Annotated in this window: 52 protein-coding genes and 1 tRNA gene (2 of these 53 cut by a window edge); 33 read left to right on the top strand and 20 right to left on the bottom strand. The window is 69.8% G+C overall.

Annotated elements, in window-relative coordinates:
- On the bottom strand, positions 1-307 hold the 5' portion of the coding sequence (locus tag OHB21_RS26380) for an NUDIX hydrolase (protein WP_195126291.1). 158 nt of this gene lie to the left of the window's left edge; the window shows 307 of its 465 coding nt (coding positions 1-307); its start codon is at positions 305-307; the stop codon falls past the left edge of the window.
- A gap of 222 nt (positions 308-529) precedes the next feature.
- Between OHB21_RS26380 and OHB21_RS26375 the strand changes: the two genes are divergently transcribed.
- From OHB21_RS26375 to OHB21_RS26355, 5 genes are all read left to right on the top strand, one after another.
- Positions 530-724 (top strand): hypothetical protein, encoded by a 195-nt coding sequence (locus OHB21_RS26375; RefSeq protein WP_195126292.1) that lies wholly within the window; start codon positions 530-532, stop codon positions 722-724.
- 22 nt (positions 725-746) lie between these two features.
- Complete coding sequence (locus OHB21_RS26370) at positions 747-950, top strand: hypothetical protein (protein WP_195126293.1); 204 nt, start codon at positions 747-749, stop codon at positions 948-950.
- Between the two features lie 874 nt (positions 951-1824).
- The gene (locus tag OHB21_RS26365) at positions 1825-3150 is read left to right on the top strand and encodes a replication initiator (protein WP_195126294.1); all 1326 of its coding nucleotides are present in this window, start codon (positions 1825-1827) and stop codon (positions 3148-3150) included.
- A gap of 10 nt (positions 3151-3160) precedes the next feature.
- The gene (locus OHB21_RS26360; RefSeq protein ID WP_195126295.1) at positions 3161-3379 is read left to right on the top strand and encodes a helix-turn-helix transcriptional regulator; all 219 of its coding nucleotides are present in this window, start codon (positions 3161-3163) and stop codon (positions 3377-3379) included.
- Positions 3379-4584, top strand: a complete 1206-nt coding sequence (locus tag OHB21_RS26355) for a site-specific integrase (protein WP_195126296.1) — start codon at positions 3379-3381, stop codon at positions 4582-4584. Before OHB21_RS26360 ends, OHB21_RS26355 begins: the two co-directional genes overlap by 1 nt.
- A gap of 44 nt (positions 4585-4628) precedes the next feature.
- Here the strand turns inward: OHB21_RS26355 and OHB21_RS26350 are convergent.
- Positions 4629-4702: transfer RNA gene (locus OHB21_RS26350), tRNA-Pro, on the bottom strand.
- A 278-nt stretch (positions 4703-4980) separates the two neighbouring features.
- Here OHB21_RS26350 and OHB21_RS26345 point away from each other — a divergent pair.
- The 3 genes from OHB21_RS26345 (at position 4981) to OHB21_RS26335 (ending at position 8978) form a co-directional block, all read left to right on the top strand.
- Complete coding sequence (locus OHB21_RS26345; protein ID WP_195126688.1) at positions 4981-5667, top strand: hypothetical protein; 687 nt, start codon at positions 4981-4983, stop codon at positions 5665-5667.
- Between the two features lie 189 nt (positions 5668-5856).
- Positions 5857-7968 (top strand): TRAP transporter permease, encoded by a 2112-nt coding sequence (locus tag OHB21_RS26340; protein ID WP_067511446.1) that lies wholly within the window; start codon positions 5857-5859, stop codon positions 7966-7968.
- Positions 7965-8978: a TAXI family TRAP transporter solute-binding subunit gene (locus OHB21_RS26335; protein WP_324192274.1), complete on the top strand. Its 1014-nt coding sequence runs from the start codon at positions 7965-7967 to the stop codon at positions 8976-8978. The genes OHB21_RS26340 and OHB21_RS26335 overlap by 4 nt, the downstream gene beginning before the upstream one ends.
- Before the next feature lie 37 nt (positions 8979-9015).
- On the opposite strand, the gene OHB21_RS26330 is transcribed toward OHB21_RS26335, so the two are convergent.
- A complete protein-coding gene (locus OHB21_RS26330; protein ID WP_195126297.1) occupies positions 9016-9507 on the bottom strand; it encodes an Lrp/AsnC family transcriptional regulator in 492 nt (163 codons plus the stop codon).
- A gap of 256 nt (positions 9508-9763) precedes the next feature.
- Between OHB21_RS26330 and ald the strand changes: the two genes are divergently transcribed.
- Both ald and OHB21_RS26320 read left to right on the top strand, forming a co-directional pair.
- Entirely contained in the window at positions 9764-10864 is a 1101-nt protein-coding gene (ald, locus tag OHB21_RS26325) for an alanine dehydrogenase (protein ID WP_067511448.1), read from the top strand.
- Between the two features lie 85 nt (positions 10865-10949).
- Positions 10950-11336, top strand: a complete 387-nt coding sequence (locus OHB21_RS26320) for a hypothetical protein (protein ID WP_324192275.1) — start codon at positions 10950-10952, stop codon at positions 11334-11336.
- Here the strand turns inward: OHB21_RS26320 and OHB21_RS26315 are convergent.
- Complete coding sequence (locus OHB21_RS26315; protein WP_067511486.1) at positions 11330-11734, bottom strand: RDD family protein; 405 nt, start codon at positions 11732-11734, stop codon at positions 11330-11332. The genes OHB21_RS26320 and OHB21_RS26315 overlap by 7 nt on opposite strands.
- Positions 11735-11897: 163 nt before the next feature.
- On the opposite strand from OHB21_RS26315, the gene OHB21_RS26310 reads away from it, so the two are divergent.
- Positions 11898-12623 carry a TVP38/TMEM64 family protein gene (locus tag OHB21_RS26310; RefSeq protein ID WP_067511450.1) on the top strand — a complete coding sequence of 242 codons (726 nt, stop codon included), beginning with the start codon at positions 11898-11900 and terminating at the stop codon, positions 12621-12623.
- Here the strand turns inward: OHB21_RS26310 and OHB21_RS26305 are convergent.
- The 3 genes from OHB21_RS26305 to OHB21_RS26295 all read right to left on the bottom strand — a co-directional run bounded on the left by OHB21_RS26305 (position 12577) and on the right by OHB21_RS26295 (position 15021).
- Positions 12577-13260, bottom strand: a complete 684-nt coding sequence (locus OHB21_RS26305; RefSeq protein ID WP_067511451.1) for a hypothetical protein — start codon at positions 13258-13260, stop codon at positions 12577-12579. The genes OHB21_RS26310 and OHB21_RS26305 overlap by 47 nt on opposite strands.
- Before the next feature lie 59 nt (positions 13261-13319).
- On the bottom strand, positions 13320-13934 hold the full coding sequence (locus tag OHB21_RS26300) for a hypothetical protein (protein ID WP_067511452.1): 615 nt from the start codon (positions 13932-13934) through the stop codon (positions 13320-13322).
- A 73-nt stretch (positions 13935-14007) separates the two neighbouring features.
- Positions 14008-15021, bottom strand: a complete 1014-nt coding sequence (locus OHB21_RS26295; RefSeq protein ID WP_067511453.1) for an alpha/beta hydrolase — start codon at positions 15019-15021, stop codon at positions 14008-14010.
- Between the two features lie 178 nt (positions 15022-15199).
- On the opposite strand from OHB21_RS26295, the gene OHB21_RS26290 reads away from it, so the two are divergent.
- The 8 genes from OHB21_RS26290 to OHB21_RS26255 are packed head-to-tail and all read left to right on the top strand — an operon-like array spanning position 15200 to position 22039.
- Positions 15200-15658: a Zn-ribbon domain-containing OB-fold protein gene (locus OHB21_RS26290; RefSeq protein ID WP_067511454.1), complete on the top strand. Its 459-nt coding sequence runs from the start codon at positions 15200-15202 to the stop codon at positions 15656-15658.
- A 29-nt stretch (positions 15659-15687) separates the two neighbouring features.
- Positions 15688-16128, top strand: a complete 441-nt coding sequence (locus OHB21_RS26285; protein WP_067511487.1) for a Zn-ribbon domain-containing OB-fold protein — start codon at positions 15688-15690, stop codon at positions 16126-16128.
- Entirely contained in the window at positions 16121-17191 is a 1071-nt protein-coding gene (locus tag OHB21_RS26280; protein ID WP_067511455.1) for a lipid-transfer protein, read from the top strand. The genes OHB21_RS26285 and OHB21_RS26280 overlap by 8 nt, the downstream gene beginning before the upstream one ends.
- Positions 17188-18348, top strand: a complete 1161-nt coding sequence (locus tag OHB21_RS26275) for a thiolase domain-containing protein (protein WP_195126299.1) — start codon at positions 17188-17190, stop codon at positions 18346-18348. The genes OHB21_RS26280 and OHB21_RS26275 overlap by 4 nt, the downstream gene beginning before the upstream one ends.
- Positions 18349-18370: 22 nt before the next feature.
- Positions 18371-19573: a thiolase C-terminal domain-containing protein gene (locus OHB21_RS26270; protein ID WP_195126300.1), complete on the top strand. Its 1203-nt coding sequence runs from the start codon at positions 18371-18373 to the stop codon at positions 19571-19573.
- An 18-nt stretch (positions 19574-19591) separates the two neighbouring features.
- On the top strand, positions 19592-21202 hold the full coding sequence (gene fadD8 / locus OHB21_RS26265) for a fatty-acid--CoA ligase FadD8 (protein WP_067511457.1): 1611 nt from the start codon (positions 19592-19594) through the stop codon (positions 21200-21202).
- A gap of 25 nt (positions 21203-21227) precedes the next feature.
- Entirely contained in the window at positions 21228-21896 is a 669-nt protein-coding gene (locus OHB21_RS26260) for a TetR/AcrR family transcriptional regulator (protein WP_067511458.1), read from the top strand.
- Positions 21893-22039 carry a DUF1059 domain-containing protein gene (locus tag OHB21_RS26255; protein ID WP_067511459.1) on the top strand — a complete coding sequence of 49 codons (147 nt, stop codon included), beginning with the start codon at positions 21893-21895 and terminating at the stop codon, positions 22037-22039. Before OHB21_RS26260 ends, OHB21_RS26255 begins: the two co-directional genes overlap by 4 nt.
- Positions 22040-22049: 10 nt before the next feature.
- Here OHB21_RS26255 and OHB21_RS26250 read toward each other — a convergent pair whose 3' ends face one another.
- Positions 22050-22706 (bottom strand): TetR/AcrR family transcriptional regulator, encoded by a 657-nt coding sequence (locus OHB21_RS26250; protein ID WP_067511489.1) that lies wholly within the window; start codon positions 22704-22706, stop codon positions 22050-22052.
- Positions 22707-23135: 429 nt separating this feature from the next.
- Here OHB21_RS26250 and OHB21_RS26245 point away from each other — a divergent pair, with 429 nt between their 5' ends.
- The 5 genes from OHB21_RS26245 to OHB21_RS26225 all read left to right on the top strand — a co-directional run bounded on the left by OHB21_RS26245 (position 23136) and on the right by OHB21_RS26225 (position 30855).
- On the top strand, positions 23136-24359 hold the full coding sequence (locus OHB21_RS26245; protein WP_067511460.1) for a PucR family transcriptional regulator: 1224 nt from the start codon (positions 23136-23138) through the stop codon (positions 24357-24359).
- 58 nt (positions 24360-24417) lie between these two features.
- Positions 24418-25056, top strand: coding sequence for a DUF1345 domain-containing protein (locus OHB21_RS26240; RefSeq protein WP_195126301.1), 639 nt, complete (start codon positions 24418-24420; stop codon positions 25054-25056).
- A gap of 115 nt (positions 25057-25171) precedes the next feature.
- Positions 25172-27481: an FdhF/YdeP family oxidoreductase gene (locus OHB21_RS26235; RefSeq protein ID WP_195126302.1), complete on the top strand. Its 2310-nt coding sequence runs from the start codon at positions 25172-25174 to the stop codon at positions 27479-27481.
- A 264-nt stretch (positions 27482-27745) separates the two neighbouring features.
- On the top strand, positions 27746-29671 hold the full coding sequence (asnB, locus tag OHB21_RS26230; RefSeq protein WP_067511463.1) for an asparagine synthase (glutamine-hydrolyzing): 1926 nt from the start codon (positions 27746-27748) through the stop codon (positions 29669-29671).
- Positions 29668-30855 carry a cytochrome P450 gene (locus OHB21_RS26225; protein ID WP_084537927.1) on the top strand — a complete coding sequence of 396 codons (1188 nt, stop codon included), beginning with the start codon at positions 29668-29670 and terminating at the stop codon, positions 30853-30855. Before asnB ends, OHB21_RS26225 begins: the two co-directional genes overlap by 4 nt.
- Positions 30856-31072: 217 nt before the next feature.
- Here the strand turns inward: OHB21_RS26225 and OHB21_RS26220 are convergent, their stop codons facing one another.
- Positions 31073-31582 carry an OsmC family protein gene (locus OHB21_RS26220; RefSeq protein ID WP_067511464.1) on the bottom strand — a complete coding sequence of 170 codons (510 nt, stop codon included), beginning with the start codon at positions 31580-31582 and terminating at the stop codon, positions 31073-31075.
- 90 nt (positions 31583-31672) lie between these two features.
- Here OHB21_RS26220 and OHB21_RS26215 point away from each other — a divergent pair, with 90 nt between their 5' ends.
- Complete coding sequence (locus tag OHB21_RS26215) at positions 31673-32434, top strand: class I SAM-dependent methyltransferase (RefSeq protein WP_067511465.1); 762 nt, start codon at positions 31673-31675, stop codon at positions 32432-32434.
- 105 nt (positions 32435-32539) lie between these two features.
- Here OHB21_RS26215 and OHB21_RS26210 read toward each other — a convergent pair whose 3' ends face one another.
- Positions 32540-33373 (bottom strand): class I SAM-dependent methyltransferase, encoded by an 834-nt coding sequence (locus tag OHB21_RS26210; protein WP_067511466.1) that lies wholly within the window; start codon positions 33371-33373, stop codon positions 32540-32542.
- A gap of 117 nt (positions 33374-33490) precedes the next feature.
- Positions 33491-35545 (bottom strand): TerD family protein, encoded by a 2055-nt coding sequence (locus OHB21_RS26205; RefSeq protein ID WP_195126313.1) that lies wholly within the window; start codon positions 35543-35545, stop codon positions 33491-33493.
- Between the two features lie 206 nt (positions 35546-35751).
- On the opposite strand from OHB21_RS26205, the gene OHB21_RS26200 reads away from it, so the two are divergent.
- The 3 genes from OHB21_RS26200 (at position 35752) to OHB21_RS26190 (ending at position 38989) form a co-directional block, all read left to right on the top strand.
- Positions 35752-36339 (top strand): hypothetical protein, encoded by a 588-nt coding sequence (locus tag OHB21_RS26200; RefSeq protein ID WP_067511491.1) that lies wholly within the window; start codon positions 35752-35754, stop codon positions 36337-36339.
- 113 nt (positions 36340-36452) lie between these two features.
- Entirely contained in the window at positions 36453-37106 is a 654-nt protein-coding gene (locus tag OHB21_RS26195; RefSeq protein WP_067511468.1) for a fasciclin domain-containing protein, read from the top strand.
- A 458-nt stretch (positions 37107-37564) separates the two neighbouring features.
- Positions 37565-38989: a molybdopterin-dependent oxidoreductase gene (locus OHB21_RS26190; protein WP_407675260.1), complete on the top strand. Its 1425-nt coding sequence runs from the start codon at positions 37565-37567 to the stop codon at positions 38987-38989.
- Between the two features lie 18 nt (positions 38990-39007).
- Here the strand turns inward: OHB21_RS26190 and OHB21_RS26185 are convergent, their stop codons facing one another.
- The 4 genes from OHB21_RS26185 to OHB21_RS26170 all read right to left on the bottom strand — a co-directional run bounded on the left by OHB21_RS26185 (position 39008) and on the right by OHB21_RS26170 (position 47052).
- Entirely contained in the window at positions 39008-40972 is a 1965-nt protein-coding gene (locus OHB21_RS26185) for a serine/threonine-protein kinase (protein WP_228791789.1), read from the bottom strand.
- An 18-nt stretch (positions 40973-40990) separates the two neighbouring features.
- The gene (locus OHB21_RS26180) at positions 40991-42985 is read right to left on the bottom strand and encodes a serine/threonine-protein kinase (protein ID WP_228791790.1); all 1995 of its coding nucleotides are present in this window, start codon (positions 42983-42985) and stop codon (positions 40991-40993) included.
- A gap of 57 nt (positions 42986-43042) precedes the next feature.
- Positions 43043-44908 carry a cutinase family protein gene (locus OHB21_RS26175; RefSeq protein WP_067511471.1) on the bottom strand — a complete coding sequence of 622 codons (1866 nt, stop codon included), beginning with the start codon at positions 44906-44908 and terminating at the stop codon, positions 43043-43045.
- 83 nt (positions 44909-44991) lie between these two features.
- Positions 44992-47052 (bottom strand): MMPL family transporter, encoded by a 2061-nt coding sequence (locus OHB21_RS26170; RefSeq protein WP_195126304.1) that lies wholly within the window; start codon positions 47050-47052, stop codon positions 44992-44994.
- 66 nt (positions 47053-47118) lie between these two features.
- Here OHB21_RS26170 and OHB21_RS26165 point away from each other — a divergent pair, with 66 nt between their 5' ends.
- Positions 47119-47631 (top strand): MarR family winged helix-turn-helix transcriptional regulator, encoded by a 513-nt coding sequence (locus OHB21_RS26165; protein WP_232331831.1) that lies wholly within the window; start codon positions 47119-47121, stop codon positions 47629-47631.
- 19 nt (positions 47632-47650) lie between these two features.
- Here OHB21_RS26165 and OHB21_RS26160 read toward each other — a convergent pair whose 3' ends face one another.
- A complete protein-coding gene (locus OHB21_RS26160) occupies positions 47651-48151 on the bottom strand; it encodes a DUF6764 family protein (protein WP_067511472.1) in 501 nt (166 codons plus the stop codon).
- Between the two features lie 157 nt (positions 48152-48308).
- On the opposite strand from OHB21_RS26160, the gene OHB21_RS26155 reads away from it, so the two are divergent.
- Complete coding sequence (locus OHB21_RS26155; protein ID WP_067511473.1) at positions 48309-49775, top strand: SDR family oxidoreductase; 1467 nt, start codon at positions 48309-48311, stop codon at positions 49773-49775.
- A gap of 164 nt (positions 49776-49939) precedes the next feature.
- Here the strand turns inward: OHB21_RS26155 and OHB21_RS26150 are convergent, their stop codons facing one another.
- Positions 49940-51157, bottom strand: a complete 1218-nt coding sequence (locus tag OHB21_RS26150) for an alpha/beta hydrolase family protein (RefSeq protein WP_067511474.1) — start codon at positions 51155-51157, stop codon at positions 49940-49942.
- A 218-nt stretch (positions 51158-51375) separates the two neighbouring features.
- On the opposite strand from OHB21_RS26150, the gene OHB21_RS26145 reads away from it, so the two are divergent.
- Positions 51376-51525, top strand: a complete 150-nt coding sequence (locus OHB21_RS26145; RefSeq protein WP_170160842.1) for a hypothetical protein — start codon at positions 51376-51378, stop codon at positions 51523-51525.
- Between the two features lie 4 nt (positions 51526-51529).
- On the opposite strand, the gene OHB21_RS26140 is transcribed toward OHB21_RS26145, so the two are convergent.
- Entirely contained in the window at positions 51530-52243 is a 714-nt protein-coding gene (locus tag OHB21_RS26140) for a hypothetical protein (protein WP_195126305.1), read from the bottom strand.
- A gap of 411 nt (positions 52244-52654) precedes the next feature.
- Between OHB21_RS26140 and OHB21_RS26135 the strand changes: the two genes are divergently transcribed.
- Entirely contained in the window at positions 52655-53524 is an 870-nt protein-coding gene (locus tag OHB21_RS26135) for an aminoglycoside 6-adenylyltransferase (protein ID WP_170160841.1), read from the top strand.
- A gap of 139 nt (positions 53525-53663) precedes the next feature.
- Here the strand turns inward: OHB21_RS26135 and OHB21_RS26130 are convergent, their stop codons facing one another.
- Entirely contained in the window at positions 53664-54668 is a 1005-nt protein-coding gene (locus OHB21_RS26130; RefSeq protein WP_228791791.1) for a polysaccharide deacetylase family protein, read from the bottom strand.
- Between the two features lie 162 nt (positions 54669-54830).
- Between OHB21_RS26130 and OHB21_RS26125 the strand changes: the two genes are divergently transcribed.
- Positions 54831-56342 (top strand): putative glycoside hydrolase, encoded by a 1512-nt coding sequence (locus OHB21_RS26125; RefSeq protein ID WP_067511495.1) that lies wholly within the window; start codon positions 54831-54833, stop codon positions 56340-56342.
- A 2-nt stretch (positions 56343-56344) separates the two neighbouring features.
- On the opposite strand, the gene OHB21_RS26120 is transcribed toward OHB21_RS26125, so the two are convergent.
- Positions 56345-56782, bottom strand: partial view of an acyl-[acyl-carrier-protein] thioesterase gene (locus OHB21_RS26120; RefSeq protein ID WP_067511494.1) — the 3' portion only. It continues 321 nt past the right edge of the window; only the last 438 of its 759 coding nucleotides appear in the window; its start codon lies off the right edge, out of view — the gene reads right to left on this strand; it ends in the stop codon at positions 56345-56347.

The raw sequence follows: 56782 nt of genomic DNA, 5'->3' as shown, positions 1-56782 counted from the left end.
GTACGGTGAAGAAGAACGCCATTCGCCCGCCCGAGGACGAGTTGTGCATGATGTGGCTGAACTGCACATCAGCCGGAGCGATCGTCACGCCGATCTCTTCTGCGGCTTCACGGATCAGAGCGTCAATGACGGATTCGCCAGCCTCAAGGTGCCCCGAGGGCAGATGCCATGCCCCATCTTCGAATCCGGTGTTCTGACGCTGGCCGAACAGCACCTCGTTGCCGCGGCGCAGCAGCAGATGGACATCGCCGGTGACCTTGTGACGCTGGGGCTTGGTTTCGTGACTGGATTCAGTCGTGACGCTCATACGGGCGCGCATCCTCTCATTCTGGATTATATCGCTGACCTGGTAATTTGCCGAACTTCGGGGTGAATCAAGCCGAGCCTAATCCCTCCGTGACGTCCGGCCTATACGCCGGACGCATAGCGCGGCGAGCCAACGCGGTATAGCCCCTGACCAGGGGTTACGCGAATTCTGGACCGCACCAGCCCGCCGGACAACGGCCAAACCGCAAGGGAGGCAACCGGAATGCGACCCAGGCCGCGCCATATTCACATCGAGAGCGGTGCGCTGAAGCTCGACTACCAGGCCAGCGCCGAACAGGTCCAAAGCGTGGCGAACGAGCTGACCAGCGGCTACGCCGATTTGCAGCTGGTGGTGACCATCGACGACAACGTGCCCGAAGGATTGCCTCTGTTGCCTTGCGCGGAGCTGTGGGAGTGAGCGTCACAGGAAGGAGCCGAACATGTCGTCGCATCCCGGGCAGCACAGGACATTTGTGCATGCTGACGGCAAGCTGGCCGAGTTCATGTGCCAGGTGTCCTTGATGGAGCTAACCGTCGGACGCGCCCGAGAGCTTCAGGACATCCACCGATTCCATCACCCGGACGAGTGCATCGTGCACTTGGAGGCTGCGTATCTGCTGCTCGTGAACGAAGCCGACTGCTAATCGAATGCCTTCGTCCCTCGTCTCGATCCTCTGGCCCGCTTCAGTGTTCTTCACGGCGGTGCTTGGCTTCCGAGTTGGTCGGTGGTGGAAGACGGTTCAGACGGACAACCGCCACACTGTCACGTTCACCCGGCGTCACAGTGACACTACGAATCCGACCGAGGCATCAGGCAACGGCAATGGCGATGACGGTTCCTGGCTGCCGAGGCCGCCGACATCGGTGCCGAAGGGGTGGGGGAAGATGAAGCAGGCCGGAGCTACTCGGATGATCCGCGATCCGAGATGGACGCTGCGACCACCCCGATAGAACGGGTGCCGGCCAAGGACAAAGCTGCACGATGGTGGCGAGAGGATGAGGACACGGCGGTTTTGCCGCGGTTGCAGGACATCCGGCCTCCATTGCGGGCGACGCCTATTCGACGGCCGCCATGGGTGTGAGGGGAGCCGCGAATAGCTATTTAGGTGGGTTAGAAGAGAGCATCGGTCTTCACCCGATGAGCAAGTGCATCACGCCTGTGGGATTTGCCATCGCGTTCTCTATCATCCAAGCCCAATCGTCGCGATACAGGAGTCGTGCTGACTTCAAGCCGCGCTGAACAATGGGATGATCCAAGGTCTCCCATGAAAGAGCAGCAGCGAAAGCCGCGAGCGACCGATGTCTACCTATCTCGTACCAGTGACACTGCGCCTGCTCCATTCTATCGCAGATAATATCTATCATGTGAGCCAGTTTCGCTAAATCTGCACGCGCATCATTCGGTGGCGTAACAAACTCAGTCAAAATCCGAGAATTCTCGCTCGCATCTGGTCCTATGTACCTCTCAAGTAGGTCCGATCCGACGTTCGACACTTCACCGATGGTGATTTCGATCTGATGGCCGGTATCCGGGAGGTCGTCGCCGATCTGGATCGGGAGATGCGTGAGACCGGATTCCGCGGTCGCCTGCCTGCCCTGGACGCGAAGCCGAAGGATCGGCGCAAGCGGTCGACCCGACGCCGCCAGGATGCCCCGGACCTGCCGCGGAAGAAGGTGCAGAAGTACACGATCCGTGATGCGTATCCGGGTGGGCATCGACCGGGCATGTACATCACCCTCACGATGCCTTCCTACGGGCGGATCAACCGGGACGGCGGAATCGACGCCGAGGGCAAGGTGTGCTCGGACGGCTCACCGGTCAACCCCGGCACCTACGACTATGTGCAGGCAGCACGAGACATCGTGCACTTCTCGCGGTTGTTCGACCGCTGGATTCAGAACATGCGCCGCGCGGTCGGTTACAACCTCCAGTACTACGCCACCGTGGAACCCCAGAAGCGCGGGGCCCCGCATCTGCACATCCTGATCCGCACCGACATCCCGCGCGAGCTGATCCACAAAGTCACCGACGCCACCTATCACCAGGTGTGGTGGCCGCACTTCGACCATCCCGTCTACAGCGGTGAGGTGAGGCCGGTGTGGGACTCGAAGGCGTTGACCTTCTGCGATCCGCACACCCGCCGACCGTTGCAGTCCTGGGATGAGGCGCTGGATGTGATGGATTCGGTGGACGACCTCGAACCCGCGCACGTGCTGCGCTTCGGTGCGCAGGTCGACCCCCGTCATATCCGGGGCGTGGTACCGGGCGCCGAAGCGGACAAGACCATCCGCTACGTCACCAAGTACCTCACCAAGTCCATCGCCGAAGTCCTCGACACCGATTCCGAGCGCACCGCCGCGCACTACGACCGCCTCCACGCTGAACTGCAACGGACCCCGTGCTCGCCGCGGTGCGCGGTGTGGCTGCGCTACGGCATCGTGCCCAAGGGTGCGACCGACAAGACGATCCCGGGCCGCTGCAAGGGCAAAGCACACCGCCGAGACACCCTCGGCCTCCCGGGGCGGCGGGTGCTGGTCTCACGGAACTGGTCGGGCAAGACCCTGCCCGACCACAAACAGGACCGCGCCGATTTCGTTCGGCAACTCCTCGCCTCGGTCGGCATCGTCAAACCGGACCGCTCTCACCTGATCATCACCCCCGTCGAACCCGGCGACACCGCCGTGCCACCCCGCGACCACCTGATCATGGCTGCTATCGCCCAACGCACCACATGGCGCGCCGAATACACCAAAGCACTCCTCGCATCAGGACCACCAGGCACACCGGTTTCACGTGAAACCGGTGCAACACAACATGATTCGCCAGTTTCATACGCAGCATGAGGAGGGGGGCATGGACGCCAGACTGGTTGACGGCAAGTTGTATTCCACGGCGGAGTTGGCCTTACTGCTGGGCATCGATCCGTCAAGCCTGCGTCGTTGGCGCACCGCAAGTCCGCCGTGCGGCCCAGCGTTCGTCCGAGTTTCGCCTCGGGTGGTGAAGTACTCGGCCGAGGATGTCGAAACTTGGCTTCGCGATTCGCGCACCGATCCCCGCCGCCTGGTGGCGTGATGATAATCGACACGAATATTCCTGTGGGACTGCGCCTCTCGGTTGACATCGAAGAGCGCGCGGACTACGGGCGGCGGCCATTCAAGGCTCGGGTGCGATGGACCGAGCCCGGTACGAAGAAGCGCCCCTCGGTCTCGGAGCCGTTTGAGACTCGCGAAGAGGCCGAGGCGTGGATCGCGCAGTTGCAGCGCAAAGCAGCACAAGGGATCAACCCGAAAACGGCCACGATGCGGCTGTCCGAGTACGGTGACGCGAATATGGACTTGGCACTGCGAGGTCTGGAGAAGAAGACTCTTGACCCGTACAAGGCTGGTTGGCGCAAGCGCGTCGTGCCGTCGTTGGGACACCTGCCGGTGGCCATGATCACCAACGGCGCGGTGGATCGGGCCGTGGTGGGCTGGATCGATGGTGGTGCGAGCAAATCCACGGTGAAGAACAGTCTCGCGGTGCTGGTGCGGGTGATGGAACAGGCCGTGCGCGACGAGGTTCGCGAGACGAATCCGGCGAGAGTACGGGGATGGCAGAAGCTCTACCAACAGATTGAAGACGAGCTGGATGATCCGCGGGCTTTGGCTCTGCCCAACTGGACGGCGTTGGTGACCTTGGCCGATGCTTTGGTGGATCGTTCGGCGGATCGCTACCGAGGCTGGGGCGACGTCGTCATATTCGCCGCGTGCACAGCGAGCCGTATCGGTGAGGTATCCGGCTGCCGGGTCAAGGATATCGACACCGAGTCGTGGACATGGAAGGTGCGCCGCCAGACCACACCATCGCCGGGTGGATTGGCGGACAAAGGCACCAAAGGCAATCGGGCACGTGAGGTTCCGCTGATCAAGGAAGTTCGGCAACTGGTCGCCGATCGACTCGCGGCGCTTAAAGACAAGCCGGAGGCACGACTGTTCACTGGACCTCGAGGCGGACGTATCGCTACCGGCGTGCTGCGCGATGCGACGCACTGGGACGAGGTGGTGGCGAAACTGGGTTACGAGCATCTCCGGCGTCACGGGCTCCGGCACACCGGATTGACGTGGTTCGCTGACGCGGGAGTCCCGGTGCACCGGTTGCAGAGGATCGCCGGGCACACCGATCCCCGGATCACCAAGAGGTACCTGCACCCCGATATGAAGGCGCTGATCGAGGACGGCAAACTCCTCTCGAAGCACCTTCGGTCCCCATCTGGTCCCCAACTTCGGGTGGTCGGATGACGAAGAAAACCCCTCCTGCGCTGGTCAGGAGGGGTTTTCTTCTGTCGGGCTGACAGGATTTGAACCTGCGACCACTTGACCCCCAGTCAAGTGCGCTACCAAACTGCGCCACAGCCCGTTGCGCCCTGCTCTTGGGCGCTTGAAGAGATTACAACAGGGGGAGCGCATAGGGCTAATCGGCTGGTCAGAGACATTTCGTGGGCGGCGCAACCGGGGTGGGCCACGCCACAACCGGTCGAAACCCGATCGGGCGCTGTCGCTTCGGACAGCGACTCCGGCGCTGACAGATTCCGCGCACTAAATCCGGTTTCCGACGCCCGCCCACGATCGGTACCGTTGCCCGCAACGATGGCCCGGCGAGCGGCCACGACGAAGGAGTTCGGCGGGATGTCGGTCGTGTTCACCTACGAGATCTGCTTGCCCGCCAGGAACATTGGGCGTGCGTTGACGGCGCTCGAAGGTCTCGCGCCGAGGTGCCCGTCTGCGGCGGAGGGCACGATCGTCGTACTTCCGGTGTGGACGGGTGGCAGTCGAGAGGGTCAACGGGTGCCGTTCTCGCACGCGGACGGCCTTGACGTCGTCGACTGCTCGGACGGTACGGACCTGTCCCTCGCGGCCTCACTGCTGGTCGAGCCCGACGGCGAGGTCCGCCGTTGGCTGTGGGACGACCCGGCGGAACCGCCCCCGGGCGCGCTCGACGAGTCCGGTCGCGTCGCGCTCGACGGCCTCATCCTCCACGTGCGTTTCACCGGCTACGCCCCCGGTTACGCCGTGATGCGGTTCATCGCGCTGCCCAATGCGGTGGGCAGCACCTTCTACAGCTCGCCGAACGTCGCCGACATGTTCATCGGGTTGACCGTCGCCGCGGGCGGCGTCTGCTGCGGCTGGTCCGCCGAAACGTCGAGCAAGTGGCTCACTTTCCTGAACGGGAAGCGCGGGTCCTATCGCGTGGGTGAACCCGATGGCGACTTCCCCTCCATGGCCGAGGTCGCCAGGACGTGGCCGGCGCTCGGTGCCGACGCCGCCGACCTCGAGGCCGCATCGTCGAGCCGCGACGATACCGACTCCGGGCAGAATCCATGACGACCGCTCGCGAACCCGGTGCGTCGAGCAATTCACCGCGCCGAAACCAGCACACTACGTAATCAATTGGCCGGCACCATATCTCGCAACACCAAGAGACGACAGCTCCTCCCCGCTCACGCCTGTACTTTATTTTCCGAAGAGATCAACTCGCTCATATCCCCCATCCGATTCACTTATAGTCCGACCATGTCTCCCGACGCCGTGGACGTTGCCGGCCGCCGACCGGAGGCTTCGGATGCGCGGGAGGTCTCGCAGGAGCGCGTCGACGAGCTGATCGCGGAGTTCGACGAGGAGCGGCCGTCGCGGCGGCTGGGTCCGCGGCTGAACCTGGCCGTGAATATCGCGTGTTTCGGGGTGGCGCTGTATGTGCTGCGGCAGGTGTTCGACCCACTGCCGCAAGGGAATCAGTTTTATCTGATCATCTTCCTCGGCGCGATGCTGCCGCTGGTGTTCCTCACGTTCCGAGGCCGCAAGCGCAGCGCCGAGGCGCGGACCAAGGCGGACGATCCGGGCCCGCTGGATTGGGCGCTGGCCGTGCTCGCGCTGGTGGTCTGCCTGTATCCGGTGTTGCCGTTCCTCAGCGGCGGGTTCGACGCGTTCCTGGACCGGCAGGGCACACTGAACACGGTCGACATCGTGGCGGGCGCGGCGCTCACGGTCCTGCTGCTGGAGGCATGCCGGCGCACCACCGGGTTGGTGCTGCCCGCGGTGTGCGCGGCGTTCTTCCTCTACGCCTACTACGGCGGCTACCTGCCGATGGAGTGGCCGATCAGCCACGCGGGCATGGACTTCGGCCAGATCATCAACGGCTTCTACAACGACCAGTCCGGCTTCTACGGCACCCCGCTCGACGTCGCCGCCTCCTACATCGTCCTGTTCACCATCTACGGCGCGGTGCTCGACGCCACCGGCGCGGGACGGTTCTTCATCGACCTCAGCTTCTCGGTGTTCCGCAAGTCGCGGTCGGCGCCCGGCCGCACGGTCACGCTCAGCGGGTTCCTGCTCGGCACGGTGTCCGGGTCGGGCACGGCGACGGCGGTCAGTCTCGGCGCGGTCTGCTGGCCGGTCTTGAAACGCGCCGGGTATCCGAGGGAGAACGCGGGCGGCATGCTGGCCGCCGCGGGCATCGGGGCGATCCTCTCGCCGCCCACGCTCGGCGCGGCGGCGTTCATCATCGCCGAGTACCTGCAGACCTCCTACCTGCAGGTTCTGGTGTGGGCGATCGTGCCGACGATTCTCTATTACATCGGCATCATGCTGGCCGTCGAGATCGATTCGCGCCGGTTCGGCGCGCACGCCGTCGACCTGCCCGATCGCAATCCGTTCAAGCTGCTGCTGCGGTTCGGCTACCACCTGCTCTCGCTCGGCGTCATCGTGTTCTTCCTGGCGATCGGCATCGCGCCTTTCCGCGCCGTCGTCTACGCGACGCTGGTCGCGGCGGCGTTCGGCCTGCTCGAGCGGATGATCTCGCGCCGCGACCCGCTCGACCCCGAGAGCGTCCCGGAACGCTTCACCCGGGCGATGCGCACCTACGCCGCCGATCTGGCGCTCGCGCTCAGCGGCGGCATCCGGTCCGCGCTGGGCGTGGTGACGGTGTGCGCGTCGGCGGGCGTGATCACCTCGGTCATCGTGAAAACCGGCCTCGGCCAGAACCTCGCCGACATCCTGATCGACGGCGCGCAGGCGCTCACCGACAACCCGACCGCCGTGCTGATCCTCACCGCGACGCTCGCCGCCGTCGCGATCCTGCTGCTGGGCTTGGCGGTGCCGGTGACGGCGTCGTTCATCATCGCGTGGGTCATCATCGGGCCCGCCCTGCAGGAACTGGGCGTCAGCCCGCCCGAAGCGGCGATGTTCATCTTCTACTACGCGGTGCTCTCGGAGGTGTCGCCGCCGACGGCGCTGGCCGCAGTCGCCGCCTCCGCGATCACCGGCGGCAACACGATCAAAACCATATGGCAGGCAACGAAATACACGCTGCCCGCCTTCCTGGTGCCCATCGCGTTCGTGATCACCGAGAACGGTTCACACCTGCTGTTGCAGGGATCACTGCTGGACGCGCTGTGGGCCACGGTGGTGGCGGCGCTGGCCGTCGCGGCGCTCGCGGTGGTGACCGGCGGCTGGATCGTCGGGCCCGCCGATTGGGCGCAGCGGTTGCTGTGCCTGCCCGCGGCGTTGCTGCTGTTGTATCTGCATCCGGTCACGATCGCGGTCGGACTGGCTTTCGGCGCGGCCGCCGTGATCGTCAATCTTCTTGCCCGACAACGCCAGAAGAGCCTCGTGAAGGAGTCCCCGTGATCGCGTCCATTCGAAACCGCAAGCGCGGGCTGGCCGTTCCGGTCGCGGTCACCGCGATCGCCATGGTGCTGTCGAGTTGCGGTGGCCGCCAAGACCGTTCGACCGGCGACGCGACCGCCGAGGGCTGCGAGCCGACCAGCGCGCAGCTCACCATCGCTACCGGCAACAGCACCGGCGTCTACTACGTGCTCGGCGGCGGCGTCGCGAGCCTGATCAGCTCGGAGACGCCGATCCGCGCCACGGCCGCGGAAACCGGTGCCTCCCTGCAGAATATCCAGCAGGTGGTGGACGGGTCCTACGACATCGCGTTCTCGCTGGCCGACACCGCCGCCGACGCCGCCACCGGCACCGGCTCGTTCACCGAGAAGCAGCCGATCCAAGCGCTGGGCCGGATCTACTCCAATTACACGCAGGTCGTGGTCCGCGCCGACTCCGGGATCAATTCTATCGCCGATATGCGCGGCAAGGTGATCTCCACCGGATCCCCGAAATCCGGCACCGAAGTGATCGCCAACCGCTTGCTCGAAGCCGCGGGCCTGAACCCGGCCGACGACATCCAGGCCCAGCGCCTCGACCTCGCCAAAACTGTCGACGGACTGAAAGACGGCTCCATCCAAGGCTTCTTCTGGTCCGGCGGGCTGCCCACCCCGAACCTCACCGACCTGTTCACGTCCCAGCCCGACGTGGCACGGTTCCTCGACATCACTCCCCTCCTCCCCCAGATGCAGGAGATCAACCCCGTCTACGCCCAGGGTTCCATCCCGGCCGACACCTACCGCCTCGGAGCCGACGTCCCGACCATCGTCGTCCCCAACGTGCTCGTGGTGAAGGACGACTTCCCGGCGAACAACGCCTGCGCCATCACGAAACTCGTGTGGGAGAACAAGGATCGCCTGGCCCAGGTGCACCCGTCGGCGGGAGATCTGGATCCGGTGATCGCGCAGGATACGGATCCGATTCCGTTGGCGCCGGGCGCGCAGGAGGCGTTGAGCGGGTTGGCCGGGGATTGACCGCCGGCGGGCGGACCACGTCACCGGGGCGAGCCGGTCACCGGTTCCGGGTGGCTCGCAGGTGTTCGAAGATGAGGATCGTCTCGGTGGAGGCGACCGCCGGGTGCGCGCTGAGGTGCTCCAGAACGAATCGCCGCAGTCCGTCGCTGTCGGCGGTCGCGACGTGAATGAGGTAGTCGTCGGCGCCGGCGATGAAGTAGACGTCGAGAACTTCGTCGAGGGTGGCGAGCTGCTCGGCGAACTGCCCGAGGTGGTGGCGTGCGTTGGCCTGCACACGGACCGCGATCATCGCCTGGAGCTGCTGCCCGAGGGCGGCCGGGTCGATGTCGGCGTGAAACCCTCGAATCACGCCGCGTTCGATGAGGGAGCGCACCCGGACCAGGCAGGTGGACGGGGCGATATTCGCCCGGGCGGCGAGGGCGTTATTGGGGAGGCGGGCGTTGCGGGACAGCTCGTCGAGCAGGATCCGGTCGATGTCGTCGAGTGACGCCGTGCCGCCGGCCGACCGCTCCACACCGTGATGCTTCATCTCACCCTTTCGTGCGGCAATACCGTTGGCCACGAGCGCTTCTCCCGCGGCCAGGCTCGCCGGCCGAACATCATTCGACAACGGAGTCGGCTGAGCCGCCCCGGTCGAATATCGAACGCAAATCGCGACCTCGTGAGAATTATATTCATCCGACTTGGCACCTACCTGCGCTTGATTCACGATTTTCAGGAAAGACCGAAGATCGTGCGGACGAACCCCCGACCGGACTCCGCCACGCAGACACCAGGAGCCAACCATGAGAATCGGAGTCCCCCGCGAGATCAAGGAGCGCGAATACCGTGTCGCCATCACGCCGTCGGGCGTGCGGGAGCTGACCACACGCGGTCACGAGGTGGTGATCGAGTCCGGTGCGGGCGCCGGATCGTCCATCACCGACGAGGAGTTCAAAGCCGCAGGGGCACAGATGATCTCCGACGCCGAGGCGGTGTGGGGGTCGGCGGACCTGTTGTTGAAGGTCAAGGAACCCATCGCCGCGGAGTACGGCCGCATGCGGCGCGAGCAGGTCCTGTTCACCTACCTGCACCTCGCCGCCTCCCGCGACTGCACCGATGCGGTGCTCGCCTCGGGGACCACCGCGATCGCCTACGAGACCGTGACCTCCCCGGACGGCTCGCTACCGCTGCTGGCGCCGATGAGCGAGGTGGCCGGACGGCTCGCCTCCCAGGCCGGCGCGTACCACCTGATGCGCCACGGCGGCGGGCGCGGGGTCCTCATGGGTGGCGTGCCCGGGGTGCGCCCGGCGAAAGTGGTCGTCATCGGGGGCGGTGTGGCGGGCGGCAACGCCGTCGCCATCGCCGTCGGAATGCACGCCGAGGTCACCGTCCTCGACATCTCCCTGGCCCGGCTGCGCGAGATCGACGCCCGCTACCGGGGCCGGGTGCGGACCGTCGTCGCCAACGACTACGAAATCGAGCGGGCCGTCCTCGACGCCGATCTCGTGATCGGCGCGGTGCTGGTGCCGGGAGCCAAAGCTCCGAACCTGGTGCCCAACGACCTCGTCGCCCGGATGTACCCCGGCTCCGTGCTGGTCGACATCGCGATCGACCAAGGCGGCTGCTTCGCGGACTCGACTCCGACCACACACTCCGAGCCCACCTATCAGGTCCACCACTCGGTGTTCTACTGCGTCGCGAACATGCCCGGTGCCGTCCCGCGCACCTCCACCTACGCGCTCACCAACGCGACCCTGCCCTATATCACCGCCCTCGCCGACAAGGGCTGGGAAGCCGCCTGCGCCGCCCTACCCGGCCTGGCCGACGGACTCACCGCGCTCGACGGATCGCTGCTGTCGCCCGAAGTTGCCGCGGCCCACGGGTACGCCGGCACGACACGCTGACCGATCCGCGGCACCCGGAGTACACCCATGACCTGGCACGTCGAATCCGGTTCACGTCGCAATGCCGGCGCGTATCGTCCGCCGTGTGAACTCCGCGTCCACTCCCCGCGTGCTCGTGATCGGGCTGGATCCGTATCGGGTGCCTGGCCCGTGGGATCCGGAGCCCGTCGCTGAGGCGATCGAAGCGGGGTTGGCGGAGTTCGCCGCGCACGGGGTCGGGGTCGAGACGTGTCTCTTCGGGCTCGATGGGAGTGACGATGTCGAAGCCGTGGTCGGGGAGGCGTTGCGGGCTCACCCGTGGGAGTGCGTGACGGTCGGGGGTGGGTTGCAGCACTCCGACGAGAGCCTGGAGTTGCTGGAGTTGGTGGTCAACCTGATTCGGCGATATGCGCCCAACGCCGCGATCGCGTTCAACAGTGGACCGTCCACGACCTACGAGGCGGCAGCGCGGTGGATCGGGCGCGCTCAGTAGGTGTGGTTGACGAGGTGGCGGCGAAGCACCGTGCGCAACCCGCAGGCTTCGCCGATGGTGCCTCCCTCCCCCAGAAGCGACATGAAAACGACGAGGACGTAGCCGGTGATCCAGCGGTAGACGCTGCGCCAGAAGCCCGGTCTGCCACCGTCTTTCGCGCGGATGACGCGCAGGCCGAAGAGGTGATCGGCGAGGCCGCCGCGGAACAGGACCGTGCCGAAGACGTGGTTGACGAACGACAGGACGAGCATCAGGCCCAGGAAGGTCGGGATGAGGATCAGGTCGCCGAGGTCCATGCCCAGTGCGACGACGGCGAGGGCGATGCCGCCGCCGAGCGCCAGAAGCCCGTCGACCGTCGCGGCCAGTACTAGGCGGCCCTCCGGCGCTTCCGGTGCCACCCACACGTCGGGATCGCGCTGCCGATTACCCCCGCCGGGCCTGGTCCGGCCCGGATTCGCACTACTCACCCGACGGAGTGTGCACGGCCGGGTCGGGGATGTCGCGCGTCCGCACCACCTCCGATTCGAGACGACCGTCCGACTAGGGCAGGATGGGCCCATCATGAGCGAGACCGACGAACCCCGGGACAGCCGCTGGCGGCACGGTGTGCGGCTGGCGGTGTTCGCCGCGTTCCTGCTCGTCTTGTTCTATCTGGTCGCCGTCGCGCGCGTGATCGATGTCGAGGCCGTGCGGGAGATGGTCGCCTCGACGGGTCCCGCCGCGCCGCTGGTCTACGTGGTGGTGTCGGCGCTGCTCGGCACCGCCTTGGTGCCGGGGCCGATTCTCGCGGCGGGAAGCGGTCTGCTGTTCGGACCGCTGGTGGGGACGTTCGTGACGCTGGGCGCGACGGTGGGGACGGCGACGTCGTCGGCGTTCCTCGGGCGCCGGGCCGGGCGGGAGAGCGCTCGCCATCTGCTCGGTCCCGAACGGTCCGAGCGTATCGACGCGCAGCTCGAGCGGTACGGACTGTGGGCGGTGGTCGGGCAGCGATTCGTGCCGGGCGTCCCCGACGCGCTCGCCTCGTACACGTTCGGCGCGTTCGGAATTCCGTTGTGGCAGATGGCCGTCGGCGCGTTCATCGGGTCGGCGCCGCGCGCGTTCGTCTACACGGCACTCGGTGCGTCCATCGGTGACCTCTCCGCTCCCCTCGCCTACTCCGCGATCGCGGTGTGGTGCGTGATGGCGGTCATCGGGGCGTTCGCCGCCCACCGCGGTTATCGCAGTTGGCGGGAGCGCGACGTCACCGCGCCGGTGTCGCTCGAGAAGGCGGCTCCGGAGTCGCCGTAGTCAGCGCCGCCAGCCTGGCGAGCATCCGCCAGGTCATCAACGCGCTCACCACGCTCGTCGCCTCGATCATGACTCGTGCGCTGGCGCCACGGGTCTCGTACCGCTCACGCAGGTGCAATCGCGTCGAGGGCACACCGGTGGGCGATTCGACCGCCGTGAGATGGAAGGTCCAGGTGGTGGCGAAGTCCATCTCCCCGGGTGCGTCGCCGCCCTGCGAGGTCACCACGAGACAGCGCCCCGGTTCGACCCGCGCCACCCGCAACGCGACATCGGGGTGCAGCCGGAAGATGTCACCCGGCCGCACGTCCTGCCACTCGGGATGGACGCGGTCGGCCCCGGTGATCCGGCATCCGGCGAGATTCTCCAGCGTCTCGAACGAGTAGAACCCGGCCTTGTCCTGCCCGAGCTGAGCGATCCACGGCCACACCCGCGCTGGTGACGCGGCGAGGGTGCGCGCCCGATCGTTCTGCACCCCGGCTTCGGGCAGCAACTCGTCACCGGGCAGCGGAATTCGCGCCTCGGCTCTCGACGCGCCCAGCCGCCGAGGCACACCGGTCGCCACCGCGGCGGTCACGGCGGCGGTCACCGCTACTACCGGAGCGGCAGCCAGGGCAAGAGCGATACGACGCAGAGACACCTTCCGATTCTCGCCGCACCACTACCCGGCGGGAAGAAGGCCTACGACTCCGCCCCTGACTACGAACGACCCTTCCCCCGGAAACGGCCGGGCCGGTCGTCGCGGGCGAGACCGGGCTCCCGCGCGACGGCGAGGCCGGCGTACCAGCCCGGCGCCCGCCCGCCGCCAGGTGGCCGCAGGTCCGCGGTGTCGATTCCCGCGATGACGAGCGCCCACGCGACCAGCGAGTTCGAGTTCCACATGTCCCCCTCGACGCTCCGGCCCCAGGTCAGGGCGGGCACTCGCGGCACCCCGGCGAGCAGCGCCCGCGCCACCGCAGGATCGCGCGCGAGCGTGAGGGGTCCCCCTTCCGCCCAATCACGATCGGGGAGCACACCGTCACGCCAGCACCGGACCTCATAGCGAAAGAACCGGGACCGCCCGAGAAACCGCGAGCCCACCGCGCCCGTGCGCACCACACCCCGGTCGGCCGTTCGCGGCCCGCCCCACTCGGGTGCCATCTCGATGACGTATCGCGCGCCGTCCACCGTCACTTCCAGCGCCGCGTGGAACAGCGGCCGCGGCGGACGACGGGCCCGTGCGGCTTCGACACGCTCCCACCAGGCGCTGGTGTGCCGCACCACGTGCCCGCCCGCGCCGACCGGCAACCACCACAGCACCACCGACGAGGTCATCGGCCACTCCTCACGAAGGACGAGAAGCCCGGAGTCACACCGTGACTCCGGGCTTCTCAACGGACCGGCAGGATCAGATGCCCATGCCCTCGGCCAGGATCGGCCAGGACTCGTGCAGCGCTTCTTCCCAGTACGGCCAGTAGTGGGTGCCGACGGGGTTGAACTTGAAGGTGGCGGGGATCTCGAGGGAGTCCAGCTTGTTCTTCAGGTTGGCGGTGCAGCCGTTGACGGCGGCCTCGATGATCACGCCGAGGCTCAGGTTGACCGCGCCCATCGGGCCGGGGGCCGAGTTCAGGTAGTACTCGACGTCCTCGAGCACCGGGATGCCGCTGCCGCTGGAGATGTAGAGATTGGTGCCGCGCAGCTTCTCGGCGTTGATCACCGGGTCGTTCTCGGCCCACATCGGGCTGTCGGCGGGGCCGTACATGTTGTTGGTGTCGCCACCGGCCCACGTCTCCACGGCCAGCTTCACGAACTGCTGACCGATCGGGTCGGCGATCTGCGCGCACCCGCTGTAGGCGGCGACCGACTTCCACAGGCCGGGCTTGGCCTCGGCCAGCTGCAGCACCGAGGTACCGGAGGTGGACAGGCCGGCCAGCGCGTTGCGGCCGGTGGAGTTCAGGGTCTTGTCGAGCAGCGGGGGCAGTTCCTCGGTGAAGAACGTCTTCCACTTGTTCTCGCCCAGCTTCGGGTCGGTCTGGCGCCAGTCGGCGTAGTAGCTGCCGCGGCCGCCGATCGGCTGGATGACGTTGACCGGCTTGTCGGCGAGCCATTCCAGCGCCTCGGTCTGCGCCGCCCAGCTCGCGGAGCCGATGCCGCCGTCGAGACCGTTGAGCATGTAGAGGTTGGGCGCCGAGACGGACTCGTCGGCCGGACGCTGCACGTCGACATCGATCTCGGTGCCCATCGCCGCCGAGTACACCTTCAGATGCCAGGTCCGTCCGTCCTTGGTCACGGAGGTGATCTCCGGGGCCTTCGCCGGCGCGGCCGCGGCGGTGCTTCCGAGCATCGCGACCGAGAGCGCCGCGGTGAGCGCGACGGCCGCGGTGCGCACGGTGGCGACCTTACGTAGTGCGGAGAGTTTCATCGAGCAGTCGGTTCCAGTCCGGGCCGGGTTCGGCCACATCGTCGAAGTTGTTATCTCGACACACTACGTCTTCGTTCGAGGCCGAACCGTTACGGATCATGATCGACCGTCCAGGTTCTATCACTTGATTTAATCGCGTGATAGCGGCACACTTCCCCTCGAGGAAGGGAGGCGGTCGATGGGGACAGCCGGTGACGAGAGTTTGTGCGCGCCTTATCGAGTCGAGTTTCCGTTCGAGCGGACCGTCGGCACCGTGGTCGGCACGTTCCTCGGCGGGCTGCGGGAGGCGCGACTGCTGGGGGCGCGCACCGAGCGCGGCACGGTGGTCTGCCCGCCCGCCGAGTTCGACCCGGTGAGCGGAGCGGAGTTGCGCGATCTGGTCGAGCTCGAGCCGGTCGGCAGCGTGCAGGCGTGGACGTGGGTGGCGCACCGGCCGGGCGATCCGGTCGGTCACGACTTCGCGTGGGGCCTGATCGCGATCGACGGCGCCGAGGGCGCGCTGTTCCACGCCGTCGACGTGGGCGGCGATCCGGCGGGGATGCGGCACGGGCTGCGGGTCCGGGCGCGCTGGGCCGCGCAGCGGCGCGGCGAGATGAGCGATCTGACCTGTTTCGAGCCGATCGGAGACCCGGCGTGACTTCCGCACTGCCAGAACCGGTCCGGCTGATGCCGACGCCGCTGCGGATGGACTACACGTTCGTCGCGGGCGCGGGCCGGTCCACTTTCCTGCGCGGGCTCGCCGAGCGCAAGTTCCTCGCGCGGGGCTGCCCCGGGTGCGGAAAGGTGTATCTGCCCGCGCCGGAGTTCTGCGCGCGCTGCCTGGCCGAACTCGGCGAGCCGATCGAGCTGGACGGACGGGGCACCGTGTCCACGTTCTGCGTGGTGAGCTTCCCGTTCCCCGGGCAGGAGATCGAGCCGCCCTATGTCGTGGCCCACATCCATCCCGACGGCGCCGACACGCGGTTCATGCACCTGATCCGCGAGGCCGAGATCGACGCGGTCCACATCGGGATGCGCGTCGAACCGGTGTGGTCGGACGCCGCGCCCGAGCCGTCGTGGACGAGTATCCGCCACTACCGCCCCCTGGAGGAGGCCCACCGTGCGTGACATCGGGATCGTCGCCACCGCGCAATCCCGCTGCCTGGCGGCCAACCGGCGCGACGATATGGCGGGCATCCTGCTGCCCGTGGTGCGCGAGGCGCTGGCCGGCATCGGGCGCGACCGCGTCGACTTCGTGTGCTCGGGCAGTCACGATTTCCACGAGGGCCGCACCTTCGCCTACATCGACTCCCTGGACGCGGTGGGCGCCTGGCCGCCGCTCGCGGAATCGCACGTGGAGATGGACGCCGCGTGGGCGTTCTACGAGGCGTGGACGTGGCTGCAACTGGGGCACGGCGACGTGGCGCTGATCTACGGGATCGGGCGCGGTTCGCTCGCGTGCGACCTGGACCAAGTGGTCCCGTCGCAGCTCGATCCCTATTACCTGGCCCCGCTGCGCCCGCACCGCGACGCCATCGCGGGTATCCAGGCCGACGCGCTGGTGCGCGGCGGGCACACCTCCGAAGAGGAGATGGCGGGCGTCGTCGCGCGCAGCCTGGCCGACGCTGTGGACAATCCGCACGCCCAGCTCTCAGGGAAGTTTCCCGTCGACCAGCTGCTGAACGAGCCCTACGTCGCCGCTCCCCTGCGCGCCCGAGACATCTCGCCGGTCGGCGACGCGGCGGCCGTCGTGGTGCTCGCGGCCGGTGACGCCGCGCGTGAGTTGTGCGCGGATCCGGTGTGGGTGCGGGGCGTGGACCACCGGATGGACACGCACTATCCCGGCTCCCGTGATCTGACGCGCGCGCCCTCGGCCGCGACGGCCGCCGCGCACGCCGCGCGGCTCGCCGGATTCGAGGCGGCGGACTGCGAGGTCGCCGAACTGCACGTCGAATACTCCGCGCAGGAACCGCTGCTCGCGCGCGAACTCGGACTCGGGGCGGACACCGCGCGCAATCCTTCGGGCGGACCGCTGGCGGGGCGCCCGACCACCGCGACCGGGCTGTTGCGCGTAATCGAAGCCGCCCACGCCATCGACACCGGCATGGCCCGCCGCGCGCTCGCGCACGCGACGAATGGTCAAGCGCTACAGCAGAATCTGGTCTGCCTGCTGGAAGGGAACGCGGGATGAACGAGCAGGTCGCGGTCGTCGGCATCGGCCAGGGCAAACAGGCCAAGCGCCGCGAGGTCACCATCGGCGCCATGGTGCGCGAGGCGGTGACGGCCGCGATGGCCGACGCCGGCCTGGCGCTCGGCGAGGTGGACGCGGTGGTGCTGTCCAAGACGCCGGACCTGTTCGACGGCGTGATGAATCCGGAGCTGTATCTGGCGGATGCGCTCGGGGCGCGGGGGCTTCCGGTGACCAGGGTGTTCACCGGCGGCAGCGTGGGCGGGCACGCGGCGGTGTATGGGGCGCACCTGATCCAGGCGGGGTTGGCGCGGCGGGTGCTGGTGGCCGCGTATTCCAAAGAGTCCGAAGGGAATTTCACCTGGGCGCTCTCGCGCGGCCTGCCGTTCAGCGCGAAGCTCGGCGCGGGCGCGGGCGGGCATTTCGCGCCGGTGATCCGGGAGTACATCCGCCGGTCGGGCGCGCCGGAGCACATCGGCTGGCAGGTGGCGGTGAACCACCGGCTCAACGCGCTGCGAAACCCGTACGCGCACATCCACATGCCGGATATCACGGTCGAGAAAGTGCGCGAGTCCAAGATGCTGTGGGACCCGATCCGCTACCTCGAATCCTGCCCGTCCTCCGACGGGGCCGCCGCGATCGTGCTGGCCGCCGCGTCGCACGTGGGCGAGCCCGCCCATCCGCCCGCGTGGATCCACGGGATGTCGTTCCGCACGGAGACAGGACATTTCGCGGGACGCGACGAGGTGAATCCCCGCGCGGGTACGGAATGCGCGGCCGACGCCTACCGGCAGGCGGGCATCGACGACCCCGCCCGCGATATCGACGTCGCCGAGCTCTACATCCCGTACAGCTGGTACGAGCCGATGTGGTTGGAGAACATCGGGCTCGCGCCGGCGCACCAGGGCTGGAAACTGGTGGACGACGGCGTCACCCGGTTCGACGGCGCGCTGCCGGTCAACCCGTCGGGCGGCGTGCTGTCCGGGAATCCCACCGGCGCAACGGGTTTGCTGCGGTTCCTGGAAGCCGCGCGACAGGTGCGCGGCACGGCGGGTGAGCACCAGGTCCCCGGCGCGCGGCGGGCCATCGGGCACGCCATGGGCGGCGCGTCCCAGTTCCACGCCCTCTGGGTGGTCGGCTCCGACCGGCCCGGCGGCTGATCGACGAGCGAGGAGTGCCACTGTGCGAAGGGTTTTCGTGATCGGCGTCGGCATGACGCCGTTCGTCAAGGTCGGTGCGCGCGACCGGACCTATCCGGACCTGGCGGGCGCGGCGGTGCGGGCGGCGCTGGCCGACGCGGGCGTCGAATACGACCGGATCGACAGGGCCGCGGCGGGTTACGTCTTCCAGCCGTCGGCGGCCGGGCAGCGCGTGCTCTACGACGTCGGGCTCACCGGTCTACCGGTCGTCAACGTGTCCAACAACTGCGCGACGGGCTCCACGGCCCTGATGCTGGCCGCCGAGTGGGTCGCCGCGGGCACGGCCGAGGTGACGCTCGCGCTCGGCTTCGAGCAGATGACCAAGGAGTCGATGGCCGCACCCGCCGAACCGCCGCCGGTCACGACCATCGACGCCCACTTACGCGTGATGGCCGAGCGCCACGAGTTCGGCACCGCGCCGGTCACCACCCAGTTCTTCGGCAACGCGGCCGCCGAGCACAGGAGCCGCTACGGCACCACGGCCGAGCAACTGGCGGCGGTGGCGGTGAAGAACCACGAGCACTCGACGCGAAATCCCTTGGCGCAGTTCCAGCGTCCGTATTCGCTGCGCGAGGTGCTCGACGACCACCCGGTGCACGGGCCGCTCACCCGGTCGCAGTGCTCCCCCATGTCCGACGGCGCGGCCGCGGCCGTGCTCGCCTCCGAGGACTTCGTCGACCGGCACGGGTTGCGCGCACAGGCGGTGGAGATCCTCGCCCAGGAGATCGTCACCGACACCGCCGAGGCCTTCGCGACCGGCTCCCTGATCGACGTCATCGGCGCACCGATGACAAGGCGTGCCGCGCAACGGGTCTGGGAACGCACGGGCGTCGGGATCGCCGACGTGGACGTGATCGAGCTGCACGACTGCTTCTCCATCAACGAGCTCGTCACCTACGAAGCGCTCGGCCTGTGCGCCGAGGGCGAATCGGGCAAGCTCGTCGCGTCCGGGGCCACCACCTACGGCGGACGCTGGGTGGTGAACCCCTCCGGCGGGCTCATCTCCAAGGGCCACCCGCTCGGCGCGACCGGACTCGCCCAGACCGCCGAACTGTCCTGGCAGCTCCGGGGACTCGCGGACGCCCGCCAGGTCCCGGGCGCGCGCCTGGCCCTCGCCCACAATCTCGGCCTCGGCGGTGCGTGCTCGGTCACGCTCTACGCCGCACCGTCCCCCGTCCCCGCCTGACTTCCGGAGCCGCACACCATGATTCGACCGAATACCGACGACCAGCTCCGCCTGCCCGTGCACAACGGCCACTCCTTGCTCGCGGGCCTGCGCAGGCATCGCCACGATCCGGTGCTCACCCTCGGCGACGCCGTGCTCACCGGCGCCGAGGTCACCGACGCGATCGGCCGCTACGCCACCGCGCTGGCCGCCCACGGCGTCGACACCGGCACGCCCGTGGGCGTGCTGGCGCTCAACCGTCCCGAGGTGCTGTTCACCATCGGCGCGGGCCAGATCCGCGGGCATCGCCGCACCGCGCTGCACCCCATGGGCGGACTGGACGATCACGCCTACGTCCTCGACGACGCGGGCATCTCGGTGCTCATCCTCGATCCGCTGCCGCCCTTCGTCGAACGCGCCCGCGCCCTGGTGGATCTCGTGCCGGGACTGACGAAAGTGCTTGTGCTGGGCCCGGTTCCGGAGCAACTCGCCGACGTGGGCGTGGACTTGCTGGCGACGGTGGAGCAGACGCCGTCCGGCCCGGTGGAGGCCACCGAACTGCCGCCAGATCACGTGGTGTCCGTCAGCTACACCGGCGGCACCACCGGCAAGCCGAAGGGCGTGGTCGGGACCGCGCTGGGCATGGCGACGATGACGCAGATCCAGCTCGCCGAATGGGAGTGGCCGCACCGCCCGAAGTTCCTGGTGTGCACGCCGCTCTCGCACGCGGGTGCGGCGTTCTTCGTGCCGACCGTCCTGCTGGGCGGGCACTGCGTGGTGGTGCCCCGCTTCGATCCGGGCGAGGTGCTGCGCGTCATCGAGGAGCACCGGATCACCGCGACGATGCTGGTGCCGTCGATGCTCTACGCGTTGCTCGACCACCCCGACATCGCCACCCGCGACCTCTCCTCGCTCGAGACCGTCTACTACGGGGCTTCCGCGATCGACCAGCATCGCCTGCAAGAGGCGATCGACCGGTTCGGCCCGATCTTCGCGCAGTACTACGGCCAGTCCGAGGCGCCGATGGTGATCAGCTACCTCGGCAAGAGTGAGCATGATCGCGCCCGGCTCACCTCCTGCGGCAGGCCCTCGCACGCGCTGCGCGTCGCGCTGCTCGACACCGAAGGGCAGCGCGTCCCGGAGGGCGAGGTCGGGGAGATCTGCGTGTCCGGCCCGCTGCTCGCCGCCGGGTATCTCGGCCTGCCGGAGACCACGGCCGAGACGTTCCGCGACGGCTGGCTGCGCACCGGGGACCTGGCGCGCGAGGACGCCGACGGCTTCCTGCACATCGTGGGCCGCAGCAAGGACATGATCGTCACCGGCGGATTCAACGTCTTCCCCCGCGAGATCGAGGATGTCGTCGCCGAGCACCCCGACGTCGCCGACGTGGCGGTGGTGGGCGTGCCCGACGCGCACTGGGGCGAGGCCGTCACCGCCGTGGTGGTGCTGCGCGCGGGCGACGGGCACGACCGCGACGCCATCACCGCGCAGATCCAGCGCACGGTGAAGCAGCGCAAGGGTTCGGTGCAATCGCCCAAGCACGTCTTGTTCACCGGACCGCTGCCGCTCACCGGGCTGGGCAAGCCGGACAAGAAGAAGATCCGCGAGATCGCCGCCGCCGCAATCGAATCCGGGGCTCCGGTCCGGTGAGCGCGTGCCTGACTACAATGCAGTCGTGACCAGTGCCATCGAGCGGGACGGCGCCGCGCCGCCCACCACCGAGCAGCGGTTGGTGGCGGCGGCGGAGCGCCTGTTCGCCGAGCGCGGGATCGACGCCGTCTCGCTGCGCGCGGTGATGACCGAGGCGGGCACCAACGTGGCGTCGGTCCACTACCACTTCGGGTCCAAGGACGCCCTGATCAGCGCGGTGGTGCGGCGGCGCAGCGAGGCCGTGGCCTCCCGGCGCGCGGCCCTGCTCGACGCCATGGAGTCCGCGGGCGACCCCACGCCGCGCGGTCTGGCCGAGGCGTTCGTGCTGCCGGTGTGGGAGCTGGCCTGCGGCGAGGGCGCGTCGTGGGTGAAGTTCATCGCCGGCATCCTGGCCGGAGGACATCAGGCGCTCGCGCTGGTCAGCGAGGGATTCACCGACCAGGCCGTGCGCTTCACCTCGCTGATGGGGCGCATCGACCCGGATCTGCCCCGCCCCACCGTGCGCTTCCGCCTGGCCCAGGCGATGACGCTCACCTTCCACGCCCTCGGCGACCTGCACAGCACCCGCGACCTGGTCGCGCTCTCCGGTGTCGACATCACGCCCGAGCAGGCGAAAGCCGAACTCATCGATGTCGTCACCGCCATACTCACCGGCCCGCCCGACAGCCCCCGTTCCGAGAGGAAAGCCCCGTGAAGACCCGATTGCGTTGCCCCTGCGGCGAATTGATCACCGGCTCCGACGAAGACGATCTGGTGGAGAAGACCCGCGCGCACCTCACCGAGAACCATCCCGGTCACGACTACTCGCGCGACGAGATCCTGTTGTTCGCGTACTGAGCTCGCGCACTCACGAACCGCTCACGCGGGGCAGCCGTTCACCGTCGACGGCGTCGATCTCCGAATCGATCCACGCGCCGAGCATGCGCGCGGTCATCTCGATCGCCTCCTGCCGCTGCCGCTGGTCGACCTCGAGCGCCGAGGCGCGCAGCACGGCGGCGAAGCCGGTGTTGATGAACACGAACGTCATCACGTCGTACTCGCGGTCGTCACCGGGGCCGAGGATCTGGATGATGAGCACCTTCACCAACAGGTGCAGCCGGGGTTCGAACTCCGGGATGCCGCTGTTGTAGAACTGCACGCCGGCCACCAGCGCGCGCACCAGCTCCGCGTTGGCCACCAGTTCCTCGGTGATGACGGTGAGGATGTCGGACACGATCTGGCGGGACGACTTCTCCGAGAGATCGAAGACCCGCTGGGTGAACCGCCGCTCGATGTCCTCGAGCAGCCGCGAGAGCAGTTCCTCCACGATCACGGTGCGGTCGCTGAAATATCGGTACACGGTCCCGATGCTCAGCCCGGCCTCGGAGGCGATGCGGTTCGTGGACGTGTTCGCGATGCCGCGCTCGCCGAACAGGCGGGCCGCGGTGTCGAGAATGTGCTCACGGGTTGCCTTCGCCCGTTCCTGGGTGGGACGGCGACGTTGTCCCACAGCCTTCGCTGGCACCGTGTAGTCCTCCTGTCCTCGGCCCACTCACTCCTCGGGGCACCGCCCGGCCCGAGCCGCCGAGGTTGCCCCGATTCAACTATCGGCCATCACCGGCCGCCCGGACCCCGTCGGCACGGTGGTAGATCACCCAGAATCCACGCACCGCCCTTGTGCCCGGCACCAATGCGCGCACCGGCCGCGACAGCCGTCCACGAAAAGTGAGCTTCCGGCGATCATAGTGTTCTTCCCGCTTGCCCGAGCGGCGTTTTCGAGGATGAAATCGCAGGTAGCGGGCAGGAACTACGCCGGAGCGGTCAGGTGCGAAGGAGAGTAGAAGGTGAGTGGGTGCTCGAATTACAGTTCACGCTGGGTGAACTGCTCGCGGCGGGCCGGGTCGGCACGACGCATTCGCCGGTCGCGAGCCCGCGGTGACAAGGAGGTCTGCCCGTGACGATTCAGAGCATCAATCGTCCCGCACCGGTCGGTTCCGGGAACCCGATCGCGATCCCTCCGCACGAGGTTCACGAGATGGCCAGGCAACTCGTCGCCGGGCTCAAGAGCTCGGGAACGCCGTGCGGGTCCCTGCCCGCCGACGCGGCCGTCGTCGCCCGCGTCTGCCTGGACCGGGTGATCGACCGGATGAACGGCTCGTCGGGGGACGGCGCGGCCGACGCGCTGCACGCGGCGGCCGCCGGCTGGGCGCGCGACGGCATCCCGATCGACGTGGCGCTGCACGTCCTGCATCGCGGCTTCACCGCGGCGCTGGAGCTGATCCTGGGCCGGGTGCGCGCCGCCGGACAGGCCGACGTGGTCGCCTGCGCCGACGCGATCCTGCACGTGCTCGACGCGGTGACGGCCGCGGTGGGCAAGGCGTATGTGCGCGAGCACAAAGCGGCGGCGGCCGAACACCATACGGCCGTGCACAACCTGACCTCGGCACTGCTCGGCGGCAACACCAGCTCGTCGCTGGCCAGGGAGAGCGGACTGCCGGTCGCCGACCGGTACCACGTGCTGGCCGTCTCGTTGCCGCCCCATTCCGACGAATGCGACCCCCGGCTCGACGGCCGGGTGGTCGCGCGGCGCAAGCTCCGCAGGGTGCAGGCCTCGCTGGCCGATCAGTTCGGCGACCGGGTGCTGTCGCTGCTGTCGGTGAACGGCGGCACGGTGCTCTTCCCGGCGAACCTGCGCGACGACCGCGAAGTCGACGACGTGGTACGTCAATTGTCCGACGCCGCACGGGTTCCGGTGATCGCGACGCTGGTGACGGCAAGCGCCGAGGAGGTGGCGGGCGCCGCGCAGCAGGCCCACGAACTGCTCGACATGCTCGAACGCCTCGGTGGCGAATCCGGCCTGCACCGATTCTCCGATTTGGCGCTGTATTACCAGCTGACCAGGCCCGGCACCGGGCGCGAGGCGTTGCGCGCGCACCTCGCTCCCTTGGACGACCATCCGGAACTGCTGACGACGCTGCGCGACTACCTCGACCACGAGCACGACCGCCGCCGCACGGCCCGCCACCTGCACGTGCATCCCAACACGGTCGACTACCGGCTGCGCCGCATCGCCCAGCTCACCGGCCTGGACCCGGGCAAGCCCGACCAGATCTGGATCCTGCGTTCCGCCATGGCCGCCCGCGCCGCCGAACCCGTCCCCGAAATCCGTTCCGCCTGAACCGGCGGCCCGCATTTCTTCCGGACCGCCGAATTCTCGGCGGCTACAGTGAGCGCGTATGAGGCCCGGATTTATGTTGTCCGCAGTGGCGCGCCTGCTTCTCTCGGTGCTCGCCGGGGTGATGGTCGGGGTGCCGGTGGGAATCACCACGCGGGTGCCGTTGGGGATTGTTTCCGGAATCACCGCCACCGCCACGGTTTTCGTGATCGCCGGGTGGCTGGTGTTGTGGCCGATGGACGAGCACCGCACGCGAGCGGTGGTGCGGCGCGAGGATTTCCGGCCGCTGGTGGACGAACTCGTGGTGGTCGCGGCGGCGCTGAGCGGTCTGGTCGGCATCGTGGTGATCCTGGTGCTGGGCAGCTCCGGCGCAGGTCACGCGGCCGCGGCGACCGCGCTGGGCGGGGTGTTCATGGCGTGGGCGGCGCTGCACCTGATGTATGCCACGCGGTACGCGTATCTGTACTACGCCGAACCGATCGGCGGCATCGATTTCAATAACGAAGACGAACAACCCGCCTATCGCGATTTCTTCTATTTCAGCTACAACCTCGGCATGACCTATCAGGTCTCCGACACCGATGTGTCGAGCCGGACCATTCGGGCGGTCGCGCTGCGGCACAATCTGCTGTCCTATGTGTTCGGCACCGTCATCCTCGCGACCACCATCAATCTGGTCGCCGGAATCGCGACCGGCTGATACCCCTCGGCACCGGAGCACGAGGACTACCATTCGGTGCAGCAGCCCGATTTCCGATGTGTCACGAAGACCCGCTGCCGCGCGCCCTCGCGGCGGCCTGGCGAAGGGTGCGGCGATGACCAGAGGTTCCGTCGAAGATCGCGATACCGGCCACGAGTCCGACGACGGCAGGCCGGAATTCCATCCCTATCACCACCCCGCCGCCGGGTGGGGCGCCGCCGAGAGCGTCACCCGTTTCCTGGCGAAGGAGGGCGAGGGCATCGCGGGGCCGCGCGCCATCCTCAAGATGAACCACGAGAACGGCGGCTTCGACTGTCCCGGCTGCGCCTGGCCCGACGACACCAAGGGCTTGCACCTCGACATCTGCGAGAACGGCATCAAACACGTCGCGTGGGAGATGACGCACAAGCGGGTCGACGCGGCGTTCTTCGCCCGGCACACGGTGACCGAGCTGTCGGGATGGAGTGAATTCGAGCTGGAGAACCAGGGCAGGCTCACCGAGCCGATGAGCTACGACCCCGCCACCGACCGCTACCTCCCGATCTCGTGGCCGGAGGCGTTCGAGCTGGCCGGGCGCACGCTGCGCGAACTCGACGACCCGAACCAGGCCGCCTTCTACACCTCGGGCCGCCTCGGCAACGAGGCCACCTTCCTGTATCAACTGCTGGCGCGCGAGCTGGGCACGAACAACCTGCCCGACTGCTCCAACATGTGCCACGAGGCGAGCGGGCGCGCCTTGCAGGCGGCGCTGGGCACCGGCAAGGGCACCGTCGACCTGGCCGACTGGGAGACCGCCGACGCGCTGTTCATCTTCGGCGTGAACGCCGCCTCCAACGCGCCGCGCATGCTCACCGCCCTGGTCGAGGCCTACCGGCGCGGCGCGCGGATCGTGCACGTGAACCCGCTGGTCGAGGCGGCGGCGCGGCGCGCGATCATCCCGCACGACTTCGTGAAGATGGCCACCTTCCGCGCGACCCCTACCAGCACGCTCAACCTGCAACCGCGCATCGGCGGCGATATGGCCGTGCTGCGCGGCATCGCCAAGGCCGTGTTCGAGGAGTCGGCCGCGAACCCGAAGGCTTTGGACCGCCAGTTCATCGAGCGCTACACCGCCGGTTACGAGGACTACCGCGCGGTGTGCGAGGCGACCACCTGGGCCGAGCTCGAACAGCGCTCGGGTGTGCGCGCCGAGGAGATCCGCAAGGCCGCGCGCATCTACTGCGACGCCGACCGCAGCATCGTCAGCTGGTGCCTGGGCGTCACGCAGCACGAGCACGGCGTCGACACCGTCCGCGAGATCGTGAATCTGCTGCTGTTGCGCGGCAATCTGGGTCGCGAGGGCGCGGGTCCCTCGCCCGTGCGCGGGCACAGCAATGTGCAGGGCAACCGCACCTGCGGCATCGATCACCGCCCGAGCCAGGACTTCCTGAACCGGCTGGCGCTCGTGTGCGGGATCGACCCGCCGCGCGAACACGGTATGGACACGGTCGCGACCATAGACGCCATGCACGCGGGCCGGGTGCGCGTATTCGTCGGTATGGGCGGCAATTTCGCGATCGCCGCGCCCGACACCGCCTACACGTTCGACGCGCTGCGCCGGTGTGAGCTGACCGTGCAGGTGAGCACCAAGCTCAACCGGAGCCACCTGGTGCACGGCCGGCGCGCGCTGATCCTGCCGTGCGTGGGCCGCACCGAGAAGGACGTGCAGCGCGGCGGCGTGCAGGCGACCTCGGTGGAGGACTCGATGAGCATGGTGCACCTGTCGGTCGGGATGAAGAAGCCCGCGTCCCCGCACCTGCTCTCCGAACCGGCGATCATCGCCGGGATCGCGCGCGCCGCGCTGCCCGACAGCCCCACGCCGTGGGAGCACTACATCGAGAACTACGACCGGATCCGCGACACCATGGCCGAGGTGTTCGACGGCTTCGAGGATTTCAACCGCCGCGTGCGGTTGCCGCTCGGGTTCCGGATCCGCCAGCCCGCACGGGAATTGGTGTTCCGCACGCCCTCGGGCCGCGCCGAGTTCTCCGCCGCGCCACTGCCCGACGGCACGCGCGAACCCGGCACGCTCACCCTTGCCACGATGCGGGCGCACGATCAGTGGAACACCACCATCTACTCCGAGAACGATCGCTATCGCGGTGTGAAGAACCTGCGCACACTGGTTTTCATGAATGCCGACGATATGCGCGAGCGCGGTCTGTCCGAATTCGACGAGGTCGACATCACCAGCATCGCCCGCGACGGCACCACTCGCTCCCTGCACCGCTACCAGGCGATTCCTTACGACATCCCGCCCGGGTGTGCCGCCGGCTACATGCCGGAGATGAACGTGCTGTGCGCGATCGGCGATTACAGCACGCAGAGCGATCAGCCGATCATGAAGAATCTCACGGTCCGCATCGAACCCAGTCCGGTGGGATGAAATCCCGGTCTTCTTGATACTGCGCGACAAGGTATCGGCGTCGAATTGGTTTCCGGCGCAGAATTGTTTACGCCGATTTCGCCGTAGTGCGGATCCGTGATTAGAGTCGGCCCGGCCGGATGTGCCGGGCACGCGGTTGATCGTGCTCGGCGCGGCCGACGAACTCCCGCCGATCCGCCGACTCTCGGGCGCCATGGATGCCGCCCGCACCGAGCTGAGTGCGCTGTCGCGCCCGCCGGCCAGGACTGAACGGAAAACCCCGATATGTGCGCCCTCTGCGGCATCGCCGACTTCACCGAACCGGTCGACCCGCGCCCCGTCGCGGCCATGTGCGCGATACAGCGCCACCGCGGCCCCGACGACCACACCACCTGGCACGACCGGCACATCGCCCTCGGCTTCCAGCGCCTGTCCATCGTGGACGTGGCCCACGGCGCGCAGCCCGTGGCCGACGAGACCGGCCGGGTGCGCGCCCTGCTCAACGGCGAGATCTACAACCACCGGCGGTTGCGCCGGGAGCTGGCGGCGCGCGGGCACCGGTTCCGCAGCGACAGCGACGCGGAGGTGATCCCGCACCTCTACGAGGAGTACGGGGAGCGGTTCGCCGACCATCTGGACGGGGATTTCGGCATCGCGATCTGGGACGCCGCGCGGCGGCGGTTGACGCTGGCCCGCGACCGCGTGGGCGTCAAACCGCTCTTCTACCACCGGCGTGGCAGCCGGATCACCTTCGCGTCCGAGATCAAGGGCATCTTCGCGGCCGGGGTGTGCGCACCGGAGATCGACCCGCAGGGGTTGAGCGACTGCCTGTTCTACGGGCACACGATCGCGCCGGGCACCTTCTGGCGCGACGTGCGCGATCTGGAACCCGGGACCGTGCTCACCGCCGATGCCGACGGTGTGCGAATTCGGCGGTACTTCAGCATCTTTCAGCGCCCCGATCCCGACGCGCCGCTGCTCACCGGCCGCGCGGCGGTCGAGGCGTTCGACGAGGCGTTCACCGCCGCGGTGGCCAAACGCGTTCCCGACGAGGTCGAGGCCGGTATCGCGTTGAGCGGCGGGCTCGATTCCTCCGCCATCGCCGCCGTCGCCGCGCGGCGCTGCGACGCGCCGCTGACCACGCTCAGCGTGCGGCTGGACGGTGCGATCCACGACGAGACCGAGATGTCGCGGCTGGTGGCGGAGTCGCTGCGGGTGCCGAACCACGAGGCCGAGATGACCGGGGCGCGGGCCTGTGAGCTGCTGCCGAAGAGCATGTGGCACTTCGAATCCCCGTTCTGGTACGGCGGCGTCGCCTCCCCCTTCCTGGACCTGACGGCGCTGGCCCGCGACCGGGGACTCAAGGTCGCGATGAGCGGCGACGGCTCCGACGAACTGCTCGCCGGGTACGACTTCTACCGGTTGATGCGGCTGAGTTCGCGTTTGGAGACCATGCGTCTGGACTTCCTGCAACCGATGGTGTGGCGGCAGGCGACGAAGTGGATCGGCGCGCCCAGCGGCATCGACCGCCACATCGTCGACCTCGCCACGCGCCGTGGGCAATACACGGATAAGTACGGGCAGATGCCGCCCTGGGTGTACCTGTGGAGCGCGCTGTCGGGCACAGCGCGACCGGCCGTGCTCACGGATCTTCCTGAGCCGTCGGCACTTCCGCGCCCGCCCGAGCACACCACCCTGCACCGGCAGATGCATTTCGAGTTCCACACGCGGCTGCCGCACTGGGTGCTGCCGATCTCCGACCGGCTCGGGATGGCGCACGGCATCGAGGTGCGGGTGCCGTTCCTGGACCGCGACGTGCTCGACGTCTGCGCGGAGATCGATCCGGGCATGCTGGTGCGCCTGGGCACCGAGAAGTACGTGCTCAAGCGGGCGATGGCACCGCTGCTGCCCAAGCCGATCGTGCGGCGGCGCAAGAAGCCGTTCATGACACCGGTCGGCGCCTGGTACCTCAGCGGCCCCGGTGCGGACCTCGCCGCCGACCACCTCTCCCGCGACGCCGTGCGCCGCTACGGATTGTTCGATCCCGAAGTGACGGAACGGATCTGGCGCACCGCCGTGGATCAGCCGGGCACCTGGGCGGGCAGTACGGCCGAGTGGGCGTCGATGGCGATCCTGTGCACGCACCTGGTGGTCGACCAGTTCAGCGCCGAGCGGTTCGCGTCGGGGGCTATCGCGGGAGCGGCGTCGTGATCCCGTCGCTGCCCCGCGTCGCCGAATGGCACGAACTGGCCCTGCACGCCGCCGCGCAGCCGGGGCTGGCGTTGCTCGCGCCCCTGGGGGCGGTGACCGCGCCGATCCGCAAGGTGCCGAAATTCGGCTGGGTGGTGTCGGATCCGGAGCTCGCGCGCGAAGTGCACCGGGACAGTGAGCATTTCAGCATCGCGGCCGACGGTGCGTCGGGGCACTGGTGGTCGCAGATGCTGGGCGATTTCGCCGCCGACCGGTTCGAGGGCCCCGCGCACCAGCAGTTGCGGGCGGGGCTCGGCGATCTGTTCTCCCGGCCCGCCTCGGAGCATCTGGTGGAGACGTCGACGGGCGTGCTACTCGAGCGGCTGCGCACCGATCTGGCGGCGGGCCGCACCGTCGACATCGCCGAGTTCGGCAAGGTGTTCACGGCGAGCGCGATGGTCGATATCGCCGGGCTGCCGCGCGAAACCGGCACCGCCGCACCGTATGTCGAGTACTTCGCCGCGATGGAGCGGTTGGCCGACCTCGGCAAGGGCAACTGGTCCACCACACGGGTACCCGCGCGCAATCAGCGGAAGGGGCGCGCGCTGTCGGCGCTGATCGGCGCGACCGTGGATCAGGCCTACGACTCGGCCGGTCCGGATACCGTGATCGGCCGGTGCCGCGAGCTGGGGTTGACGCTCGAGCAGACGCGCGGGTTCACCGTGCTGCTCGTGGTGGCGGGAACCGTCACGCTGGCCAGCACGCTCGGCAGGCTCGTCGCGCTGCTGCACGACACCGGCGACCAGCACCGGCTCCTCGGCGACGCCGGCCTGATCCCCGAAGCCGTGCGGGAGGGGCTGCGGGTGACGAGTTCGATGCCCGTGGTGGGGCGCGGGGTTGTCGGCGACGTCGAACTGGGCGGGAAGCATCTGCGCGCGGGCGACCGCGTGAAGGTGATGACCTGGTACATCGACAATTCCGTAGGCCGGTTCGACCTGGACCTCGGCTACGTGGCGCGCACCCGGCAGCTCTGGTTCGGGGGCGGTAAGCACTTCTGCCTCGGCGCCGCGCTCACCCACGTGCAGATGACGCGCTTCCTCGAGGTGCTGCTCGCCGCGGGCCGGCCGTGGGAGATCACCCGCCGCCGTTACCGTTTCAACGCGTTCGTCCCGCTTTATCGCACGCTGGACATCCGGCTGCGCTGACGCGGGTTCGTGGGGACGCCGCAACACCCGGACGCGGTGTAGGTGTTGGCAGGTGCCGTCGCCGCGCCTGGGGCCACCGGCGTCAGGGCATCGACCGCGAGTGCGGGCGGCGACTCGATACGTGCCGCGCCGCTCCGACGGGAACAGCTTCGAGCACGGGAACGTGCCCCGGGCGACGAACACGGGGACATGCCCCGTACGACGCATTGCGTTGAGGTCAGGCGGTTTCGAGCGTCGTATGGACCGGGATCGTGCCGGTGGAGATGTCGAGGACCGGGCAGTGGGCGTCGACGGCGCGCTGGAGTTCCTCGTAGCGTTCCGGGGATTCGGGGCCGGTGACGCGCACGGTGACGCGGACCTGCTGGAAACCGGGGCGCACGGTGTCGTCGAGGCCGAAGAAGCCGCGCACGTCGAGATCACCCTCGGCGGAGATCGCCAGATCGTCGACCTGGATGCCGAGGCGCTCCGCCCAGAAGCGGTAGGTGACCACCTGGCAGGAGATGAGGGCGGCGAGGTAGTGCTCGACGGGGTTGGCGGCGGTGTTCTCGCCGCCGAGCGCCGGGGGTTCGTCCACGCGCAGGGTGTGCGAACCCGCGCTGATCGCGCTGCCGACGGCGCCCTCCGGCGTGCCGCTCGCGCGAAAGACCACGACGGCGTTCGCGGGATTGTCGGCGACCGCCTTCGCGGTGGCGTCGGTGATGGCGTTGAGCGACAGCGATGTGGTCATCCTTCGCACGGTAGGAATGCCGGGCGGGCGGGGCGACGGTCGCGCTCGGCGTGAATCCAACCCTGGCGCGCCGTCGGGCAGACTCGAGTGATGAGCCGACGCAGTGAACCGAGTCAGCGAGAATCGCCCACGCCGAAGCCGAACTTCGGCGAGGCGGTGGGTTCCGAGGCCCAGTATGACGTCTTCGCCGACGAGTACCTGGAGCACGCGCGCGACGGCTTCTACAACGCGCACTACGACCGGCCCGCGTGCCTGGCGCTGCTCGGCGACGTGGCGGGCCGCGACGTCCTGGACGCGGCGTGCGGTCCCGGCCTCTACGCCGAGGAACTGGCCGCGCGCGGCGCGCGGGTGAGCGGGTTCGACCAGAGCGCGCGGATGGTCGAGTTGAGCCGGGAACGAGTGCCCGGCGGGAACTTTCGCGTGCACGACCTCGGTGAACCGCTGGACTGGGTGGCGGACTCGTCCGTCGACGCGGTGCTCCTGGCCCTGGTGCTGGAGTACGTGGACGACCGGGTCGCGATGCTGCGCGAACTGCGCCGCGTGCTGCGCCCCGACGGCGCACTGGTCCTCTCGCGCCCGCACCCCACGGGCGACTGGCTGCGCCACGGCGGCAACTACTTCGAACCGCGCGTGATCGAGGAGGTGTGGAGTCGCGGGTGGCGCATGCGGTACTGGCTGGCCCCACTCGAACGGACCTGCGAGGAGTTGCGCGCCACCGGCTTCCTGCTCGAACGTGTGCTGGAGCCGCGTCCCACCGCGGCCGCCGCGCACGTCGATCCCGAACGCTACGAACGGCTTTCGCGGGAACCGTCGGGGTTCCTGGCGATCCGGGCCATCCCCGACCCGCGCTGAGCGTCCAGGTCCGGGGCGGTGAACGCGGTCGCCGAGGCGCGATCACGTCGGTGCGGTGGGCTCGAGACCGCGCTCTCGACCCGCAGAGGCCGTCAGCTGACGCATTCACCCGGTGCGGCGCGCTGCCCACACGCTGCGCTCGGTGCGCAGGGTGAGGTCGGCGCGGCGCAGGATGCTGCCGGGGCCGTCGGTGTCGAGCAGGTGGTCGAGGGCGGTGCGGTCGGCCGGGTCGAGGGCGTCGGACACGCTGTGGCGGAGACGGCGCAGTCCGTTGAGGGCGTAGATGCCGACCGCCGGGTTGTGGGCGCCGTCGATGCGCACGGTGAGCGCGCGTTCCTTGTCGACCGTGAAGCCGGCGGCCGTGAGGATCGGCCCCCAGTCGGCGCCGCGATGGGAAAGGTGCTCGCTGTGGCGGCTGTCGCTCACCGCGTGGCAGCGGTCTTCCAGGCCGGGCCGGTCCTCCGGCGCGTCGGCGGGCAGGAATCGGGGGAATCCGGCCAGCTCGACCACCGCCAGCAGCCCGCCCGGCGCGAGGATGTCGTGCACCCTGCGCAACGCGCGGTCCGGGTCGGCGAGGTGGTGCAGGGAGGCCGACGCCCACACCAGATCGGGCGTGCCGAGCGCGGGCCACTCGGCGGCGTCGAGATCGGCCCGCACCGTGTCCACGCGCCCGTCCACGCCTCGCGCGCAAGCCTTTTCGCGCAGGCGCAGCAGGTGCTCGGCCGACGCGTCGACCGCCGCGATCCGCGCCTCGGGGAAACGGTCCAGCAGGGCGAAGGTGCCCGCCCCGGTCCCGCTGCCCAGATCGACGATCCGCCGGGGCTCGGTCGTGACCGGCAGACCGGCGATGATCGCGGCGGTGTGCTCGGCCAGCACCTCCGCGTCCAGGTCGAGGATGTCGGCTTGATCGTGGTGGCGGGGTGAGTGTGCGTGCGGCATGCCGTCACGCTAGGACGGATAGGCAGTTTTTGGCACGATTTCTTGCGGTATCGGCAAGAAGATTGCTGTACCGGCAATTACCTCCGGCTCCGATGTCGGCCGCGCGAACCCAGGGCCTCACTCCTCGTCGGCGACAGGTTCCGGACGCGGCTGCTCGGCCTGTTTCGGCGCGGCGGGCACCCAACCGCGCAACGGCTGCACGACCGTGCCGTAGAAGGTGTCGGTGGCGGCGGTGACGCTGGTGATGAAGCTCGCGGCGGTGCCCGACCGGCGGCTGCCCATGGGGAACGTGCGCTCTAGAGAGAACGAGGTGAGCGTGCCGCCGCGTCCCTCGGTGAGCGATTTCGGATTCGCGCGCACGGTGTCGAGGAGTTCGCACGCCTCGTTGCCGCGTTCGGAGAACACCGCTTCGACGGTGAGATCGACCGGTGCGCCGTCGAGCTGTTTGACCAGCCAGGAAACGCGCCGCGCCGCCGTGCCCTCGTCGGGGGCGTCGAGGGTGGTGCGGCAGCGGACCTTGTTGGTGCGCACGTCGGCGGCGACGATCAGATCGCCCGCCGTGTCCGGGATGCGCAACACGGTCTCGAATACGCCGTCGGCCGCGAGCCGCTCGGCGACCGCGGCGTTGCGGGCCGCGCGATCGGCCCGATGTTTGCGCGGCAGAACGTGTTTGACGGTGACGCCGAGTTCGGCGGTGAGCCGCAGCGCGAGATGGCGGGACAGTGACACCCAGGTGTCGGCCACCGCCAGCGCCTTCTGATCGCCGGCGCGCAGCGTCCCCGCTGTCACGGCGTCGCGCACCGCCACCCAGTGCCGCCCCATGTCCACGAACTCCGTCGCGCCGGACCGCGGGTGGTCGAGGTAGCGCAGGAATTCACTGAGCAGCCACGCGTGCAGATCCTCCTCGATACCGCCGTGCGACAACAGCATCCGAGCCTCGTGCGCCACCTCAGCCCACGACAGGTGCCGCAACTCGACCTTGGCGAGCTTGCGGCGGTCCACCTCCACCGGCAGCTCGCCCGGCCCGGCCGGCACGTCGTTGGACAGACTCACCACCACGTCGTACTTCTTGCGGCGCGCCACGTCGAGGTAGCTCTCCAGCTGGTCGCGGCGGAGTTTGCCGTTGCCGGTCTTCACCTCGAGCAATCCGGTCCAGGTCCGGCTGCCTCGCATCACTTTCAGCACGGCGTCGGGGATCACCTTCGTCTCGCCCCGCTCGTACTGCACCTCGACGTACGCCTCGAAAGCACCTGCCGGAGCGCCCATTCGAGCGCACAGCGCTCGCGCGAAGGGCCGGACCGCCTGCATGGTCGCGAGCAGCGCCGAGGTGGCGCGGCGCTCCTGCTCCTCGCCCGCGCCCACGCCGACCACGGAGAACAGGCGCGCGGGCTGCCACGTCTCCGATTCGGCCAGTTTGAATTCCGGCGGTTTGGCCTTCTTCACGGCCTTCTTGGCGGTGCGGATGCCCCGGGCGCGGGTGGGCATGCGCGCCGCGGGGCGGGCGGGCTCCGGCGCGCTCGACGAATCGGGCTCCGTTGCCTCGGCTGCGGTTTCCGTTGCCCGAGCGGCAGTTTCGACTTCCCCGGCAGGATCATGTTCGACTTCCCGGGCAAGATCATTCTCGACGTCCTCGACGGGATCGTCGTCCACCGCCACACCGAAATCCGTCGCCAGCCCGGCCAGACCCGAGTCCCACCCCTGGCCGACCGCGCGCGCCCGCCACGCGCCGTCGCGCCGGTACACCTCGCCGAAGACGAACGCCGACTCCGTGGTCGCGTCGGCCGTGACGTACTCCGCGAGCGACTGCCCCGCCGCGTCCACGACCAGCAGGGTGAGCTTGCCGAGCGCGCCGAACGTCCCGGCGGACAGGCTCCCGGCCAGCGCGACGGTGTGCACCGATTCGGGGAGCGCTCCCAGGTCGACGGCGATCCGGGCCTGCGCGCCCTCTTCCGTGGCGCTCACCCCGAGGAAGCGCACCGCACCGCAGGACGACTCCGGCTGGTTGTAGAAGACGAAGTCGGCGTCGGAGGCCACCGTGCGCGCGGCGCCGAGCAGCAGCGCCGAGGCGTCCACCTCTACCTCCGTCTCGGTCCAGCCGAGGACGACGTCGACGCGGTCCACGTCGGCGGGCAGCGGCACGTTCTGCCCCTTCGACAACGCCGGACACGCCACCGCACCGTCACCGTTCCTCGACATGCACACACCCCGATTCGAAAAGCACCACGCCGGAATAGCTTCCGGAGCACGCTACGGTCTGGGGCGGGCACGCGGGGCCGCCTCCGCCGAGAACTAGGGCATGGGCGGGGAGGAAACCGACCGTTCCCCGGTTCGGCCGTGACAGGATTCGGGGGTCCGGTCGATCCCTCGGAGGTGTGGCGATGTTGATCGAGAAAGAGCGCTGGGCGGGCATCCGGGACGGGTCGGTGACGGTGCTGTTCCGGCGGTGGCGGCACCGGCAGGCGTCGGCGGGCGGGACGTATCGCACCGGCGCGGGGCGGATCGTGGTGGAGAGCATGGCCGAGGTGGACCCGCAGCGGGTGCGGCTGGCGGACGTGCGGGCGGCGGGATACCGGTCGGTGGCGCACATGGTCGCCGACCTGCGGGGCGAGGAAGGTGCCCCGGTGTACATGTTGCGGATCCGGGTGGCGGAGGGCCCCGACCCGCGAGAAGAACTGTCGCACGCGGATCAGTTGTCCGCCGAGGACGTCGCCGCGATCAGTGGCAAGCTCGAGCGGATGGATCGGTCCGGTGCGGACGGGCCGTGGACGCTGGCGACGCTGCGGATCATCGAGCAGATGCCCGCGACCCGCGCGCCGGATCTGGCCGAGCGGCTGGGCCGGGAGCCCGACCGGTTCAAGATCGACGTGCGCAAGCTGAAGAACCTCGGCCTCACCCACAGCCTCGGGGTGGGCTACCGGCTGTCGCCGCGCGGGATCGCCTACCTGCGGGCGCGCGAGAACGCCTAGTTTCGATTCATATTCGATGCGGGTTTCGACCAAACCGCCGCGCGGTGCTGCGCGAAGTCCCTTCCGTCAACTCATCCAGGCGGCCCGAGGCCGCGCGACGGAGGACAGAAGCTATGACGATCATGACACGCACGCTCGCGACGGCCGCGGTGCTGGCCGCCGCGGTGGCGGGTGCGGCGGGCTGCACCGACGACGGATCCGACGGCGAGGCGAGCGCCACCACGACGACCGCCGCCCCCACCACCACGATGACCACCACCGAGATGGGCGCGGCCGCGAACCTGGTGGGACCGGGCTGCGCCGCCTACGCCGAGCAGGTGCCGACCGGAGCGGGCTCGGTGAGCGGGATGGCGCAGGACCCGGTCGCGGTGGCCGCGTCCAATAACCCGCTGCTCACCACGCTGACCGCGGCCGTGTCGGGCCAGGTGAACCCCGAGGTGAACCTCGTCGACACCCTCAACGGCGGGCAGTTCACCGTGTTCGCGCCGGTGGACGCGGCGTTCGAGAAGATCCCGCCGGAGACCATCGACGGGCTGCGCACCGACTCCGAGACCCTCACCGGCATCCTGACCTACCACGTGGTGCCGGGCCAGATCGCGCCCGATCGGATCGCGGGCAGCCACGAGACGGTCGAGGGGTCCGAGGTGACCGTGACCCGCTCCGGCGACACCATCACCGTCGGCGACGCGTCGGTGATCTGCGGTGGAGTGCAGACCGCGAATGCCACGGTGTATCTGATCGACACCGTGCTGATGCCGCCGGCCTGAGGTAGCAAACGCTGGGTGAGCAACGCTTTGTCGAGGCAATCGAGCCTCGATCGGATCCCGCCGAACGCGCCCCGCGCCGGGCCGCGCGCACAGATACGTGCCGCGGCTCGGGTGGGCACCCGCCTTCCCGCGCCCGAAGCAACCACAAGCGACCGGGCCAGCCGTGTGCCGCGAGCGGAACGAACGCACCGTATGCCGACAGAGAACGATCGATACGCCAACGGTAGGTCTACACCTGACCGTCGGTACCGGCGTAGAAGGCCGAACCCAGCGAAAGTGCCTAGGCTGGAGAACACGACAGCCGCGCCGGGCGTACGTGCGGAGGTATGGCGGTGAAAGCACTCGTCCACGACGAACCACCAGCGACCGAGGAACCGGGTCCGGGCCGGTTCGCGGCGGCCGGGGCCGGTGTGCTGGGCGCCGCCACCGTGCTCGGGGTCGGGCATCTCGTGGCGGCGATGGTCGATCCGGACGCGTCGCCGTTCCTCGTGCTCGGGTCGACGATGGTCGATCTCACGCCGCGGCCGCTGAAGGACTTCGCGATCCGGCAGTTCGGCGCCAACGACAAAGCGGTGCTGTTCCTCGCGATGGCTGTGGTCATGGTGGTGGGCGCGGCCGTCGCCGGACTGCTGGAGCGTCGTCGGCGGTTCGCCGGGGTGGCCCTGCTCGCGGCGCTCGGGGCGGTGACACTCGTGGCGGCGCTCCAAAGGCCCACCGCCACGCCGTCGTTCGCTCTCCCCGCGCTGGTCGGCACTGTCGCGGGCGCGCTGGCGCTGCGCGCGCTGATGGATGCGGCCGAGACCGATCCGACCGCGCCGGGGCGACGGAAGTTCCTCGGCGTGGCGGCCGGGGTGGGTGTGCTCGCGCTCGGCGCGGCGGCGGGCGGGCGGTGGCTGACCGAGCGGCTGCGCGACTCCGTCGGCGACCGCGAGGTGTTCGCCCTGCCCGCCGTGGACGCACCCGCCCCGCCCCCGCCGGTCGAGGCGACGGCGCCGGTCGGCGGGGTGACGCGGTTCGTGACGCCGAACAACCAGTTCTACCGTGTGGACACCGCGCTGCGCCTGCCCGCGCTGCCGAGCGGCGAGTGGCGGCTGCGCGTGCACGGGATGGTCGAGCGGGAGGTGGTCTACGACTTCGAGGCGTTGCGCGGGCGCCGCGCCGTCGAGCGGATGGTCACCCTCACCTGCGTGTCCAACGAGGTCGGTGGCGACCTCGCGGGCAACGCGGTGTGGACCGGGTATCCACTGGCCGATCTGCTCGCCGAAGCCGGGGTGCGGCCCGACGCCGACATGCTGCTGTCCCGCAGCATCGACGGATTCACCGCGAGCACACCGGTGTCCGCGATCCTGGACGGGCGCGACGCGTTGCTCGCGATCGGCATGAACGGGGAGCCCCTGCCGATCCAGCACGGGTATCCGGCCCGCCTGGTGATCCCCGGACTCTACGGCTACGTGTCCGCGACCAAGTGGGTGGTCGACCTCGAGCTGACGCGCTTCGACCGCGCCACCGCCTATTGGACCGACCGCGGGTGGGCCGACCGCGCGCCCATCGAAACCGCCTCCCGCATCGACGTTCCCGGCTCGTTCGGGAAGGTGCCCGCCGGTGAGGTGGTGGTGGCCGGGGTCGCCTGGGCGCAACGGCGCGGCATCACCGCCGTGGAGGTCCAGGTGGACGATCGCCCGTGGCAGCCCGCCACCCTCGCGGCCGAATACTCCACCGACACTTGGCGACAGTGGTACTGGCGGTGGGACGCCACCCCCGGCACGCACACCCTGCGCGTGCGCGCGACCGACGGCACGGGAGCGGTGCAGACCGAGGAGCGCACGCCACCGTTCCCCGACGGGGCGACCGGGTGGCATTCGCGGGTTGTCACCGTGCAGTGAAAAGTGTTGCGCTCGTGATCAGATCGGGGCGTTCGACCACCACTGGTCGTAGAGATCCTGTCCGGTGTGGTGGTCCCAGCTGACGTCGACGATGATCCAGGCGCGGCCGGGGTCGTCGAAGCGGACCGTGAGCAGGCCCGCGTTGCCGCCCGGATAGTAGGTCCAGCGGACCTTGCCGGTGCCGGAGTCGCGGGACCAGTCCTCCTCGCGGGTGGTGTCGTTGTCGATATTGGTGCGGAAGGTGGAGTCGCGGCGCGGATCGCCGGCACGGAACGACCAGACATACCAGTGGATTCCGTTGTCCTGGCGACATTCCACCGCCGGGGCGCCGCCGTTGTTCAGCACGTCCAGCCCGGTGCAGGTGGCGCCGTTGAAGCCGCGGCCGGAGGGGGTGTCGGGCAGCAGGCCGGGGAACAGGCCGACGAGTTCACCGTTGCGGCCCCACGCCGGGGCGACCACCTTCGTGGTGGTGGTGGACGGTGCGGTGGCCGTGGGAGGGGCCGAGGTGGCGGCCGTCGTGGTCAACGGAGTGGGTGGACCGTCCGCCCGGTCGCCGAAGCCGCCCGCCGTGCGGATCGCCACGGCCGCGACCAAGGCGATGACGAGGACGCCCACGCCCGCCGCCAGCACCATCCACGCGGTGCGGTGGCGGTTGGGCGCTGGAACCTGCTGTGGGGCAGGCTGATTCCTATTGGACTGTGTGAGCGGCACAGCGCCCGGCGGGGCCGCCCACGAGCCGGGCGGTACGTGCTGCGGTCCGGTCCCGGTGAACGACACCGGATCAGCGCCGCCGTGGCCGGGCCGGACGTGCTGGAGCGACCCGGCACCGGTGTTGGGTGTCGCAGCAACGCCACCGGAATCGGGTGGGCGTCGCGCGGATCCAGTGCGCGCGCCCGAATCGTGTCGCGCGCCCGGCGGATCGACCGGCCCGGCGGGGATCCCTCCCTGGTGGATGCCTGGGCCGCCGCCCTCCCCGGCAGGCTGGGCACCACCGTGTGCTGCCGGGGTCGACCATGCCTCCGCGCGAGAGGAAGCCGGGCCACCCATCGCAGCGCCACCGCCCACAGAGTGCTGGCCTGTATTCCCAGCTCCACCCGGCGAATGTTCTTGCGACCCGGTCGAATAGCCCGCTCGTCCCGCATCGGCGGGCGGCAGTGCGCGTTGCGCCGCGACGGCGAGATCGCGGCAGCTCGCGTATCGGTCGGCGGGGTCTTTCGCCAGGGCCTTCCCGATGACCTCGTCCAGTGCGGGCGGCAGCGACGGATCGTGTGCCGTCACGCGGGGCGGCGGGTTGAACAGGTGTGCCGAGACCACGGCGGCCGGTGACGGCCCGGCGAAAGGCACTGTGCCCGTGAGCATGTGGAAGAGGGTGCAGCCGAGCGAGTAGATGTCGGCGCGGTGGTCGAGGTCGTCGCCGCTGATCTGTTCGGGCGCGGCGTAGGCCAGGGTCGCGACGAGCACGCCGCTGGCGGTGACGGCGGCGTCGTCGCGGCTGCGGGCGATACCGAAGTCGGTGACGAACACCTGGTCGCGGCCCTCGTCGTCCACCGCGACCAGCAGGTTGGCCGGTTTCACGTCACGGTGCAGCAGGCCCCGGTGGTGCGCCGCGTCCAGTCCGGCCGCAGCCTGCGCGATGATGTCGACCGCGCGCCGGGGCGGCAGTTCCGCGCGGCCGCGCCGGATCAGGTCGGACACGTCGCTGCCGTCCACGCGGCGCATGGAGATCCAGAGCCGGTCGCCCTCCTGCCCGCGATCGTAGACCTCGACCACGTTCGGGTGATCCAGGCGCACAGCGAGTTCCGCCTCGCGCTCGAATCGGATGCGGAAATCGCCGTCGGCGCCGGCGGAGAGGTCGAGCACCTTCAGCGCCACCGAGCGCGGCAGGCGCGGGTGCCGCGCCAGGTACACGGTGCCCATCCCACCGGACCCCAGGATGCGTTCGATGCGATACCCGGCGAACACGGTTCCCGGTTCCAGCGCCATGGTTCTCGTCCCTCGTCGTCAGATCGGCGCGCCGACCCACCAGCGGTCGTACACATCCTGGCCGCCGCGGCCGCCCGACGCGGACACGACGCAGAAATGGCGGTCGGCGTCGTCGAACGAGACGTCCAGCAGGCCGAACCCAGCGATCGAATCGCTGGCCCAGCGCACCATCCCGCTCCCCGACGGGCGCGTCCACCGCTCCTCCCGCGTCCCCGCCAGACCCGTGGCGTCGGTGGAGTACCCGACGCGCCGGCCCGACGGGTCGCAGCGGATATTGACGCTGATCCCGTCGTCCACGTCGGAGGGACAGTGCAGCCACGCACCCTCGTCATCGTTCAAACCACACCTCATGCCCAGGTAGCCGGTGCCTTCGGGATCGGCGGGCAGCAGTTCCGGGAACGCCTCCACGATGTAGGCCGCCGCACCCCACGCGGCCGCCGCCGAGGTTGTTGTGGTCGGCGGCGTGGTGGTGGATTGCGCGGTGGTGGATTGCGCGGTGGTCGAAGGGTTTTCGCTCGTCGGCGTGGCAATGACATCGCCGTCGTCGTCGTCGAGCCACACGGCCACCGCGGCGATCGTGATCACCAACGCGACAACAGCCGCCACCGCCCCGACCAAGATCGCCACCCGCTGCACTCCCCCACCCGAAGGTTGCCCACCGCTCAGCGGCGCACCCGCCGGGAACCCACCGCCCTGACGCATACCCGGTGACAGCCCACCGGTCAGCTGGGCACCCGCCGAGAACCCACCACTCGGTGGCGCAGCGAACGAGGCCGCACCGGCCGCGGGTCCGCCGAACCGGGCCGGCCCACCGGACCCCTGCCCACCGGCGGCCGGTCCACCCGGAAGATACCCACCCGGCGTGGCCCACTGCCCGGTCGACGGCCCCGAATGCGACCCGGCGACCGGCCCGCCGGACCGAGGACCGCCCGCACCCCACCCACCTGCGGGTGCACCGCCGGTCGAGGGGCTCTCCGGCGGTCCAGGACGCTGCTGCGCTCCGGCCGCGTGCGGGCCACCTGAACCCTGCCCGGCGACTCCGTGCCCACCGGTCGACGAGCCACCGGGATGCCCGTGCGCCTGATGCCCCGCAGACGGATATTCAGGCGACGCCGAGCCGGCCGCCCGCTCGCCCGACCCCGCGATCAGCTGTCCACCGGACCGCCGCCCGTCTCCCCCGGCCAACGCCCGCTGGGCGGCGGCGGCCAGCTCACCGCAGGTTCCGAACCGCGCACCCGGATTCTTCGCCATCGCTCGGGCGATCACGTCGTCCAAGCCCGGTGGCACACCGGGCACGGTGGCCGAAGGGCGCGGGGGTGGTTCGTAGAGGTGGGCGTGCATCACCGCGGCCGGGCCGCGTCCCGTGAAAGGCGCGGAGCCGGTGAGGAACTGGTACAGCGTGCAACCGAGGGAGTAGACATCGGCGCGGTGGTCCAGAGGCGCGCCGGCCAACTGTTCCGGGGCGGCGTAGGCGAAGGTGGCGAGGACGCCGCCGGTGGAGGTCAGCGAGGTGGACGCCTCCATGCTGCGGGCGATGCCGAAATCGGTGATGCGCACCGCGTCGGACCCGTCGTCGGCGCGCGAGATGAGGATGTTGGCCGGTTTCACGTCCCGGTGCAGCAGCCCGCGCCGGTGCGCCTCGTCCAGCCCGCGCGCCGCGGCCGCGACGATCCCCACCGCACGGACGGGCGGCAACGGTCCTCGTTCCAGCAGCTGCGCCCCGTCGGCCCCGTCGACGTAGCGCATGGAGATCCACAGCAGATCGCCCTCGGTGCCCGTGTCGTAGATCGACACCACATTCGGGTGTTCGAGCCGCGCGGCCAGCTCGGCTTCGCGCTCGAAGCGCGCGCGGAACTCCGCGTCGGCGGCGAGTTCGGCGTCCAGCACCTTCAGTGCGTCGCGGCGCGGCAGGCGCGGGTGCTCGGCCAGGTAGACCACGCCCATGCCGCCGCCACCGATCCGCCGCACGATGCGGTACCCCGCGAACTCGTCCCCCGGACTCAGCGACACCATCCGTTCCTCCCTGACTGGGGAGCGTACCGGACAGTCCGTCCCGGCGGCGGCGCCCGCTCACCCCTCCCGTGCACGGTCGACGAACCAGTCGCCCAGCCACTGCACGGCCGTGCGCCCCTGCGCGTCCACGACGTAGGTCCCGTAGCTCTGGTGCGCTCCCGAAGTGACGAAAAGCGCTGTGCTCAAAGCCTCTTCGAGAAGCTGGGCGACCGAGTCCGGGTCCTGGGAACCGGCCGCGCCGAGCAGGGTGTTCGCGACGCGCTGGAGTTCGGCGCCCGCCGCCCCGGTCAGGTTGTCGACGGCGAGGCCCACGAAACCGAACAGCGTGGGCAGCAGCGCCGTCACCTGGGCGGCGATGTCGAGGGGCGGCGCGCCGCGACCGACCGCGTCGGCCAGCCGCCACAGATCGGCCTCGAGCAGGTCGACCTGTCCGGTGAGGGCGGCGGCGTCGATCTCGGCGAGCGCGCGCACCAGTTGCGCGGCGACCCGGGTGGCGCCGCTCTCGTCGGGGATGAGCCCGAGCAGCCGCGACACCTCGCGCAGATCCGCGCCGACCGTGGCCAGCAATGGTTCGAACGCCTGGCCCAATTGCGCGAACAGGTCGTGCACGTGCCGCACGACGGCGGCCAGGTCCCCGCCGCCGACAGCGCCCGCCGCACGATTCAGGATGTGCACTATGGCAGTGGTGTTCGCCGCGAACTCCAGACCGCGCGCCGCCACCCCGGCGACGCGATCCACCAGGACGGCAGGCCACTTGTCCGCGAGAGCGCGTGCGGCGGTGTCGAGTTCGGCGCCCGGCCGAGCGGCAAGTGTCTCCACCAGCGGCGCGATGCTCACCGAAACATGGTTGGCGGCTTGCGCGTTCGCGATGCTGTCGAATGCGCCGGGCCGCTCGCTCCGCGCGACGATCGTAGCCAGCGCGCGTAGCGCCGTGTCGAGATCGGAACCGCTCGCGGCATCGAGAATCGCCCCGGCCACACCGGTCAACTCAGCGCGCACCGACGCGTGATCCCCCGCCCACGCGGCCATGTCGCGTAGCGGGCGCAGTGTCGCCGCCACCCCGCCCGCGACGGCGGCCAGGTGCGCGGCGGCGGCGTGCGGCGCCTCGGTGGCCAGCCACCCGACGTCGGTCGGCAACTCGGCCAGCCGCACGTCGTCGAAGTCGGTGATCAACGTGCTGTACAGGGCGGCGGTGGCCGGATCGCCGGGTTCGGACGCCCCCGACGCGGTCGGTCGGGAGAGCAGCCGCCCGAGCCCGGCCAGCAACGGATGCGCGCTGGTGTCGGCCGAGCAGTACCTGTCCTGTTCGGCACAGATCTGGGTGGTCACGGGCGCGACCGCGCAGAATCCGCCGGGACGCGGTCCGGCGATGCCCGGCCCCGAGACCGGGGGGCCGATGAGCGTGGCGCCGCCGGTTCCTTGGCGGGGGTCGGCGACCAACCCGACGGCGAGGACGCGGTCGGCGGCGATGGGCGCGCCCGTGCAGCCGATCCGGGCCGCCACATCTCCCATCGCGTCAGCGCCCTGACTGTAGCCCGCCAGCACGAATCGTGTTGCGGGACAGTTCCTCCCGAACTCCTCGATGGCCGAGGTCGCCGCCTCGACCCCGGTCGCCTTGCTGTCGCCGTAGGGCATCCGATCGAATGCGGTGGCGGCGTACGCGGGGAAGCGGAACGCGAAACCCTCACCGAGCTCGTCGGCCAACGCGAGCGCGACCGGCGCCAGCATGCCGACGGCGGCGTGCTGATCGGCGTTCGGCGTGGTCTCCCAGGTGCCGGGCACGAAGACACCCGCCACGGCCGGACACCCCGCCTCCCGCGCGGGCTCGGCGGCGGCCGTCGCGTGCCCGGCCGCCGCCAGGACGGCGAGGACCAGTCCGGCGAGCAGGCGCCGCCACCGGCACGGTGTGCGCGCACGCTCCATCGGGGCACCTCCCGAGCGATGTGATCATGGGCACACCCATTTCACCAGCACGAAGGCCGCACGCGGGCTGAAACGCCCAAATTTCACTTCTGGAGAGCGCCGGCGCGGCGCGGACGGCTCGGCCACCAGATCCGATCGCCGACGATCGCGAACAACGCCGGGATGATCACCGTCCGCACGACGAAGGTGTCCAGCAGAATGCCCAATCCGACCACGATCCCGAGTTGGGTGAGCGTGATGAGGGGCAGCACACCCAGCACGCAGAACACCGCCGCGAGCACCAGACCCGCGCTGGTGATGACGGTGCCGGTGGTGGCGACGGCGCGGACGATGCCCCGGGTGGTGCCGTGCCCCGGCGTCTCCTCGCGCGCCCGGACCACCAGGAAGATCGAGTAGTCGACCCCCAGCGCCACCAGGAACAAGAAGGCGAACAACGGCACGCCGGTGTCGACCGCCGGAAACCCGAAGAGGTGGACACTCGCCCACGTACCCACCCCCAGCGCCGCCAGCGCACTGAGCACGGTCACCGCGACGAGCACGAGAGCGGCGGGCACGGCGCGCAGCAGGACAAGAAGGATCACCAGCACCGCCGCCAGGATCAGCGGGATGACCACCGCACGGTCCCGGCTCGCGGCCGCGTCCGTGTCCAGCGCCTCCGCGTCGCTGCCACCCACCCACGCGTGCGCCCCCGGCACGTCGGCCAGCCGCTCGCGCAAGGTCTCGATCTGCCGGAAGGCGCGGTCGGACTGCGGTTCCGCGTCGATCACGACCGCCCACCGCGACAGTCCGCCCGACGTCTCGCCCGTCCCGCTCACCTGCTGCACGCCGGGCGTCTCGGCCAGCACACGCTCCACCCGCGCCGCGACGTCGCCGCGAGCCACGACCACGACCGGGTCGGCGGAACCGGCCGGGAAGTGCGCCGACAGGGTCGCCAATCCGTCGACCGATTCCGCCCGCACACGGAACTGTTCGGTCTGCGACAATCCGACGTCGACGGTGAACAGTCCGGCCGCGCACACCGCCAATCCCGCGAGGGCGACCGAGACCACCGCGACCGGCCCGCGCACCACGCGCGTCGCGATCGTGTGCCAGACACCCTGTTCGGCGTGATCGCCACCGCCGACCCTCGGTACGAACGGCCAGAACACACCGCGCCCGCACACCGCCAACGCCGCGGGCAGCCCGAGCAGGACGAACACCACGACCACGAGCAAGCCGGCGGCAGCCGACGCGCCCAGGCTGCGCGTACTCGGCAGCGTCGCCAACAGCAAGATCGACAGCGCGACCACGACGGTGAGGTTGCTGGCCAGGATGGCGGGCCCGGCGCGGCGGCAGGCCCGGCGCAGGGCCACTCGATGGTCGGATTCCACCCGCAGCTCGTCGCGATAGCGGGAGACGAGCAGCAGCGCGTAGTTGGTGCCCGCACCGAAGACCAGCACGCTGGTGATGCCGGAGGTCGAACCGTCGAAACTCAGGTCCGTCACCGAGGCGAGCGCCGTCCCCACACTCGTCGCCAGCCGATCCGCGAAGCCGACGATGAGCAGCGGGATCAGCCACAGCACCGGAGACCGATAGGTGACTATGAGCAACAGCGCCACAACCAGCGCCGTGACCAGCAACAGCGTGGTGTTCGCGCCCGAGAACGAATCCGCGATGTCGGCGCCGAAGGCCGGACCACCGGTGACCTGCGCCTTCAGCTCCGCGGGCAGACCGTCGCCCACCGCGGCCCGGATCCGCGCGATCTCGTCGGTGAGCGCGAATCCGTTCAGTTCGGCGGGCACCGCGACGGTGCCGACAGCGGCCACTCCGTCCGGGGCCATCCGCACTCGCGCGGCGGCGATATCGGCGCCGGTGCGAGCGATGGCGCCCTCGGCGGCGGCGATATCGGACTCGGTGAGTGTGGCACCGTCGAGGCGCGTGACCACGACCACGGCCGAGGCGGTGTCCGCGCCGGGGAACTCGCTCGCCACTTGGTCGACCCGCGCCGACTGACTCGCGGGCGGGAGCGAATCGGGCGCGGCACCGGCCGACTCGTTCTCACCGACCAGGCCGATGGCGCCGAACGCCACCGCCCCCAGCACCACCAGCAACCACCACGATCGGTGCGCGGTGACGAACGAGGCGTATCTATCCCACAGAGTCACGGCGGCAACTCTCTCAGTTTTTTAATAATCAAGCAACTGAAGTTTGTACTCCGTTAGGCTGTCGCGGTGACGGAACCGCATCGACCCGGGCCGGACATCGCGGACGCGACAGTGCGCGCGGAGATCGAATCCGAGATCGCCGCGGACCTGCGCGCGCTCACCGCGGTCTCCGACCAACTCGGCCACGTCTTCGCGCGCAGGAACGATCTGCGGCCCAACGACTTCCGCGCGCTGCTGCACGTAGCCACCGCCGAGTTCGAGGGCGAGCCGATCACACCGGGCGAGTTGGGGAAGCTGATGGGCTTCTCCTCGGCGGCGGTCACCTACCAGGTGGAGCGGATGATCGAATCCGGGCACCTGCGCCGCGATCCGGACCCCACCGACCGCCGCCGCGTCCTGCTGCACCACGACGACCACGGCATGGCCACGGCCCAGGACTTCTTCCTGCCCTTGGGGCGCCGCACCCGAGCGGCGATGTCGTCCTTCTCCGACGACGACCTGCGCACCGCGCATCAGGTCCTCACCACCGTCATCACCGCGTTGCGCGCCCACCTCGACGATCTGCGCGATCGGGCCTGAGTCGCGGGTCTTCTCGGGCTCATCTCATCGACAAGCACCCCTGCATCGTCTGGAAATCGCCCGCGAAGCCGAAGCCGCCCGCACAGGTCGGCGCGGCGACGCCGTCGACGGTGACGGTGGCGCCGGGTCCGGCGATGCCGATGGACAGGCCGGGCCGAACCCCGAGGGTCGTCACGACGGCTCCCGGCCCGAGCGCGATGGCCGCGGGACCGGAGAGGAACTCCGAACTCGACGCGGCGGTCCCGCCGTTCTGGGCGACCGCCAGCGACAGGCTGGCCGGACCGGCGTCGGCGCTGGCACTGCCACCCAGGCCGTAGGCGGCTGCCGCGGCACCGCCCACGCTCTCCGCGGCGCAAACCGCCGCCCCCGCGTCGACCGACACCGCCGAAGCCCCGGGCGCCGGACATGCCGCCACCGGCTGCGCTCCGGCCACCGGCACCGCGATCAGCGCGAACGAAAGGGCCGCGCCCGCGCCGACCAGGGGCGCGAACACGCGGCGCGCCGAAACCTGATGATTCATGACATTCCTCCTGCGATCGATCCACGATGACCCGTCCAGCCGTGGCCACCATGAGACAGCAATCGCGTCGAACGGCGCGGTGGACCGGCTGCGCCTCCCTACGATACCGTTATTTCGATGCAAAAACGATGCGATCTGCCACAGCGGAGGTACTCGGATGCGATGCGTTGTCTTCGGGGCCAGCGGGTACATCGGCGGCCGCCTGGTCCCGGAGTTGCTGCGCGCGGGTCATCAGGTGCGCGTGGTCGCCCGGAATCCGGACAAGCTCGCCGACTCGCCCTGGGGCGACCGCGTGGAGATCGTGCGCGGCGACGTCACCCGTGACGCGGACGTCGCGCGAGCCGTCGAGGGCGGAGAGGTGCTCTACTACCTCGTGCACGCCCTGGACCGGGCCGATTTCGGGCAGATCGATCGGGATGCGGCGGCCAGAGTGGCCGCGGCCGCCGCGCGGGCCCAGGTCTCTCGCCTCATCTACCTCGGCGGCATCGCACCCGCCGGGCAGCCGCTGTCGCGCCACCTCGCGTCGCGCGCCGAGGTGGGCGAGGTGTTCCTGGCCGGGCCGGTGCCCGCGCTGGTGTTGCGCGCGGGGATCGTGATCGGGTCCGGCTCGGCCAGTTTCGAGATGTTGCGCTACCTCACCGAACGACTTCCCGTCATGGTCACGCCGCGCTGGGTCCGCAACCGGGTTCAGCCCATCGCCGTCCGCGACGTGCTGTACTACCTCGTCCGCAGCGCCGACGTGGCGGCCGATCGGCGCGGCGCGTTCGACATCGGCGGCCCCGACATCGTCACCTACGAGCAGATGATGCGCACGTACGCCGAGGTCGCCGGTCTGCCGCGCCGCGTCATCATCCCCGTTCCGCTACTGACCCCGTGGCTGTCGGGCCAGTGGGTCAATCTCGTGACGCCCGTGCCGCGCGCCCTCGCGGTGCCGCTGATGGAATCGCTCATCAACGACGTGGTGTGCGGCGAGGAGACCATCTCCCGGATCATCCCCGGCCCCGCCGCCGGGCCGATCCCCGTCCGCACCGCGATCGAACTGGCGCTGACCAGGATTCGCGATCTCGACGTCCCGACTCGCTGGTCGGACGCGGGCCCGGCTTACGCGCCGTCGGACCCGCTGCCGTCGGACCCCGAGTGGTCGGGTGGATCGCTGTACCGGGATGTCCGAGAACAACCCACGCGCGCCGCCCCCGAAACCCTGTGGTCGGTGATCGAGTCGGTCGGCGGCGAGCACGGGTGGTATTCGTTTCCCCTGGCCTGGGCGGTCCGCGGCTGGCTGGACCGGCTCGTGGGCGGCGTGGGCCTGCGACGCGGGCGACGCCACCCACACCGGCTGCGCCGCGGCGAAGCCCTCGATTGGTGGCGCGTCGAGACGTTGGAACGCCCCCATGTGCTGCGGCTGCGGGCCGAGATGCGCCTGCCAGGCCGGGCCTGGCTCGAGCTCTCGGCGACGCCGGCGCCCGGCGGCGGATCCGTCTACCGCCAGACGGCGCTGTTCGAACCACGCGGACTGGCGGGCCACCTCTACTGGCTCGCGGTCACCCCGTTCCACGCGGTCGTCTTCGGCGGGATGGTCCGCAACATCACGGCCAAGGCGGAGCTCACCCGGGCGCCACGGTGACCGGCTCGCCGCGCGGCCCACGATGCTCGGGCGGCGGACGATGATCGGCGGGCGCGAAACAGTTGAGCGACAACGGATCCGGATCGCCCGGATGCGGGGATCGCCGTGCTCCGATCGAAACGATCGCCAGACCACCGGCGGCACGGCCGAGAGCCGCGCGGCATTCACAACGGCGCGGCGATCTCGCCGAACCACTCGAGGATGCGCGGCAGCGCGACCAGCACGCTCCCGCCGTGATCCACCTGCCCCAGATCCACCGCCTCCGCGCGGTCACCGCCGAGGGTGCGCAGACAGGCCTCGGTGTTGGCGGCGGGCACGCTGCGGTCGGCCTGCGAGGCGTAGAGGCGGACCGGCACGGCCGGGGTCCACTCGCACACCGCGTCGCTCTCCGCCATGGCGCGCAGCGCCGCGCCCGACGGCTCCCGCGCCCAGTCCAGGTAGGCGGGGGTGAGCAACTGCTGAGGCGAGGCGGGCAGGGAGGTGGCGACCGCGACGATGTCGTGCTCGCCGTCGAACAGCGCCTCCACACGGCCGTCATAGGGCGGCAGGAACGCCTCGGCCGGGTCGTCGTAGAAGTGGTGGACCCGGTTCATCGCGGTGATCCAGTACGCCATGTACAGGGCCGCCGTGCGCGGGGTGATCCGCCCGTCCAGTGCGGCCGGGGTCTGCACCTCGCGAATCGCGTACGGCCCGGCCACGGCCGCGACGGCGGCCGGCGTGAATCCCGAGGAAGGATCGCGGTGCAGATCCGCAGCCAGCGCCATCGCGGCCTGCCCGCCCTGGGAGAACCCCGTCACCAGCACTCCGGGATCGAGGGCCCGGCCCTCGTCGGCCGCCACGGCGCGCGCGGCACGCAGCAGGTCCACCGACGCACTCGCCTCGGTCGGCACGTGCGCGTACGGGTGGGTGCCCGGCCCCTCGCCCAACCCCAGGTAGTCCGGCGCGACGGCCGCGTAGCCGGTGGCGGCGAAGAGGATGGCCCGCGCGCGATCGTTCTCGCCGTCGGCCGACGGCGCTTCGTCCTTGCGGACGATGGTGCCGTGCGCGTAACTCACCACCCGCACCGTCGGACTCTCGGTGCGCGGCAGCACCACCACACCGCTGGCGGTGGTGTCGGCACCGAACGGGTCGACGGTGCGATAGACGACCCGATACACGTCCACGCCGTTACGAACAGGTGTCGTGATCGTGCGCTCGGCGAGGTAGGCCGTGACATCGTCGGTGGTCATGCGCAGGATCGGCGCGACCGACACCACCTCGCCGCGCGCCGCGACAGACCGTTCCTGGCGCTGTTCGGTCGCGCAGGCGGAACCACCGATGAGCAGTAGGAATACCGCGAGCAGTGCGACGAGCGAGCGCTGCCGTCCGGTCACGAGGGTCACCTCTCCACGGTCCCATCGGCGGCCCGCGCACGCCAGGGGGCTTACCAACGCGGTCCCGGAAAGTTTCCCCCACCGTCACAATGGGCGGCTAAAATTGTCGGCACCTGGAGTACGAAGTGGGTTGACCTCCTGTCCAGTCTCACCTTCCGGCACAGGAAGTCTCGGAGCCGCCCCTCGACGTGCGCGGCGTGTCCGGCCCACCTGTCGAGGAGACGAGCATGATCGACAATGCCGCAACCGAGCAGTCCGAACCCGATCCCGCCGTCGTGATCTGGCCCGAACCGAGCCGCCTCGAACCGTGGTGGCAGCGGGTCATGTTCGGCTCGGGCACGGGCCAGGACACGCACGGCGGGGCGGCGCGGCAGTAACGGGTCAGCGGGGGTCCAGCACTTTGTGACCGTTCGTCCCCGGGGCGCCGGGGACGGACTTCTCGCCCGAATCCCACTGCGCGGGAGCGGGTCCGAACGCGTTGCGCGCGTTGTCGATGACGCTCCTGGCGAGCACCCGGTTGCCGGTGGCGCCGATGACGGCGCCGATACCGGCCGGCACCACGCGCCCGAACGCGAGCACGCTGCGGGTCGCGATGGATCGCACCACGAGTCGCTTCACCGCGCCGTCACCCAGGCTCGACACGCCGGGAATCCGGTTCGCGAGCTGGTTGGCCCAGTCCTTGGCGGCGTTCGCGGTGTGCTTGCCCACGAATTGCACACCGCCGGGCCCGAATACGATCCCCGACACCAGCGCGGTCTCGCGCGCGACGGCGTCGGGGTCGATGCCGTGCGCGTTCGCCGCCGTGAGCGCGTAGAGGACCGAGGCCTCCACGAAGAAGACCGTCTCCACGCCCATCGCGGCCAGACCCGTGAAGAAGCCGATGCCCGGCACCGCCGCGCACATGCCCACCGCGACACCGCTGGCGGTCACCGCGAGCAGGTAATGCCCTTGGGCGCGTTGCAGAATGCGCTCCGGCGAATCCTCCGGGCGCGAGGTGCGCAGCCACTCGCCGTAGCGTTCGGCGATCGGCACCTGCCACCGGGCGCCCTTGTCGATCGCCGACAGCACGATCTTGTCCATCTGTTCCCGAATCATCGACCACGACCTCCCTCGCCGCCCGCGCCCGCGCGGGGCCTCCGAAAAACCCTCGACCACGAAGTGTGCCCCGACATTGCCACCCGGTCCACCTCCGCCGGTCCGCGGCGTGGTTCGCGCGCCGGGAACACAGGTGTCGGATACCCGCGCGACGCGGCGCAACACCGTGTCATCGGCCACGTCGGGCCCGTTTGGTCACGAGACGGTGTCATCGCCGCGATTCGCCCGGTGACAGCAACTCCTCGGCTTACGATGGGGACACCTCGGTTGCTCCGGGGTTGCAGGACGGGTCGCGCCGCCCCCAACGCGGCCCGCCATCGCGGAGCAGGTCAGCTGGGATCCCGGTCCCCCGGCTTCAGCCCGGATCCCAGCTGGCTCGCCCGGATCCTTCCCCTTGGTAGCGTCATGTCCATGGAGGACGCCGACGCCCTGCTCACCGCGATCGTCTCGTGGGCGCGCGGCGACGACCGGATCACCGCGCTGATCCAGACCGGTTCGCGGGCCCGCGGCGAACGCGTGGACGAGTACTCCGATCTGGATCTGGAGATCATCACGCCGCACTGGCGCGACCTGCACGACACACCGGACTGGATCGGCGAATTCGGGTCGGTGCTGCTGCGGGTGATGTTCGAGGAGGACGATCCGTGGCCCGCTCCCCTGCTGGTGGTCTACGCCGGTGGGCGCAAAGTGGATTTCACGATCGCCGGCGAGGAACGCCTGGCGGACATGGCCCGCGACGGGCTGGACGATCTGTACAAGCGCGGCTATCTGGTCCACCTGGATCGCACGGGCATCGCCGCGCGACTACCCGCGCCGCGCGATGCGCGGCCGGTCCCGGACCCGCCGTCGGCCGCCGAGTTCCGCGAGGTGACCGACGAATTCTGGTTCGAGGCCACACAAGTGCCGATCTACCTGAATCGCGGCGAACTGTGGGTGGCGAAGTTCCGCGACAACACCATGAAGGAATGCCTGCTGCGCATGCTGGAGTGGTACGCGGTGACCGACCCCGCCGAACCGCGCGACCCGTGGTACCTCGGCCACCACATGCCGGAATGGTTGCCCGCCGGGCTCATCCACCGGCTGCACGACGTGTTCGGCCGGTTCGACGCGCACGATTCCTGGCGCGCGCTGGACGCGACGGTGGCGCTGTTCGCCGACGTGTCCGCCGAAGTCGCGGCGCGGCAAGGTTTTTCCGGCCGGTCCGAAACCGTCGCGGGCGTGCGCGGGATCCTGGACGCGCACCGGGCGCGCTGGGTCGCCCTGGACTCGGCACGGCACTGACGCGTGGCTCTGCCCCCGTCGTCCCGGAAAGTCGGCGTTCCAAACCGGTTCGACCCCGTCGTCGGCACAGGATCTCGGACGCGCGAGTCCGAGCAGGATCGGCGCGGCACCTGGTCGGTAGCACCGGAACCGAGAGCCGTCAGTACGGATGGGCCCGTTCGGCCCAGGCCGCGCCGAGCTCACCGGTCAGGTTGCGGGGGAAGGAGATCCGGTCGGGGTTGCCGTCGGAGGTGTAACGGGCAGCCGGGTCGGCGGCGAGCCGGTCCAGCCAGTAGCCGGAATCGAAGGCGACTTCGCCGCGCCCCGAACGGATGCGCGGCACACCACCGCGGTCGAACGCGCCGAACGGTGACGGAGCGGGTTCCGCGCCGACCAGCAGCACCGCGTCGAAGGTGTAGGTGGTGCCGTCCCACGCTCCCGCGCTCGCCAGCCAGGGCTCCGACGGGGCGATACCCAGCGGCAAGGCCATGGTGCGCACCGGAGCACCTCCGGTGGCGGCTTGGATGGCACGGATATTGAGGACTATTTCGCGTTGCACTCCGTGCGCGTCCAACCGGGCCAGGTTCGCGTGTGTGGCGGTGTGCGCGCCGATCTCGTACCCGTGGTCGGCCAACCAGGCGAGGGCGCGCGGATCGCCCCCGAAGGGCTCATCGTTGACGTAGAACGAGGCGGTGGCCGCGAACCCGGGATGGGCGGCGGCGAACTCTTCGAGGATGCCCACGGCCGAATCCGGTGTGGGCGCCCCGGATTCGGTCAGCCGGAGCTGACTGAGGGTGGAGTCGTCGAAGGTCAGCACCACCGGATGCGTGCCCGCGGGCAGATCGAGGGCACCCGAGACGTAGTCGGCGGTGGTCACCGGCCGATACCCCTCCGCGTACAGGCGGGCGAGTTCGGCGCGGAACTCCTCCGGAGTCTGGTCGTATTCGCCCGCCGGGTCGGGCGTGATCTGGTGATACATCAGCACCGGCACGAGCCCGAGTTCGTTGGCGCCCACCGCCGCCGGGTCGAACGGCGCCGTGGTGGCGGGAGCGGTGGCCGGAGCCGACGGCGGTTCGGCGGCCTCGCCGCCGACGCACCCCGCGAGCGCGGCGGCCGTCGCGGTGACCATCGCGAGCCGTCGCACGGGCATCGAATGCCTTGCCATCGGCTCACGGTACGCGCCAGGGATTCGATTCGGAGACATATGCCCGCAAAAGCCCGTCTCCGCACCGAGTTTTGTGAATAGTAGGGGCACTCGACACGAAAGTTGGTGTGGGCGTTGCTCAAACGGGTGCCGGATACCCGGCGGCGCATCGCGGCGATCGCGATGACCGTGGTTCTCTCGATTCTCGTCGTGTCCGTGATCATCGCGGCGCGCCCCTCCGAACGTCTCGCCGTGACCGGGCTGCCCGCCGGCGACGTCGGCGCCGCCGCGCTCGCGGACATGGCCGTGCGCGTCGACGCGGGCGGGCACGATCCGGCCGACGTGCGGTTGACGCTGGACGGCACGCCCGTCTCGGGCACGGTGGACGGCGACGGGATCGTGGTCCGGCCCGGCGAACTGTCCGATGGCGCACACGAACTCGCCGCCGAGATCCCCGGCGGCCTCTTCGGCGGTGGACCGTCCGCGCGGGTCTCGTTCACGGTGGACACCACGCCGCCGACGGTCGAACTGGCCCAGCAGGCACCGGTGCGCTCGTACCGGGAACCGGTGACGGTGCGGGGTTCCGCCCTTGGCGCGCAGCGTGTTTCGATCGGCGGCGTGACAGTCGAGCCCGGCCCGGACGGCGCGTTCGAGATCGCGCTGTCGCGCGCACCGAGCGGGACGGAACTCGTCGCGGTGGATGCGGCGGGCAACACCACCCGGCTGCCCCTGCGCGGACTGGTCGAGGTACCGCGGATCAGGGCCGTGCACGTGACCGCGCACGCCTGGTCGCACGAGGGTCTGCGCGAGAGCGTGCTCGAACTGGCCCGCGCCGGGAAGATCGACACCGTCCAGCTCGACATCAAGGACGAGGACGGCGTGGTCGGCTACGACTCCCAGGTGCCGCTGGCGCGCGAATCCGGTGCCGCCGAGGGCATTTACGACGCCCGCGCGGCGCTGCGGGTGCTCCACGACATGGGGCTGCGGGTGATCGGCCGGATCGTGGTGTTCCGCGATCCGACGCTGGCCGAATGGGCGTGGCGCACCGGGCGCCAGGACTGGGTGGTCCAGAACCCTTCCGGGCAACCGTATTCCAGCGGGTACGGGCCGATCGCGTTCACCAACATGGCTCGGCCCGAAGTGCGTGGCTACAACGTCGATCTCGCGGTGGAGGCGGCCACGCTCGGGTTCGACGAGATCATGTACGACTATATCCGCAGGCCCGACGGCCGCCTGTCGTCCATGGCGTTTCCCGGACTCACCACCGAACCGTCGGCGGCGATCGTGGATTTCCTGCGCGAGAGCCGCACACCGGTGAACGACGCGGGCGCGTTCCTCAGCGCGGCCGTCTACGGCATCGCCGTCACCCGCCCGCACGAGATCGCCCAGGACATCCCGGCGATGGCGGCGCACCTGGACTATGTCGCGCCGATGATCTATCCGTCGCACTGGAATCCGGGCGAGTACGGCGTGGCCTCCCCCAACGCCCAGCCGTATGACATCGTGCTGCATTCCCTACGGGACTTCCGGGCGAAGACCGAGGGCACGGGCGCGAAAGTCGTTCCGTGGCTACAAGATTTCAGCCTCGGTGTGCACTACGGTCCCGCCGAGGTGCGCGCCCAGATCGACGCGACCGCGGCGGCGGGGATCGACAGCTGGATTCTGTGGAGTCCGGTGGTGCGCTACAACCTGTGAACTCAGCGGGGTTCGACGCGGGCGACGGCGCGCGGTTCGCCGTCCACGGTGAGCCACGCGTCGAGCGTGGACCCCTCGCGCCGCGCGCGGAGGCGCACGTCGTCGCCGGGCCGCAACGGCTTGGCGTATTCGACGACGACGCGGTGCGAGGCCGCGAGCAGGTCGGGGTGCCGGGCCAGGAGTTCCTCCAGGGCGCCGAGGTAGACGGCGTTATTGACGTGATCCAGGATGTCGATGTCGGCCACGCGCAGCGGGAAGGTCAGCTCCTCGACGCCCGGCGCGTCCTCGGCCGGCGGCGCGGCGGGTAGGGCGGCCTTCCAGCGGAGGCGGTGTTCGGTGGTGGCGGCCAGCATCGGCGCCATGAAGGCGTCGCTCATGCGGGCGGGCGCTCCGCTCTCCATGCCGAAATGGATGAGGAAGCCCTCGGTTTCGATGAGACC

The sequence above is a fragment of the Nocardia puris genome (genome assembly GCF_036051655.1).
GTDB classification, from domain to species: Bacteria; Actinomycetota; Actinomycetes; order Mycobacteriales; family Mycobacteriaceae; genus Nocardia; species Nocardia puris.
This window is presented reverse-complemented; position numbering and strand designations above follow the sequence as displayed.

What these genes read in the sequence shown, in the direction of transcription:
- OHB21_RS26375 (WP_195126292.1), top strand. Translation starts at nt 530, where the DNA reads ATGCGACCCAGGCCGCGCCATATTCACATCGAGAGCGGTGCGCTGAAG.
- OHB21_RS26370 (WP_195126293.1), top strand. Translation starts at nt 747, where the DNA reads ATGTCGTCGCATCCCGGGCAGCACAGGACATTTGTGCATGCTGACGGC.
- OHB21_RS26365 (WP_195126294.1), top strand. Translation starts at nt 1,825, where the DNA reads ATGGCCGGTATCCGGGAGGTCGTCGCCGATCTGGATCGGGAGATGCGT.
- OHB21_RS26360 (WP_195126295.1), top strand. Translation starts at nt 3,161, where the DNA reads ATGGACGCCAGACTGGTTGACGGCAAGTTGTATTCCACGGCGGAGTTG.
- OHB21_RS26355 (WP_195126296.1), top strand. Translation starts at nt 3,379, where the DNA reads ATGATAATCGACACGAATATTCCTGTGGGACTGCGCCTCTCGGTTGAC.
- OHB21_RS26340 (WP_067511446.1), top strand. Translation starts at nt 5,857, where the DNA reads ATGTCTCCCGACGCCGTGGACGTTGCCGGCCGCCGACCGGAGGCTTCG.
- OHB21_RS26330 (WP_195126297.1), bottom strand. Translation starts at nt 9,507, where the DNA reads ATGAAGCATCACGGTGTGGAGCGGTCGGCCGGCGGCACGGCGTCACTC.
- ald (WP_067511448.1), top strand. Translation starts at nt 9,764, where the DNA reads ATGAGAATCGGAGTCCCCCGCGAGATCAAGGAGCGCGAATACCGTGTC.
- OHB21_RS26310 (WP_067511450.1), top strand. Translation starts at nt 11,898, where the DNA reads ATGAGCGAGACCGACGAACCCCGGGACAGCCGCTGGCGGCACGGTGTG.
- OHB21_RS26300 (WP_067511452.1), bottom strand. Translation starts at nt 13,934, where the DNA reads ATGACCTCGTCGGTGGTGCTGTGGTGGTTGCCGGTCGGCGCGGGCGGG.
- OHB21_RS26295 (WP_067511453.1), bottom strand. Translation starts at nt 15,021, where the DNA reads ATGAAACTCTCCGCACTACGTAAGGTCGCCACCGTGCGCACCGCGGCC.
- OHB21_RS26290 (WP_067511454.1), top strand. Translation starts at nt 15,200, where the DNA reads ATGGGGACAGCCGGTGACGAGAGTTTGTGCGCGCCTTATCGAGTCGAG.
- OHB21_RS26285 (WP_067511487.1), top strand. Translation starts at nt 15,688, where the DNA reads ATGCCGACGCCGCTGCGGATGGACTACACGTTCGTCGCGGGCGCGGGC.
- OHB21_RS26275 (WP_195126299.1), top strand. Translation starts at nt 17,188, where the DNA reads ATGAACGAGCAGGTCGCGGTCGTCGGCATCGGCCAGGGCAAACAGGCC.
- fadD8 (WP_067511457.1), top strand. Translation starts at nt 19,592, where the DNA reads ATGATTCGACCGAATACCGACGACCAGCTCCGCCTGCCCGTGCACAAC.
- OHB21_RS26240 (WP_195126301.1), top strand. Translation starts at nt 24,418, where the DNA reads ATGAGGCCCGGATTTATGTTGTCCGCAGTGGCGCGCCTGCTTCTCTCG.
- OHB21_RS26235 (WP_195126302.1), top strand. Translation starts at nt 25,172, where the DNA reads ATGACCAGAGGTTCCGTCGAAGATCGCGATACCGGCCACGAGTCCGAC.
- asnB (WP_067511463.1), top strand. Translation starts at nt 27,746, where the DNA reads ATGTGCGCCCTCTGCGGCATCGCCGACTTCACCGAACCGGTCGACCCG.
- OHB21_RS26220 (WP_067511464.1), bottom strand. Translation starts at nt 31,582, where the DNA reads ATGACCACATCGCTGTCGCTCAACGCCATCACCGACGCCACCGCGAAG.
- OHB21_RS26215 (WP_067511465.1), top strand. Translation starts at nt 31,673, where the DNA reads ATGAGCCGACGCAGTGAACCGAGTCAGCGAGAATCGCCCACGCCGAAG.
- OHB21_RS26210 (WP_067511466.1), bottom strand. Translation starts at nt 33,373, where the DNA reads ATGCCGCACGCACACTCACCCCGCCACCACGATCAAGCCGACATCCTC.
- OHB21_RS26200 (WP_067511491.1), top strand. Translation starts at nt 35,752, where the DNA reads ATGTTGATCGAGAAAGAGCGCTGGGCGGGCATCCGGGACGGGTCGGTG.
- OHB21_RS26195 (WP_067511468.1), top strand. Translation starts at nt 36,453, where the DNA reads ATGACGATCATGACACGCACGCTCGCGACGGCCGCGGTGCTGGCCGCC.
- OHB21_RS26190 (WP_407675260.1), top strand. Translation starts at nt 37,565, where the DNA reads ATGGTCGATCCGGACGCGTCGCCGTTCCTCGTGCTCGGGTCGACGATG.
- OHB21_RS26185 (WP_228791789.1), bottom strand. Translation starts at nt 40,972, where the DNA reads ATGGCGCTGGAACCGGGAACCGTGTTCGCCGGGTATCGCATCGAACGC.
- OHB21_RS26180 (WP_228791790.1), bottom strand. Translation starts at nt 42,985, where the DNA reads ATGGTGTCGCTGAGTCCGGGGGACGAGTTCGCGGGGTACCGCATCGTG.
- OHB21_RS26175 (WP_067511471.1), bottom strand. Translation starts at nt 44,908, where the DNA reads ATGGAGCGTGCGCGCACACCGTGCCGGTGGCGGCGCCTGCTCGCCGGA.
- OHB21_RS26160 (WP_067511472.1), bottom strand. Translation starts at nt 48,151, where the DNA reads ATGAATCATCAGGTTTCGGCGCGCCGCGTGTTCGCGCCCCTGGTCGGC.
- OHB21_RS26155 (WP_067511473.1), top strand. Translation starts at nt 48,309, where the DNA reads ATGCGATGCGTTGTCTTCGGGGCCAGCGGGTACATCGGCGGCCGCCTG.
- OHB21_RS26145 (WP_170160842.1), top strand. Translation starts at nt 51,376, where the DNA reads ATGATCGACAATGCCGCAACCGAGCAGTCCGAACCCGATCCCGCCGTC.
- OHB21_RS26140 (WP_195126305.1), bottom strand. Translation starts at nt 52,243, where the DNA reads ATGATTCGGGAACAGATGGACAAGATCGTGCTGTCGGCGATCGACAAG.
- OHB21_RS26135 (WP_170160841.1), top strand. Translation starts at nt 52,655, where the DNA reads ATGGAGGACGCCGACGCCCTGCTCACCGCGATCGTCTCGTGGGCGCGC.
- OHB21_RS26130 (WP_228791791.1), bottom strand. Translation starts at nt 54,668, where the DNA reads ATGGCAAGGCATTCGATGCCCGTGCGACGGCTCGCGATGGTCACCGCG.
- OHB21_RS26125 (WP_067511495.1), top strand. Translation starts at nt 54,831, where the DNA reads ATGACCGTGGTTCTCTCGATTCTCGTCGTGTCCGTGATCATCGCGGCG.